Source organism: Kribbella sp. NPDC051952, assembly GCF_040680855.1.
Taxonomy (GTDB): domain Bacteria; phylum Actinomycetota; class Actinomycetes; order Propionibacteriales; family Kribbellaceae; genus Kribbella.
Map to the genome: position 1 here is coordinate 55,226 of NZ_JBFAXQ010000003.1, position 55,251 is coordinate 110,476.

Sequence of the window (55,251 nt, forward strand, 5' to 3'; positions counted from 1 at the left end):
GCTGGGACTCAACGATGTCCAGGAGTCCTCGCTCGGGCTGATCTTCCACTACGCCGACAAGGCCGGGCTGACGCTGCTCGACCTCAAGGACCTGCGCTCGGTCATCACCCACCTCACCTCCGAGGAGGGCAAGGACGACCTGAAGGAGCTCGGCGGCCTGTCCGCGGCGACCGCCGGCGTGATCCTGCGATCGTTGATCGGGTTCGCCGACCAGGGCGCCGAGGCGTTCTTCGGTGAGCCGGAGTTCGACACCGCGGATCTGATGCAGGAGCGCGACGGCAAGGGCGTGATCTCGCTGCTCGAGCTGCCGAACCTGCAGGACCGGCCGGCCCTGTTCTCGACGTTCCTGATGTGGCTGCTGGCCGACCTGTTCCACGACCTGCCCGAGGTCGGCGACGTGGACAAGCCGAAGCTGGTGTTCTTCTTCGACGAGGCGCACCTGCTGTTCGCCGACGCGTCGAAGGCGTTCCTGTCGGCGATCGCGCAGACCGTCCGGCTGATCCGGTCGAAGGGTGTCGGCGTCTTCTTCGTGACCCAGACCCCGAAGGATGTCCCGGACGACGTACTGGCGCAGCTCGGTTCGCGCGTGCAGCACCAACTGCGGGCGCACACCCCGAACGACGCGAAGGCGCTGAAGGCGACGGTGTCGACGTTCCCGAGTTCGTCGTACGACCTGGGCGAGGTGCTGACGCAGCTCGGGATCGGTGAGGCGATCGTGACGGTGATGAACGAGAAGGGTGCGCCGACGCCGGTCGCGTGGACCCGGTTGCGGGCGCCGCAGTCGCTGATGGCACCGGCTTCGGCCGAGCAGATGACGGCGGCGGTGCAGGCTTCGCCGCACAACGCGAAGTACAGCCAGACGATCGACCGGGAGTCGGCGTACGAGATCCTCGCGGCCAAGGTGCAGGCCGGTGCCGAGCAGGCTCAGGCCGAGGAGCAGGCCAAGCAGCAGCAACAGCAGCAGCAGGAGGCGCCGCGGCCGCGGGCACAGAAGCAGGAGAAGTCGATGGTCGAGCAGGTCGTCGGTTCGTCGGCCTTCAAGCAGTTCGCCCGCACGGCCGGCCGCGAGATCGTCCGAGGCCTCTTCGGCGCCGCCCGCAAACGCCGCTGAACTGCTTTTCGAGTCCGCATGGTCCGTTAATTTTCCCTTCTGTGCAAGGGAAAACCTGCACTGACCATTTCTGATATCTGATCAAACGACTGACCTCACCGCGATCGACGATCGTTTCCAACTCGTCATCGGGGAGCGCGCCGTCGCGGATTGGGACGAGACGCTCACTCGTCGTACTGTGGTACGGATGGTTGCGCAGAGTAGGCGAGCGATCCGGTCTTGGGCGCTGTGGACCCTGACGGTCCCGGCGTTCGCCGTCGTGGTGCTCGTCGACCTGGCCGCCATCGGGTACGGCGTGCACGCGTTCGCTGATCTGCCGAGCTGGCGCGGGCTGGATGTGGTCTTCGCGCTCACTGTTTCGGCGCTGATCTCGGTGGAGGGTGCCCGGCGCGTCGAGAACCGGCGACGCCGTGGCGGCGCGCTGCACAAGGACCTCGCCCCGGCCTGGATGATCGCGGCCGCCGTCATCCTGCATCCGGCGCTGGCGATTTTGGTAGCGGTCCTGCTCCGGATCTGGTGGCGGATCCGGGCCGGCAAGTGCATCCCGTACCGCTGGGCCTTCTCCACCGCCGTGCACGTGCTCGCGGTCGGCGCCGCGCACGCGGTCTTCGTCTCGACGGGCAACCTGGTCGGCGACGACGGCCTCGGCCTCGTCGTCTCGATGGTGGCCGGTGCCCTCGCGTACGTCGCCACCGACACCATCCTGTGTGGTCTGGCGATCTCGCTGATCATCCCCGGCAGCAGCCGCCGCGAGGTGATCGGCGGGCTCGACGATCTCTGCACCGACGCGACCGCCGCGACCCTCGGCTGCCTGCTCGCGGCGGCCTGCCTGATCACCCCGTGGTTCGCGTTGGTGGCGATCCCGATCACGCTGACCGCACAACGCGCCTTGCTGCTCGGCCAGCTCGAGACCGAGGCGCAGACGGATCCGAAGACCAGCCTGACCAGGGTCGACTGGTGGCGTCGCCGTACCGAGGAGATGCTGCGGACCTCGAAGAATCAACGGGAGCCGATGGCGGTCCTGTTGATCGACATCGACCACTTCAAGCTGGTCAACGACCGGCACGGGCACCTGGTCGGTGACGAGGCGCTCCGCGCGGTCGCGACGATTCTGCGCAGCGCGATCCGGGTGAAGGACGTGATCGGCCGGTTCGGTGGCGAGGAGTTCGTGATCGCACTGCCGGGCACCGGGATCGACGAGGCGACGGTGACCGCCGACCGGCTCCGCAACGCGGTCGCCGCGAGTCCGCTGGCCGCGATGTGTGCCGGCGTACTGGACGAGCCCGACCTCGACCCGGACACGTTCCGGCTGACGGTCTCGATCGGCGTCTCCGTCTACCCGGCCGACGGCAGCACCGTCGACGACCTGCTGCTCTGCGCCGACCGTGCCATGTACGCCGCCAAGGCCGCCGGACGCAACCGGGTCAGCCTGGCCGCCGACGCCGTACCCGTCTCGCGCCTGGCCGCCCGTCCCGTCACCTCGTCCACAGGCACCTGAGAACCCGCAGAACCTTTTCGCGGTCCGTCGCGTCCTTTGGGGTGACAGCTGCGGACGGAGAGCGAATGGCGGAGGCGGGGAGTCGTGACGACGACTTCACGGCGTTTGTGCTGGCCAGATCGGGACGGTTGCTGCATTTCGCACGGATGTTGTGCGGCGACGCCGGGCTGGCCGAAGACCTCGTGCAGACCGCACTGGAGAAGGCGTACCTGCGGTGGGACCGGATCGAGATGGCCGACCCCTTCGCGTACGTCCGGCAGGCCGTGGTCAATCAGCATCTGTCCTGGGTACGCCGTCGACCGTGGCGGGAGCGGCCGAGCGGTGACGCGGCCGAGCTGGATCTCTACCTCGGACAGTCCGAGGCGGACCAGTCCGGCGCAGTCCATCGACGGGTGGCGATGGGCGCCGCGCTGGCGACGTTGAGCCGTCGCGAGCGGGCGGTCGTCGTACTGCGGTATGTCGAGGACCTGACCGAGCGGCAGACGGCGGCGGTCCTCGGCGTGGCGGTCGGCACGGTGAAGAGCGTCAACGCGCGGGCCCTGGGCAAGCTCCGGACCGCGCCGGAGCTGAGCGGGGTGGGGGAGAGATCATGACCGACGAGCGCGGGACTTCGGCGGAGGAGGAACTCCGGGCCGCATTGGCGCCGGACGACACGATCGCGCCGCTCGATCCGGCCCGGGTGATCGCGGGCGCACGCCGGCGGCGGGTCCGCGGCCTCGCCACCGCCACGGCGGCTTCGGCTGCGGTCGCGATTGTCGCGGTGGCCGGAATCGTTGGCGGCGGCCAACTCCGGAGCGACGTACCCCAACCGGCCCGACCCGGCCCGACTGCGCCTGTCACGAGCCCAACACCGAGCCGGCCCACGCCGAGCCCGACCCCGGTCCCGACCGCGAGCCCGACTGCACCAGGATCGCCCCGGCCGCCGCGGCTCCCGTCTGTCACGCCGACCCTGCGACTGCCGTCCGGTTCGCCGCGCAGTCCGCGGATTCCGAACGCCACGCCAACCCACGTGCCCTCCGCGCCAACCCTCAACACGCCCTCGGCACGAACCAGCAACACGCCCTCCACACCGCCGTCCGCCACCCCGAGCTGAGCCTGCGCAGAACCTTTTCGCTGCCCGGTCGCGTCCTTCAGCCCGACCGAACATCAAAAGGTGCGGAGGGCAACAACAATGGATGAAGCAGGCCGGAAGCGGCGGATGACCCGGGTGCTGCTCGGCGGGATCGCGGCCGCGGCGGTGATCGGCGTCGCAGTCGCCGGTACGGCGATGGCCCGCAACGGTGGCTCGTCCGGTGACGAGGGCGTCGACGGGGGTCCGACCGTGTCGACGCCCTCGCCGGCGACGCCGACCGAGTACACGCCCAGTCCCGCCACCCCGTCGGAGATCGCAACACCGTCGGTAGCGCCGCAGCCGACGCGGTCACCGCGTGCGGTGCCGACGCAGACCCCGAGCGTGCTCCCGCCGACGGCGACGCCGAGCCGGGTACCGAGGGCGACGCCGACCCGCCCGCCGTCAGCGACGCCGAGCCGGGTGCCGGCGACGCCGAGCCAGGTGCCGACGGCGACGCCGAGCCGATGGACGCCGGCGACCCCGTCGCCACGGGCAACCCCCTCGCGGCCGCCGCGCGCACCACGGCCGACGGTTTCCCCCAGCGGGAAGTAGCGGAGCTGCACAAACTGACCGCGCCGCGTGGTCCGCCGGAGCGGATCACGCGGCGCGCGCGAGTGTGATGGCTTGGCGGTTCAGCAACCCGCGAAGCTACCCGCCACCACCCACGCCTTCGCGACGTACATGCCCGCGTTGACGCGGAGCCAGATGTTGCTGGTGCCCTGCGACCCCGTGACGCTCTGGCCGGTGGTCTGGCACTCGACCGTCACCTGCGCCGACTTGCCGGCCATGCCGACGACCGCACCCGACGAGCTCGCAGAGTTGCGGATGTTCAAGTAGCCGGACGAGATCGAGACCGTGCCGCGGCCACCATCGCCGGTCCACAGGTAGGTCACGTCCACGAAGCCGTTGTCCGGCAGGGCCAGCGCGTCCCAGAACACGCCATCGGCGAGGTCGATCCCGGCCGGGTTCGCGACCGTGCGGCCGAACTGGTCCTTCTTACCGTTGTACCCGTCCTGGTACGCCGCCTGGGCCTCCGGCTTGCCCTGCGGTAGGTCCTTCCACATCTCCCGGGTCGCGCTCGGGTTCCAGTAGTCGTCCTTCGTGTTCCACGGCCCGACGTCCCACACCGGTTCGAACGCGCATCGCGACGCCGTGCAGACCTTGACCGAGTACGTGCCGGATCCGTTGCCTGCAAGGCCTCTTCGTGACGGCAGTGCGACGAAGTGATCGCGGCTCACGATCACGTGACCGTTGGCCGTCGTACCGCCGACCAGGCCTTCGCGGGTGGCGAAGACGCGGGACTTCAGGGGCGCGGCCTGGATCGTCATCCGGCTCGCGGCTGCCTTGTCGGTGGCCTGCACGGTCACATCGCCGACCCACGGGCTGGCGCCGGTCGGGGGCGCGGTCACGAGGATCCGCACCTGGACCTGATCACTCGCGGCCGGCAGCGCGATCGGCGTACCGGCTTTGGTTGCTGACCATTCGGACCACTTGCCGTCGACCCATGCTCGTACGTCGACCTCCGCCGACGAACTGTCCGGCGTACCGGTTGTATAGCCGACGACGACGGCCGAGGTGGCGGTGCCGAAACGGACCGGGGTCAGCTCGGCCAGACCGTTGCGTTGCTGGATCTCGGTCGAGCCGATCGAGGCGGGGGCCGGACCGAGGATGATGCGGTTCCCCTCGACTACGACGTTGCTGGATCCGGCGACGGGTTGGGCCGCGACCGCGAGCGGATCGGTCGCTGCGGCGTCGCTCGGCAAGGTGGCGGTAAAGATCGCCAGCGTCGCGGCCAGACAGGCGGCGAGCTGGAGCGTTCGGGTGGTACGCATGGGCGGAACCTCCGGGGCGGTGAAGGTGTGTGCACCCAATGTGACAAACCAACCCGTCGTCTGCATAGCCCGTGAATAAATTTCTTGGAAAGAGTCGGTGCCGGGACAGAACCCGATCGGTCACCCAGCGGGTGTGAAGGGTGTGACAGAGGCAGAGGAGAATCGATGACCCGGACCGCGGACGCCGACTTCGAGCGCTTCGTGTTGGCGCAGTCGACCCCCTTGCTCCGTTTCGCGGAGATGCTGTGCGGCGATCGGCACACCGCCGAGGACCTGGTGCAGCAAGCGTTGATGCGGTCCTATCCGAAATGGCACCGGTTGAGTGGCGACCCGTTGCGGTACGTACGGCGGGTGCTGGTCAACCGATTCCTCTCCCAGGCCCGCCGGCGCTGGAACAACGAGGTACCCAGTGATCCGGTGCAGAACGATTGGGACCAGCGAGCGGTAGCGGACTTCGCCGGGGAGGTGCAGACCAGGGAGGCCGTGCTCTCGGCCCTCGCCGGTCTGACCGTCCGGGAGAGAGCCGTCGTCGCGCTGCGCTACTCGCAGGATCTCTCCGAGGCCGAGACCGCCGAGCTGCTCGGTATGGCGGCCGGGACCGTGAAGAGCACGGCCTCCCGGGCGCTGGCCAAGCTGCGTCTGGCACCCGACCTGATCGATACCGGAGTTGGAGGAAACTGATGAGTGACGAGCAGCGGGTACGCAGCGCGCTCGAGTACGACCTGGAGCCGTGGCAACCGGACGCCGCCGACCTGATGCGGCGCGGCAAGCGGTTCACCTGGCTCCGACGTGGACTGGCCGCGGCGGGCGTCACCGCTCTCGCCGGCACTGTTGCGACGGTGTCCGCCGCGGTCGGGGGTCCTGCCCCCGTAAAGAATCTGCTGGCCGGTGGTGGCAAGCCGCCGGTGCCGGCCGTGATCCCGACGGCTGCGCCGCAGGTACCGTCGGTCGACCCGACCTGCCTGCCGGCGAAGCCGAGTTTGCCGGCCAGGCCGACGCTGCCCGCGAAGCCGTCGCTGCCGAAGGTGACGGTCTCGGTGACGAAGACCATCGACCCGAACGCGGTGCCGACGAACAGGCCGACGAACCGGCCGAAACTGCCGGGCAAGGTACCCACCACCCTGCCCTCGTTGCCTGGTAAGCCGTCCGTCCCGACCACGAGGCCGACCCTGCCGGGTAAGCCGACGCTCCCGCACGGCACGCCCAGCCTGCCGACCTTCCCCACGGGTAAGCCGACGCTGCCGACCACCAAGCCGACGCTTCCGCAGGTGCCGACGAAGCCGTCGCTGCCGACGACCAAGCCGACGTTGCCGACCAAGCCGACTCTGCCGTCGACCAAGCCGCACCTCCCGACGAAGGTCCCGTCCGTCCCGGCCAAGCCGGTCCCGACTCCGTCACTACCTGACTGCGTGCACGGCGTCCCGACCTCGAAGCCGACCGCGCCCGGGAAGCCGAACCTGCCGGGGAAGCCGACCGTGCCGTCGTTGCCGACGACCAAGCCGAACGTGCCGACGGTGCCGAACGTGCCGAAGCCGGCCGTTCCGACGGTGAAGATCACCGTCGACCCGGGCAAGCAGCCGCAGCTGCCGAGTGGCAAGCCGCCGGTCCCGACGACCGAGCCGACCTTCCCGACCGGGAAGCCGAACGTCCCGACGCCGAGCCTCCCGACCGCCTTCCCCACCGGTCCCCCCTCCTCGCACCGGTAGGGCACCCGGTCACCGGCGAGTAGGACACCCTGCAGTCCCTACTCGCCGGTGACCCCATCTGTCAGTTCGCGGACCACGTCGAGGTGACCGGCGTGCCGCGCGTACTCCTGCAGGACGTGGAACAGGATCCAGTTCAGCGTCGGCCGGTTGTCGGCGCTGAACCGCCCTCCGACCGCGCCGAGCGTCGCCGGATCCACCCCGGTCACCAATCGCCGCGTGACCTCCCCGCCCTCGCGCAGCCGGTCGAGCAGGTCCGCAAGGGTGTCGTCGTCCCGCACGGACCACGGACCATCTGGATCGCCGTCCGAGTCACCCCACGGATCGTCGACCTGTTCGCCGGCGAACCCCCAGCGCAGCCACCGTCGCTCCATGAACACCAGATGCTTCAGGAGCTCCAGGGCTGACCAGCCGGACGGCAGCTTGCTGCCGCGCAGGTCGGCCTCGCTCAGTCCGGTCAGCTTCGCCTCGATGATGTCGCGATACCGATCGAGGTTCAGCACGTGCAGCTCGACCGTGTCGGCCAGTTCGCGCGCGGGCTTGGGCATCACAGCGACCTCAGGTACTCGGCGGTCGCGTCGTCGGCCGGGTAGAACGACTCGATCATCAACTCGGAGACCGTGACGTCGAGCGGCGTGCCGAAGGTCGCGATCATCGTCAGCAGCGAGAGCTCGTGCCCCTTGTGGACAAGGCGGAACGGTACGACGACCTCGGTCGGCCCGGGATGCGCCGGGCGGTCGTCGGCGGCGTACTCGCGGAGTTCGTCGTACAGGTCCTGGAGTTCGGGGTCGGCGGTGCTGGCGGCCTGGCGTTGCAGGCTGGCGAGGGCGCTCGCGCGGACCTCGGCGATGTTGCCGATCCGGCGGGCCAGGCCGTCCGGGTGCAGGGTCAGCCGGAGGGCGTTGATCGGCGCCTGCAGCAACTTCTCGTCGACGCCGTCGGTGAAGAGCTGGATGCCGGCGTTCGCTTCCACGACGTTCCACCAGCGATCGACGACGAGGGCCGGGAACGGTTCGTGGGCCTTCAGCAACCGTCGCAGGGTGGTGCGGATCGCGAGCATCGCCGGCGAGTGCAGCGACGCCTCGCTGTAGATCGGCGCGAACCCACCGGCCAGCAGGAGCTGGTTGCGGTCCCGCAGCGGTACGTCGAGATGCTCCGCCAGCCGGAGCAGCATCTCGCGACTCGGCTTGGACCGGCCGGTCTCCACGAAACTCACGTGCCGGGTGGATACCTCGACCCGGTTCGCGAGCTCCAGCTGACTGAGCCGCCGGCGCTCCCGCCAGCCGCGCAGAAGCTCACCCACCGGTCGCTGGAACGTCTCCTCGAACGTCGCTGCCATGGTCCGACCGTAACCGGTCGCGTAGACAACTCCATTACCTCTGACGTCATCGACCGAACCCAGCCGGCGGCGGCAAGGTTAGGGCCGTGTCTGGTGGTCCAGCGCCTACTGCGCGGCACTCGGCACGGCACCTCGCCGCACTGGAGCAAAGGCCACGATGGAAAAACATCGAGGCCTTCACTCCAGCACGCCGATGCACCGCACCGAGCACCTGCTCGCTACGACGCTGGACCACCAGACACGACCTGTCATCCGAACAACCCAGGAGGAAACGATGACCAGCACGACTCTCGCCGACCAGTACTTCGCGATGTGGAACGAGGCCGACGCCGACCGCCGGGCCGAGCTGATCGCAGCGGCGTGGACCGGGGACGCCACCTTCGTCGACCCGAGCTTCGAGGCCAACGGGCCGGACGAGCTGAACAAGCTGGTCGGCGCCGCGCAGAAGATGTTCCCGGGCCTGTCGTTCGTTCGCATCGGCGACATCGACGAGCACCACGACTACCTGCGCTGGGCCTGGCACCTGCGGGCCGAGGGGCAGGAGGCGGTGGCCGGCGGGACCGACATCGTCGTACTCGGCGACGACGGCAAGATCAAGAAGCTGATCGGCTTCCACGACTTCGCCCCCGCACACTGAGACCCGGAGCACTGACTCCGGCTTAGATTGGTCCCATGTGGAAATCGTTGACGGCGACAGCGGTTGTGGGGTCCATGGTGTTCGCGGCGGTGCCCGCGAGTACGGCGACTGCCGCCACCGGGCTGCAGTGGAAGCCGTGCCAAGCGGGCGCCGTCGAGCAGTGCGCCGAGTTGCAGGTGCCGCTGGACTGGTCGAAACCGTCCGGTCCGAAGACCAAGCTCTTCATCGCGAGGGTTCCGGCCAAGGACCAGGCGCACAAGCTCGGATCGATGTTCTTCAACCCGGGTGGGCCGGGCGGCGCGGGCGGGTCGATCTTCGCCGCCGGCCTGGCCGACGCGTTCGCACCGCAGTTCCGGGACCGCTATGACCTGGTCAGCTTCGATCCACGGGGCACCGGCAGCAGCAGCCAACTGAACTGCGGTCCGGTGCTGCGTCCCGGCGTACCGGTGTTCCCGAAGTCCAAGGCGCAGTACGACGCCATGGTCGCCTCGAGCCGTGCGACCGGGCTGCAGTGCCCGAAGCAGCACGGGGATCTGATGCGGAATCTCGACACCCGGACCGTGGCCCGGGACATGGATGCGATCCGGGCCGCGCTCGGCGAGGCCAAGTTCAACTACTTCGGCATCTCGTACGGGTCGTACCTGGGCACGCTCTACGCGCAGCAGTTCCCGCGGCGGGTCGGCCGGATGGTGCTCGACGGGATCGTCGACCACTCGCAGGGCTCACTGCGGTTCATGCTCGGCGAGGCGAAGGCGATGGAGGACGGGTTCAACCGGTTCATCGCTTGGTGTGCTCAAGACACGTCGTGCGTCCTGCATGGGCAGGACGTCGGCGCGTTGTGGGACGCGACCGTACGCAAGGCCGACAAGACCCCGTTGACCGGACCACAAGGACCGGTGAATGGCGACGTACTCCGGATGGCGCTGCCCTCTCTGTTGCCTGCGACAACGTTGTTCGGCGACAACTTCCCTGTCCTCGCAGCCGCGCTGGACAAGGCGGCGAAGGGCGATGGCACCGACTTCGCGAGCGCCAGCTATATCGGCAACCCCGAGTCCGCGTACGCCGCGGTCTCCTGCATGGACTTCCCCGGCGAACTCAAGGGGTACGCCGATGTCCGCGCACGACTCGCACTGGCCCGAGCTGTCGCACCCCGTGTCGGCGGAGCGGTCGAGGGATGGGTAATGGCGGCGGCTTGCTCCGGCTGGCCGATCCCGCCGAGCAACGCGTGGAAGCGGACGCCCGTCCACGGCGTGCCGCCAATCCTGATCACCTCCAACACGCACGACCCGGCGACTCCGGTCGTCAATGCGCGGAGTCTGGCTCGGCAGATCGACAACAGTCACCTGCTGGTCGCCGATACCTACGGGCACACGGTCTGGCTGAACTCGGAGTGCGGGCGCGCGGCGATCACGGCGTACTTCCTCGAAGGGAAGCTGCCCGGCCGGACCTGTTAATTGGGTGGAACCCGTGCTGTGGACTGACGCAGCATGGGGTGCATGCTCAACGCCCAAGAGCTGGAAACCTTTGAACGCGACGGGATCGTGAAGCTCCCGGCCGCGTTCTCCGCTGATGATGCCGCGCGGATGCGGGACGTGCTGTGGTCGGAGCTGACCAAGCGGCACGGGATGGTTCCGGATGACCGGTCGACCTGGACGAACCTGCGGCCGACCGGGCTGAAGACCACCAAGACCCATCGGGTGGCGAACGCGATCCTCGGACCGCCGCTTCGCTCGGCACTCGACGGCCTGCTGGGGACCTGGAAGATGCCGCCGCATCACGGGCAGGTCCTGGTCACCATGCCGACCGGCGAAGAGTGGACCGTCCCGCATCGCCAGTGGCACACCGACCTCGGCTTCGACCTGCCGGCGGACGAACTGGTCGCGGTCAAGTACTGGGCGCTGCTGTCCGACCTCGAGCCTGGTGGCGGCGGGACTCCGCAGGTGGCCGGCTCCCATCGGGTGATCGCGCGCTACCTGGGTACGACGGACGAGCGGGACTTCACCACAGTCCGCGATCGGGTACTGCGGTCGGACCCTTGGTTCCGAAACCTGACCGCCGCCGATCGGTCCGACGACCCGATGACCGAAGCAGACATCGACGGCCTACCGGTCCGAGTCGTCGAACTCACCGGCCGAGCGGGTGACGTCTACCTGACGCATCCGTGGATCCTGCACTCCATCGCGACCAACGCGAACGACACCCCACGGATGATCCGCAGCCGGTTCATCTGGAGAGAGACCTGATCAGCCGCTCGCAGCGGACCGGGTCTTCGGTGAGACCGACCGACAGTCCCCAGAGCCAGTAGTCGACTGTTCGCCAGACGACCCAGTCGCGGGCACGGTCTCGGTCCAGACCGGCCGCGGTGACGGCGGTGTCGAAGTACGGCGGGATGCTGGCCATCTCGTCGAGCCTTGTCCACAGGACCCGGCCGAGGTCGAACGCGATGTCGCCGCGGTACAGGACCGGGTCGACGGTCAACCATTCCTCTCGCGTTCCCGCGAGTACCTGGTCGGAGTGGAAGTCGCCGTTGACGGCCAGGTCGGAGCTGGTCTTGGCCAGGCCGGGCGCGACCGCGAGGGCCTCGCGGAGGACCGAGACGTCGAACGGGCGATCCAGGTGATCCCACTGCTGCTCGAGCTCGGCGGACCTTCGGGTGACGATCTCGGCGGTCGAGCGGGCATCGGCGGGACCCGGGACGGCCAGGCGACGCATGAGTTGTCCCAGTACGGCGACCGCCTCGTCGACCGGTCTGGTCGTCAACGGCGTACTCAACCGCTCGAGCAGCATCGCGCCGGCTTCGACGTCGGCGTCGTACAGGAAGACCATGCCCCGCCCGTCCCACCAGCGCAGTGCACGGGCCTGCTCGGCCACCTCGTTCCCCGGCGGCGACATCCGCAGGACGAGCTCTTCACCTTTCCGGACCACTGGAACCACTATTGCGTTCGACCCGTGCACGACCGGGCCGGCCACCTCCAAGCCCCAGCTCGCACACTGCGATTCGACCGCCTGGCCAAGGGTTTTCAGCCAGTCGGCGCCTTCGGTCCACCACCGTGGCATCCGCAGAAAGGACTCGGGAAGCTCGATCATGCGGCCCAGTCTGCCCCGGGCAGTTACGCGGCGCGCATGAATTAGACCTCCCCGATGGCGAGATCGCGGACCATGATGTGGGCATGGGCGGAGAGGTTGAGCGGGACGGGTTGCGGTTCGACCCGGGGATATCGCAACAGATCGAGGCGATGTACACGACACCCGACGTGGTAGAGCAGCGCCGGGTGGTCCGGGCGGCACTGGCGTTACGACCGGGTGATCGGGTTCTCGATGTCGGGGTCGGGCCGGGTTTGCTGGCGGCGGAGATGGCGTCCGAAGTCGGGCCGAGCGGGCGGATCTGCGGGATCGACATCAGCGACAGCATGCTCGCGATCGCGAGTACGCGGGCCAACGCGCCCGGTGGTCCCGGGGTCGAGCTCGAGGCGGCTACGGTCGCCCGTATCCCGCATCCGGTCGAGAGCTTCGACGTGGTCGTCTCCACGCAGGTCTTCGAGTACGTCGACGACGTGCCCGGCGCGCTGGACGAGGTACGGCGGGTGCTGCGGCCGGCGGGTCGCGTCGTACTGCTCGACACCGACTGGGGCTCGCTGGTCTGGCGGTCGGGTGACGACGGGCGGATGGCGCGGGTGCTGACCGCGTTCGAGGACCATCTCGCGGATCCACATCTGCCCCGGACGCTGGCCGACGTACTGGCCAAGTCCGGTTTCACGCTGACCCATCAGCAGGTGGTGCCGATCCTGAACACCGGGTACGGCGCGCACACGTACAGCGCGGGCCTGATCGACATCGTGGCCGCGTTCGTGCCCGGTCACGGCGACGTCACCGCCGAGGAGGCGCAGGCCTGGGCCGACGATCTGCGGGCGCTCGGCGACGGGTACTTCTTCAGCCTCAACCGCTACTTGTTCGTCGCTTCCGCGCTGTGAGTCCGACGCTGTGAGTCCGAGGCCGTGAGTCCGATGGTGTGAGATCCGAGCTCGGCGGGCGCACCCTGGGAAAGACGCGCCCGCCGGACCGGTCGTTCTCCCGCCCCTCAGTGGGAGAACTCGCGGCTCGGTGAACACCACCCATGCCCGAATGGAGCTGACCGAACCGCGGGACCCCATAGAGGTACCCCACCCGCGCGAATTCCACACCCTCCGGCACGCGGACTGGTCTAAAAACCTTACGTTCCCCGAACCTTCCGACCGGCCGCGATGAGCTGTCCCAAGGTGTCGGGCCCTCGACCCGTGACCTGTGGGCCGCCTACGCTGGTCCGCGATTTCGCGTGCCATGGGGGGTACGCGGACGTCAGGGGGAAGGAATCGCAATGCCCGAAGTGTTCGACGACGAACTGACCGACGCCGACCTGGACGAGCTGGAGGCGCTCGGCGCCGCGGAGGACGCGGACCTGCTGCTGGCCGGGTTCGAGGATGCCGATGCCTGAGGCAAGAATCGTCTGGCGCGGCTGGAGCATGAACCGGCGGACCGTGGCGATGGTCGAGGCCGCGGAAACGCTGTACCACTCGAAGTTCGCGATCCTGCAGGGGTCGTACAACAAGGGTGGCGTGGAGGCGTCGTCCGGCACCCATGACGGTGGCGGCGCGATCGACATCGACGTACGGACGAAGAGCGCCGCGCAGCGGGTCGCGGTGGTGAAGGCGATGCGGCAGGTCGGGTTCGCGGCCTGGTTGCGGACGCCGGCGCAGGGCAACTGGCCGTACCACGTGCACGCGATCGCGGTCGGGGACAAGGACCTGTCACGCGGTGCGGCGACGCAGGTGGCCGAGTACCACCGCAAGCGGAACGGGCTGGCCAACCGGGGCAAGGACGACGGGCCGCCCGGCTTCTACGGGATGACCTGGGAGCTGTACCTGAAGGCACACCCGCCGAAGCAGCCGGTGCCGGACTCGACCATCTCGCTCGCCGCGATGGCGTACGCGCGGACGCACGACGCGATGACCGGAGTGTGGGGCGCGGACCGGGCCCGGGTGATCGCCTGGGCCGCACACCCGAAGGTCGGCGCGATCACGAAGGCCGAGACGGTGCCGGCCGCCGGCGTGCCGTGGCACCTGCACTTCCAGCGAGTGATCCGCAAGGTGCAGCTGCACTTCAAGCTGGAAGTCACCGGCATCTTCAACAACTCAGTAGCCACCGTAATGAAACGCTACGGCTACAAGATCGTCGCCTGACCCGGACCTGCCCCACTCACCAACCCTCGTTCACCCACCGCCCGCACGCTCACCAAGCCGTCGGTCCCGGTCCGCGCCGGGGGTTGGTGAGTGGGGCAGATCCGCCTCCGACCAAGCCCCGTTCCTTCAGGGACCAACGGCAAGGCCCCACCGGTAGCAGCCGGTGCTTCCGACATCTCTCTCTTCTTTCCTTCCCTCGCGGGACCAACGGCAAGGCCCCACCGGTAGCAGCCGGTGGGGCCTTGGTGGTCCACTACCGCCCGGGCATTCCCGGTGCAGCTGTGGAGGTGGAGAGCGGAACCGACGCCGATGCAGGGGTCAAGACGTCAGCTCCGCTTGCCTGTGTGGAGTTATCTCGATTCGACCGCCCAGTACTGGGCCTGGTGGAACTCGAGGTGCTGCCGCGTAGCTGCCGACGTGTCGACCGTCCCGAGGTGGTTCATCGTCGGGACGACGACCGCCCGGACATCGGACCGCTTCGATTCTTCGAGCAGCGCGTTGAACGCCGCCGACTCGGCCGAATCGCGCTCGGTGTAGACGGTCCCGAGGGTGAACCCCTCGGCACTGGCGAAGGCGACGAGTGCATCCGTCGCGGCGGCCAGCTCCTCCGCGCAGCTCAGCGCGTCGGCCCGCACATACCCGAGCAACGTCGGCCGGAAGGTCATCGTCCTGGCTCCACCATGCTGCCGCCGCGGCTGTCGACCAGCACGGGCTCGCTCGTTACCCGCAGCGAGGCGAACCGGCGACGCATGGCTTCCTCGTACTGCGCTGCCTGCTCCGCGGTCGCGGTGTGATCCGCGATCGAGTGCGCGCCGAACCAGACCTGCACCCGACGGTGCGTGGCGGGGGATTCGAGCGTCTCGGGCATCAGTGGTCCTTCTGCGGTGTCGGTCTGTACCCCGGACGGCTTTGTCCGGCGTTGAGAAAAGAACACCTCACCGGGACCACGCTGAGGAATACTTCCGAAAGGACCTTTACACAGCCTTGACGGAGAGTAGGGACGCGCTGCGAACCCGCTGGTCAGAGGCCCTTCGACCGGCTGGGACGGGTCGCCCGCGAGACGCAGGTAAACCCTTGTCAAGAATGTTTGCAGCAATTTGCCAATAACGATTCGGCTACTGCGCTTTTTCGACCAGGGCCGAAATATATGACGTCCTGCTAACTGTTTGCACTGACCTGATTACGCATCGGTACGGCGATCAATGTCAGGGGTGCCGCGAGTACCGCGAAGGCTGCCAGCAGATTGAGTGTCAGGGGAAGACCGAGGGCCAGGGTGACGGCCGGCGCGACGAGTGCGCCGACCAGCAGGGCCAGCGAATCGGCGGCGAAGAAGAGTGCGCCGATGCGGCCGAGCATGGCCGCCGGGGCGGTCCGCTGGATCGTGGTCTGGGCGGTGATCAGCAGGATGCTGCCAGGCAGGCCGATGAGGCCGGCGGCAACGATCGCGACCGGGATGTTCGGGGCGTTGAAGAGCAGGAAGAACGCTGCAGCAGTGGCGAATTGGGTCAGGGCGAGCCGGTTGCGGATGCTCAGCCAGGCCCTGGTGCTCAGGGCCGCGCCGATCAGGTAGCCGGCGCCGAGACCGGAGATCAGATAGCCGACGACATAGCCAGGTGCGTGCAGGCGATCGACGGTGAACGGGACGAGTAATGCGGTCAGGCCGGCATTGGCGGTGAGGAAGATTGTCTGGCCCAGCAGGATTCCACGCAGTGTTCGGTCCCGGACGGCGTACCGAAATCCTTCCAAAGGTTTGTCCGCAACCGCCGTGCTCTGGTGTCTGCGGGTGTGAATGGTCGCGATGATTGCTGCCGACAACAGGTAGCTGATGATGTCGACCGCGAGGACGAAGGTGATACCCGGACCGGCCAGCAACAGTGCGCCGAGTGGTGGTGCGGCGAGCCGGATCGCGCTGCTGGTAAAGGCATTCAGGGCATTGGCCGCGGTGAGCTCGTTGCCGGTGCCAACGACTGCGGGGAGCAGGGCGCGGGCGGCCGGGCGGAACACCATCGTGGCTGAGTTCTCGACGAGGATCGCCACGTAGATCAGCCAGAGCCGGTCCGCGTTGGCGAACAGGATCAGTGCGACCGCGGCGGCGCTGACCAGATCGGCGATCCACATCGCCCGGGTGAGGTCCCAGCGGTCCAGCAGGATCCCCGCCCACGGGCCGAGCAGCAGCGGTGGCAGCGCCTCGAGGGCGAGTGCCAGGCCGGTCGCGACCGTGGAGCCGGTCAGGTTGAACACATGGAACGGGATCGCGACCACCAGCAGCCACGATCCGATGCCGGAAATCCCGGCACTGCTCCACAATCGACGGAAATCGCGGTTTCTCACGGCGGCGAAACTATCCTGACAAAACAGAACTTGGCAAGAGTGTCGTGTGGGAATAGAATCTCGGTGTGGAACTGGGTGAGATCCTTCGCGAGCGTCGCAAGGCCGCCGGGCGGACCATCGCGTCGGTCGCCGTCGACGCGGGCCTGTCGGTGCCGTACATCGCCAACCTGGAGAACGGCCGCGGCAACCCGACCGTCGCCGCACTGGACCGGCTCGCCGTCGCGCTCGGGTCCAGGCTTGAGGTGCGGATCGCCGACGAGCCACCGCCCGCGCCACCGTCGGTCGGGGCCGAGTTGCTGGCCGGGTCCGACCGGGCCGATCAGGTGATCCGTGCGCTCGCGGTCGCCCAGTCCCAGCCACGGTCGATTGTCCAGGCTGAGCTGATTCGGGCCGTTGACGGGCTGAGCGCCGTACTCGATCGGCCGGCGAACGCCGCGGATCTCAACCGGCTGCTCGATCTGCTGCTGCTCTCGCAGGCTGGATAGGGTCCAGGGCATGGAGATCGGTGCGCGGATCGCCGCGGCTCAGTTGACCGGCTCGGCGCGATCGAAGCGGCAGATCGTCGCGGGACCGCTGGTGGGCCTGCTGCACGACGAGGACACCTGGTATCTGTCGGGCATGCTCGCGGCCGACCCCGGGCAGCCGTTCGATCCGGAAGAGGTCCCGTGGGCGCTCGACACCATCCGGCAGGCGTTCCGCGCGGAGGGCCGCTGGCTGCACGCCGAGCTTGTCGAAGAGGCCAGCCCGGGCCTGGCCGAGGCCCTGGCGGGCAAGGGCATGACGATCGTCTCCCACCTGCCGCTGCTGGTCGTCGAGCCGTCCGAGCTCGTGTTTCCTGAACTGCCGGCCGGTGTGAGCACAGAAGTGGTGGAGTCGGACGAGCAGCAGGCCGAGGCGAACGCTGTATCGGCCGAGGCGTACGAGATGGAGAGCCCCGACTCTCCGGTCCAGCCCGATCCCGCGGACGGTGGGTGCGTCCTGGTCCGCGTCGACGGCGTACCCGTTGCCTCGGCCTCCTGGACCGCGGTCGCCGACGGTGTCACCGAGGTGGCGGGGGTCGGGACGATCCACAGTCATCGGCGCCGCGGGCTCGGCGGGATCGCGACGGCGTACGCGACCCAGCAGGCGTTCGAGCTGACCGGGGCGACGCTTGCCTGGCTGACGCCGGGCGATGACGGTGCGGACCGCGTGTACCGGCGGCTCGGGTACGCGCCCCGGGCGACCGCCGTCCACCTCGGCGATCCCGGCGGTCATCTCGACGATCTGCGCTGATGCAACCCCGGCTCGACCCGCTCTCGTATTGAGGGCACAAGGGAGAGTGGAGGGCCGATGGTCGATCGCGATCAGGAGTACGTCGAGTTCGTCGAAGCGACGAGTGGGTCACTGCGGCGAACCGCGTTTCTGGTCTGCGGCGACTGGCATCGCGCCGACGACATCGTCCAGGACTCGCTGTACAAGCTGTACCGGTCCTGGGCGAAGGTGGATCGCGGCGGGAACCCGCTCGGGTACGCCCGCCGCATCGTCGTCAACGCGGCCCTGGACAGCGGTCGGCGCCCCTGGCGCCGGGAAGTGCCGACCGCTGACCTGCCGGCCGACCGAGACCTGCCGGGCGATCACGCAGCCGAACAAGCGCAGCGCGACGAGGTTCTGACCGCGCTGGAACTACTCGCGCCGCGACAGCGTGCCTGTGTGGTGCTGCGGTACTACGAGGACCTGTCCGTCGAGCAGACCGCGCAGCTGCTGAGCTGCTCGGAAGGCACGGTGAAGAGCCAGACGGCACGAGGTCTCGAGACTCTCCGGAACGCCATCAACCAGGTCCGGCAGTTGGGGCGGGCCCTGTGAAGGAGAACGAGATGGACGACGTCGGCGCCGAACTCCGCCGCTTGGCCGGCCAGGACCCGCTGGGTCCGATCGACGCGCACGCACTCCTCGACCGCAGCCGCCGCGGCCGTCGCCGCCGCAGACTGCTCTCGGCCGGTGGCGGGATCGCCGGCGTCGCAGCAGTCGTGATCGCGGCGAGCCTGCTTCCGAACCTGAACACCGCCGACAACCAGCCTGCCGTGTCCGGCACCCAGCCGGCCGTCAAGACCGCAACACCCGGCTTCACTCCCGTCCCGGGCGCGCCACGCGGCGAGGAGGGGATCAACCAGAAGCTTTCGTACGCCGAAGCGAGCCGTCGCTGTGCGCTGCGCTATCCCGGGATCAAGAGATCGATCCAGAAGAACTCCTTCTGGTACTCGGGCGACACCGTGCGCTTCGAGCTGAAAGCCGGTGATCACGACGCCATGTGCACGATTCCGGGTGCTGACAAGCCGTCGGCCGGTCTCGTGGCAGCTGCCCGGCGCGATCCGATGCCCGCGACGGCGGCCGGACAGCTGCGCAACTGCTCCGTCCTGTTCTGGACCGACCTGACCAAGTGGCGGATCCTCACCTCGGAGACCGAGCCCGGGCGGGCGATCAGCCTGACTGCGATGTCGCCGTCCGGTCGGTCGGTCGTCAACTGCAATCTGGCGCCGGCCTGGCAGGATTTCGCGACCCCGTTCGGGTCCGGACCGAGGATGCTGACCGTGGCGGACTTTGCCCGGCAGGCCTTCGACAAGAACTTCTCCGTCTCCGGCGGGCAGGTGTGCCAGGGAAGAGAGTGCGAGGGCTGGCTGTTCGTCGGCCAGGGGCGCGTGGCTTCCAACATCGCCAAGATCCGGATCGAATCGAAGGCCGGCGTCCACCACGATGTGAAGGTGGTGGACGGCTGGTACTCGGTCGCGTGGCTGAACAACGATCCGCAGGGTCGCCCGGACGGGAAAGTCACCGCCTACGACAAGAACGGCAACGTCCTGAAAGTCCTCCCGGCCTAACTCCCGGCTTGACTCGGGACCGGCCGGTAGGTGAGCAGCATGACTCCGCTGGTGAAGGTCCGACTGCCGGTGAGCCGGAGGGCCTTGCCGTGGCCGTCGGGGAACAGCCGCCGGCCGTGCCCGACCACTGTCGGGTAGACGAACAAGCGGAACTCGTCCACCAGGTCGGCAGCGATGAGGGCCTGGGACAGCTGGATGCTCCCGGTGCAGACGATGTCTGCGCCGGGGGCGTCTTTCAGGCGTCGTACGTCGTCGATGCTCGGGAGGACTGTGGTCGGCTCCCAGCCCGGATCGGTCAGTGTGCTGGAGACGACGTACTTCTGCACCTTGTTCAAGTAGGCCGTGACGCCGGTCTCGTCATCGGATTGCTGTGGCCAGAAGCCACGCATCTCCTCGAAGGTGACGCGACCGGTCAGGAACGCGTCGGCGCGCGCCGACTGCTCCCGCACTGCGTCGAGTACGTCCTCACCGCCGTCGGCCGGGCCGAACCAGTCGCCGGCCTCGACGACGCCGTCGACGGTGATGTTCTGGGTGACGATCAGGTCGCGCATCAGGTGTCCTCCTCGATGGATTCACTCGGTACGTCGGAACTGGTCGTCACCCTTCGACGTCAGCGGACCGTGAAACCGGCCTTGCGGAAAGCATCGGCGAGGGAGGTCTCGTCCATCGGCGTCTCGGGCTGCGAGCCACCGCGGCCCTGCTTCTGACCACCTTGACCGCCCTGACCACCGCGTCCGCCCTGACCGCGACCGCCCTGACCGCCGCGACCACCACCGCCGCCCTGACCGCCTGGACCACGACCACCCTGGCCGCCGCCACCCTGACCGCTTGGGCCGCGTCCACCTTGACCGCCGCGACCACCGCCGCCCTGGTTGCCGGCGGGACGGGAGCCGCGATCGCCGGGGCGGCCGGCTCCGGCGCCTGGCTCGTCGTCGAGGCGCAGGGTGAGGGAGATGCGCTGGCGCGGGATGTCGACCTCGAGCACCTTGACCTTGACGATGTCGCCGGGCTTGACCACCTCGCGCGGGTCCTTGACGTAGTTCTTCGACAGCGCGGACACGTGCGCGAGACCGTCCTGGTGGACGCCGATGTCGATGAACGCCCCGAACGCGGCCACGTTCGTGACCTGTCCCTCCAGCGTCATCCCGGGCTTGAGGTCGGCGATCTTCTCGACACCCTCGGCGAACATCGCGGTCTTGAATGCCGGTCGCGGGTCCCGCCCGGGCTTCTCCAGCTCGGCCAGGATGTCCGTGACCGTCGGGAGGCCGAACATGTCGTCGACGAAGTCCGCCGCCTTCAGCTTCTTCAGCTCGGCCGACCCGATCAGCGCCTTCAGGTCCTGACCGGTCGAGTCGAGAATCCGTCGTACGACGGGGTAGGCCTCAGGGTGCACGCTGGAGGCGTCCAGCGGGTCCTGGCCGTCGGGGATCCGGAGGAACCCGGCCGCCTGCTCGAACGCCTTCGGGCCGAGCCGCGCGACCTCCTTCAACGCCGAGCGGGACGTGAACGGCCCGTTCTGGTCGCGGTGCAGGACGATGTTGTCGGCCAGCCCCGGCGTGATCCCGGAGACCCGGGTGAGCAGCGGTGCGGACGCGGTGTTGAGGTCGACGCCGACCGCGTTCACACAGTCCTCGACCACCGCGTCGAGCGAGCGGGACAGCGAGTTCTCCGGGAGGTCGTGCTGGTACTGCCCGACGCCGATCGACTTCGGATCGATCTTCACCAGCTCGGCCAGCGGGTCCTGCAGCCGGCGTGCGATCGAGACCGCGCCCCGCAGCGACACGTCCATCCCGGGCAGCTCTTGGGAGGCGAACGCGGATGCCGAATACACCGACGCCCCGGCCTCCGACACGACTGCCTTGGTGAGCTTGAGCTCCGGGTGCTTGGCGATCAGCTCCGCGGCCAGCTTGTCCGTCTCGCGCGACGCCGTGCCGTTGCCGATGGCAATCAAGTCGACGTTGTGCGCGGCGGCCAGCTGGGCCAGGGTGGCGATCGACTTGTCCCACTGGTTCTGCGGGACGTGCGGGTAGATGACGCCGGTGTTGACCACCTTGCCGGTCGCGTCCACCACGGCCACCTTGACGCCGGTCCGGAAGCCCGGGTCGAGGCCCATCGTCGCGCGGGTGCCGGCCGGGGCGGCCAGCAGCAGGTCACGCAGGTTGGCCGCGAACACCCGGATCGCCTCGTCCTCGGCGACCTGCCGCAACCGCATCCGCAGGTCGATGCCGAGGTGGACGAGGATCTTCGTCCGCCAGGCCCAGCGGACCGTCTCGACAAGCCACTTGTCGGCCGGCCGGCCCTGGTTGTCCACGCCGGTCTTGCGGGCGATCGTCGCCTCGTACTCGGTCGGGCCGTCGGCCTCGACGCCCGCGGGCAGGGGCTCGACCGACAGCGTCAGTACGTCCTCCTTCTCACCGCGGAACAGCGCGAGGATCCGGTGCGACGGCATCTTGGTGAACGGCTCGTCGAAGTCGAAGTAGTCCGAGAACTTGGCGCCGTCGGTCTCCTTGCCCTCACGCACCACCGACGCCAGCCGGCCCTGCGTCCACAGCCGCTCGCGCAGCTCACCGATCAGGTCGGCGTCCTCGGCGAACCGCTCGACCAGGATCGCCCGCGCGCCGTCCAGCGCCGCCTGCGGATCCGGGACCTCGGCGTTCACGAAGACGGCCGCGGCCGCGAACGGCTCGACGTCCGGGTCGGCCATCAGCCCGTCGGCGAGCGGCTCGAGACCGTTCTCCCGGGCGATCATCGCCTTCGTACGGCGTTTTGGCTTGAACGGCAGGTAGATGTCCTCGAGCCGCGACTTCGTGTCGGCGGCCACGATCGAGGCCTTCAGGGCGTCGTCGAGCTTGCCCTGGCTCTCGATCGACTCGAGCACGGTCTGCCGGCGCTCGTCCAGCTCGCGCAGATACCGCAGGCGCTCCTCGAGCGTGCGCAGTTGCGCATCGTCGAGCATCCCGGTGACCTCTTTGCGGTACCGCGCGATGAACGGGACCGTCGATCCCTCGTCCAGCAGCGCCACCGCTGCCCGCACCTGGTTCTCGCCGACTTCCAGCTCCTCGGCGATCCGCTGCTCGACCGACTGCACGACCACGTCCCGTTCCCCTCTACCGACAACTTTCCGACGAGCCATCTGCCGACCCGTCGGGACCCACATCCTTCCCCATCCCACCCCCACTTCGAAACTCGATCCCCCCACCCTGTGGACAACGCGCAGAACTCCCCGGGACCTGAGTGGTCCCGGGGAGTACGGCGTACTGGATCAGGCGGCTTCGAGAACCAGGTCGTCTTCTTCGGAGGTCTCGACGGGCTGCTTGGCCGGGCGCATCACGGTGAGGGCGATGGCGACCGAGGCGGCGACGATGGCGGCGGCTACGGCGAAGGCGAGGTGGTAGCCGTCGGTCAGGGCGTCGAGGGCCGGCTTGGTGTCGGCGACCGAGGCGGTGCGGGTGGCCGACAGGGTGGCCAGGATGGCCAGGCCCAGCGCGGCGCCGACCTCACCCATGGTGCCGATCAGACCGGAGGCCAGACCCGCGTCCTCAGGCTTGACGTCCGACATCGACAGGCCCATCAGGGCCGGGAAGCAGACGCCGCCACCCAGGCCCAGCAGGAGCAGGACCGGGAGGACGTGGACGAAGTAGCTGCCACCGACCGGAGCCTGGGTGAACAGGACCAGTCCGACCACGATCAGCGACAGTCCGACGATCAGCGGGCGACGCGGGCCGAACTTCATCACCAGCTTCTCGGAGTACTTCACCGACAGCAGTCCCATCACCACGGTGGTCGGCAGGAAGGCCAGTCCGATCTCGAGAGCGTCGTACCCGAGCACTCGCTGCAGGTACAGCGAACCGAGGAAGAAGATGCCGAACATGCCCGAGCTGGACAGCGCCTGGATCAGGTTCGCACCGGTCAGCGTGCGGGAGCGGAAGATCCGCAGCGGGACGAGCGGGTTCGCGGCGGTGGCCTCGCGGACGATGAAGCCGGCCAGCAGCGCCAGCGTCACGACAGCCAGGGTGAGCGTCCGCGGGGCGGTCCAGCCGAGCTCGGCGGCCGGCTTGACGATCGTGTACACACCCAGCATCAGCGCGGAGGTGATCAACAGCGCACCCGGTACGTCGGTGCCACGCCCGAGCCCCAGGCCCTTGTCCTTCTCGATCAGCTTCACAGCCAGTACGGCGGTCAGCACGCCGATCGGCAGGTTCACGAAGAAGATCCAGTGCCAGCTGATCGCCTGGGTCAGTACGCCACCGGCCAGCAGACCGATGGACCCACCGGCCGACGCCACGAAGGCGAAGACGCCGATCGCCTTGGCCTGCTCCCGCGGCTCGGGGAACAGCGTCACGATCATGCCGAGGATGACCGCGGAGGTCAGCGCGCCGCCGACGCCCTGGATGAACCGGGCGATGACGAGCACTTCCTGCGACCAGGCCAGGCCGCAGAGTACGGAAGCGGCGGTGAAGACGATCAGGCCGGCGGTGAAGATGTTCCGGCGGCCGAGCAGGTCGCCGAGCCGGCCGGCCAGCAGCAGCAGTCCACCGAAGGCGATCAGGTAGGCGTTCACCACCCAGGCCAGGGAGGAGTTGGTGAAGCCGAGGTCGTCCTGGATGGCCGGGAGGGCCACGTTCACCACGGTGACGTCGAGCACGATCATCAGCATGCCCGCGCACAGTGTGTAAAGAGCTGCCCAGCGCGAGCGGCCGCCCTGCGTGGCCGGCGAAGTCGCCAGGGATTCGGTCGTCGCGTACATCTCGGTGTCTCCTTGAAGTTCGTCGTTTTTGGGCCTCACACCCATACGTCGAACTGGGAGACGTCAGATTGACACGCCTTCAGAACTTTTTTCCCGACCTACCCGGGACAGGGCGTACGCCGTCAGTCCGGGCACCAGTCCGGACCCGACAACCAGCAGCGTCGGCACCTGCGACGCGAGCGCGAACCAGGTGAGCAGTACGACGACCCCGCCGGCGACCGGGAGTGGTCGCCGGAGCAGGAACAGGTTCGCCGACCGGAACAGTGACTTCATGGTCACGGTGTCCGCCGCATCCGGGAGGACGGCGAGTCCACACAGATAGAGGCCGAGGATCATCCCGGTCAGCGGGATCAGGATCGCCAGCGCGAAGATCCGCGCCCCGCCGCCGGAGAACGCCCAGAACGTGATCCCGAACGCGAGCAGCACGCTGCCGGCCCACAGCCCGGTCCCGGACAGCCAGAACCGGCGCATCGCCCAGGCGAACTGCTTGAAGTACCAACGCATCAGCCCCGGCCGCTCCTGGCTGATCGCGTCCGGCAGCACCCGCTGCAGCGCGAACGCAGCCGGGAACAGGGTGATGATCCCGAAGCCCAGCACCAGGAAGACGAGTTGCAGCATCAGCAGATCACCGACGACCGACAGCTTCCCCAACACGCTGTTGGTCCGGTTCGTGCCTGGCACCGAATCGCCTCCTCGTTCCGTGCGGCCTGCGTTGATCGTATGATCACGAACAATCAGATGCCAGCTCGATTGGACCCAGCAAGGGGGCTGCATGCTCGCACCGGAGCGCCACGAGCTGATCCTGCGGAGCCTACGGCGGCACGGCCGGCTCCGGGTGGCCGAACTGGTCGCCGAGCTCGGCGTCTCCGCGATCACAGTACGCCGGGACCTGGCCGAGCTGGACTCGGCCGGCCTGCTCCGCCGGGTCCACGGTGGCGCGATCGGGACCAGCCCGGCCGGCCGCGAGACGCAGGGCAGTCAGCTCACGATCGGGATCGTCGTACCGAGTGCCGCGTCGTACTACTCCGACGTGATCCGCGGCGCCGAGGCGATGGCCGGCCGGTACGGCGCCCGCCTGGTGCTGGGGGTCTCCGGGTACGACGTGGAGCGGGAGCGGCAGCGGATCGACAAGGTGCTCGAGGTCGGCGTGGCCGGGCTGCTGATCAGCACCGCGCTCGGGGACGGGGCCGCGGACCAACTCGATTCCCGGCTGGACGAGATCGACGTACCCGTGGTGCTGATGGAGCGGGCGTTCGGGTTCCCGCACGTGGCCCGCGAGTACGACCACGTCCGCACCGATCACGCGTACGGCGCGATGCTGGCGCTCCGGCACTTCGCCGCGCTCGGTCACCGCCGGGTCGCGATCAACCTGCAGGCGACGGTGACGGCGCACTGGCTCCGGCGCGGGATCGAGTCGGCGGCCGCTGCGTTGGACGTCGAGGTGTTCCTCTCACCGGTCGACCTGCCGATGCGCGGCGACGACCCGGTCGCGCTGGCCCAACTCGACGCGTTCCTGGCGGAGTGCGAGGCCTTCGACAGTCGCGCCGTACTCGTGCACTCCGACGAACACGGCGCCCGGCTGGTCGAGCGGGCGATGGAGCGCGGGCTGCGCGTGCCCGAGGACCTGGCCGTGATCGCGTACAACGACGTGACCGCCGCGCTGGCCGTCGTACCGCTGACCGCGGTCTGCCCGCCGAAGTTCGCCCTCGGCGGCACCGCCTGCGAGCTCCTGCTCCGCAAACTCAAGGGCGATCCGGCCCCGGTCCAGCACCTCAGCCTGCTGCCCGACCTGAACATCCGGACGTCGTGCGGAGCCGTGGCCGACGCGGAACCCCGCGTCGCTTTGTTCCGGAACTGATCGATTGTGATCATTCGAGCGCTGAGGTATTGACGAGGAAAGCCCTTTCCCATACTTTCGCTGCACTTGGGGATGACCCAGGTCGAGTAGCGAAGGAGTTCCCCCTGTGAGACGCGCCGTGGGACTGACCCTGCTGGCGGCCGCGCTGAGCGTGGTGGTCAGCAGTTGTGGCAACGGGGTGATCGACAAGAGCACCGACGGGGTGCCGCCGGCTGAGGCGACCGGGACCCTACGGGTGCTGCTCCCGTCGTTCCCGCCCAGTACGAAGGGGCGGGAGGAGTTCCAGAAGGTCGTCGACGACTTCCAGAAGACCTATCCGAAGATGAAGGTCGAGCCGGACTTCGCGACGTACAACAACCTGAACGAGAAGCTGTCGACCTCGATCGCGGCCGGTATCCCGTACGACGTGATGGTCACCGGCGTCGGCTGGATCCAGCCGTTCGCCTCCAAGCGGATCTTCGAGGACCTCGGCAAGTACGGCGTGACGCCGGACGTGATCAAGGAGAAGAGTACGGCGGCGCTGATCCCGGCGGCGACGTACGACGGCAAGCTGTACGGCTACCCGCTGATCGCCGACACCCGCGCGGTCGCGCTGCGCAAGAGTGCGTTCCGCGAAGCCGGACTGGATCCGTCCAAGCCGCCGACGTCGCTGGCCGAGATCAAGGTGGCGGCCGAGAAGCTGACCAAGCGGGACAAGGACGGCAACATCACCCGGAGCGGGTTCGATCTCGCCTCCGCGACCGGTTTCCGGCAGTCGTTCGTCACGTTCCTGGCCTCGACCGGTACGCCGCTCTACGTCGGCGGCGAACCGAACTTCGACAACAAGGCCGGCCTGGACACGCTGCTGTGGATCAAGTCGATGATCAACAACGTCCAGCCCTACGGTCAGACCAACGCCGCCCAGCAACCGCTCGTCTACAGCGGCGAGGCCGCGATGGGCATCGTCGGTGGCGCGGTCGACTGCTCTGAGAAGGGCATCGGCCAGAAGAACTGTGACGACCTGGAGTTCTTCCGCTTCAACAGCGGCAAGCAGATCGAGTACGTCGGTGGCGACCTGGCCTCGATCGGGTCCCGCAGCCGGCACAAGGACGCGGCCTGGGCCTTCATCCAGACCATGACCAAGCCGACGACGCTGGACGCGATGGCCAAGCTGAACAAGAAGGTCCCGGCCTACAAGGACGCCGCCAACTCACCGCAGGCGAAGTCGAACCCGTTGAGCAAGTTCGTCGCCGAGGGCCTGGTGTACGCCGCCAACGAGAACGAGGTGCCGTCCAACTGGCTCGAGATGCGCGGCAACTTCGACATCCAGCTCACCCAGGCGGTCCTCGGACAGAAGGATCCCGCCAAAGTGCTGCACAACCTGGCAGGACAGTCCCGATGAGCACAACTCTTGAACGTCCAGCACTGGACTCTTCCCGCAAAGTCGCTCCGTCCAAGGACAGCCGCACCCTGATCCGCAGTCAGGTCCGGGCCGGCTGGACCCTGCTCACCCCCGCGCTGCTGCACTCCGCGATCTTCATCGTGATCCCGGTGATCTCTGTGCTGGTGCTCAGCCTGACCGACTACAGCTTCGGTGACACCTGGTCGTGGGTGGGCTTCGGCAACTACTCCGAACTGTTCCGTGACGTCGACTTCCTGGCGTCGCTGTGGCACACCGTGCTGTACGCGATCGTGGTGATCCCGATCTCGATGGCGATCTCGCTCGCGGTCGCGATCGGCCTGAACCAGAAGATCAAGGGCATCGGCTTCTTCCGGACCGCGTTCTACATCCCGACGGTGACCGCGACGGTCGCGATCGCCACCATCTGGCTGTGGATCTACAACCCGGGCTCGGGTCTTGCGAACGGATTCCTCAGCCTGTTCGGCTTCGCGCCGAACCGCTGGCTGGCCGATCCGGCGACCGCGCTGCCGTCGCTGATGGTGGTCGGGATCTGGCAGGGCCTCGGCACCAAGATCATCATCTACCTGGCCGCGTTGCAGGGCGTCTCCCGCGATCTGCTCGAGTCGGCCGACCTGGACGGCGCCAGCCGCTGGCAGAAGTTCCGCAACGTGACCTGGCCGGCGCTCGGTCCGGTGCAGTTCTTCGTGCTGATCACCTCGATCGTCGGCACCTTCCAGGTCTTCGACCTGGTCTACGTGATGACCCGGGGTGGGCCCGGCAGTGAGACGCGCGTACTGGTGCTGGACATCTACCAGAACGCGTTCCAGGACCTGAAGCTTGGCTACGCGTCCGCCGAGACCGTGATCATGATGGTCGTGATCGCGTTGTTCATCGGGGTCGGGCGCCTGATCCAGAGGGCGGACACCAATGACTAGCGCCACGTTGCCGGCGGTCGCGTCCCGCAAACCGTCGGCGGTCCGGCCGGGCCGGATCCTGTTGTACGTCGTATTGATCGTCGGCGCACTGCTGATGATCACGCCGTTCCTCTGGATGGTGCTGACCGCGTTCAAGAGCGACCTGGAGATCCTGAAGTTCTCCTGGTTGCCCGGGGAACTGCGCTGGCGCAACTTCTCCGAGGCGATGCAGACCGCGCCGTTCCTGCGGTACTTCCGCAACAGCGCGTTCATCGCGATCGGGGAGACGGCGTTCACGCTCGCGGTCTGTACGACGGCGGGCTACGCGCTGGCGAAGATGCCGTTGCGCGGCGGGAAGATGCTACTGAACTACTTCATCCTGCTGCTGCTCGTGCCGTTCCAGATCATCCTGGTGCCGTTGTTCATGATCGTGAAGTCGATCCCGCTGTTCGGCGGCAACAACATCCTCGGCCACGGCGGTATCGGCTGGCTGAACTCCTGGTGGGGGCTCATCATCCCGCTGGGTGCGGCGCCGCTGTTCACCTTCCTGGCCCGGCAGTTCTATGTGTCGCTGCCGGACGAACTGGCCCAGGCGGCCCGGGTGGACGGGCTCGGCGAGTTCGGCATCTTCTGGCGGATCATGACGCCGCTGATCAAGCCGGCCCTGATCACGATCTGCGTGTTCCAGATCGAGGCGGCCTGGAACGGGTTCCTCTGGCCACTGATGATCACCACGTCGGACACGATGCGGCCGCTGCAGTTGGGGCTGGCGATCTTCTCGCAGAACCCCGCGGAGATCCAGTGGCCCTACCTGATGGCCGGTACGGCGCTGGCGACCCTGCCGATGATCGTACTGTTCGTCTTCGCCCAGAAGTGGTTCGTCGAAGGAATGGCGAACGTGGGCATCAAGGGCTGATCAGCCACCTGCCCGAGAATCCTCGAACAGGTGCTCACCCCGCCCCGGGTGAGCACCTGCGAGGCCCCCTCCACACTCGGTGGTCCCGAAGAAACACCGGAGCGTCCCACTCGGCCCCCCGCTGGGACGCTCGAACCTTTTATCGTCACAGCGTGTCCGCCGTTACAGCATTCCTGAGTTTTTTTCGCTAGTTCCTCAACGCATTTCTGCAACACCTTGCCGAAATGAGGGTTTGGCTGCGTTTCGCAGGGCGCTGATTACGGTGAGTCAGCTCAGGTGGACCTGGACGACGTGGCGGACCATCGGGGTGAGGTCGGTGGTGCCGAGGAGCTCCAGCGCGTTGGTGGCGCGGAGCGTGGCCAGGCCGTGGATGTTGGTCCACAGGGCGGTCGCGCGTTGTTTGGCGTCGCCCGGGTGAACCTGGCCGACGAGATCGGTGAAGACCTGGAAGAGCGGGAGCGAGGTCGCCCGAAGGTTGCCCCCGGCGCCGGCCAGCAGGTCGTGGCGGAACAGGAGCTCGAACATCCCGGGCCGCTCGGCCGCGAATCGCAGGTAGCTCTGCGCGGCCTCGACCAGCAACTCCGCCGGTTCGCCTGTCGATCCCGGCTTCATCCGCTCGGCGAGGTCAGCCAGCCCGGTCGCGGCGATGGCGGCGAGCAGCGCGTTATGCGTCGGGAAGTACCGCCGCGGCGCACCATGAGACACCCCGGTACGCCGAGTGATAGCCCGTAGGCTGAGTTCGCCGAGTCCTTCCTCCTCGAGGAGCTCGACACCTGCCTGAACAAGGCGGTCGCGCAGCGGGAGGCTGGTCATCTAGACATTGTCTACGATCTCCTTCCGCATCAGCGCCGCACTCCAGCTGATGTCGCCGAGTACCGGGACGTCCATCCGCTCGACCAGCTCGTAGCCCATTGACCGCCGGAGGGCCTCGCTCGGCGGCGTACACATCGCCTCGAATCGGCGGAATCCCGCGATTGCCGCCGCGGTCTCGGTCACCTGGGCGAGGAGCCGGGCGAAACCACGGCGCGTCCACCGCGGATCGACGTACGTCGCCCGCATGGTCGCCGTACCCGGGTCGGTCGTGTGGTCGCTCACCGCGCCAGGGGGATGGAACGTGCCGCGGTGGCTCCATCCACTGCCGCCGACGATGCTGCCGTCGACCTCGATCACGTAGTACGTGCCGTCGGCGATCAGCTCGGGCTCGACCTGGTAGAGCTGCGTCTGCTCGCCGGCCGCGAGCTGGGCCGGCGAGTAGTAGTCGGTCAGCATCTTGGCGACCGCCCGCTCGGCGAGGGCGTGGATCGCCGGTACGTCGGTGGCATCGGCCGCGCGAATCGCCAGTTTCATACCCGCCGCTACGAACGCACTTGGTTGACCGGTTCGCGTTGGTAAGATTTCGAACGTGACTGCCGGGTCGGCCTTTGGCCATGCACGAGTTGGGTGCCCGGGCGCGTTCTGAGCGCCGGGCGGGCCGTTCGAGGCCCACCTACGTTTCCTCTTGATCTGCGAGCTTTCCGGCAACCACTCATGAGAGAAGCGAACCCTGAACGATTTCACCGCACAGTTGATCAAGGAATTCCGGGCGAACGACGGCAAGGTCGGCGCGCCCTTCGAAGACGCCAGATTGTTGCTACTGACAACCACCGGCGCCCGCTCCGGCCGTGAGCACACGACGATCCTGGGCTACTACCCGGACGGCGACCGTACGCTCGTCGTCGGCTCGGCCGGCGGCAGTCCGAAGCACCCGGACTGGTATCACAACGTCGTCGCCGATCCACAGGTCAGCGTCGAGAACGGCCTGTTCACCTATCCGGCCACCGCAGTCGTCCTGAGCGGAGCCGAACGCGACGAGGTGTTCGCCCGGCTCGTCGAGGCGGACGTGGGCTGGAGCGACTACGAGACGAGCTCCGGCCGGACCCTCCCGGTCGTCGCACTCGTCCCGAGGCCGGGCCCACCCGGTGACGGCCGCGGCTCGGTGGCCGAGTTCCTCCAGCGCATCCACACCGCCTTCCGGCGCGAACTTGCCTTGATTCGCAAGGAAGTCGCGGCCTCGGGCACCCTCGGCGCTCAGCTCCGCGTCAACTGCCTGACCATGTGCCAGGGCCTCCACTACCACCACACCGGCGAATCCCAGGGACTGTTCCCTGCCATCGCCGCGGAGCATCCCGAGCTGGCCGACCTCATTACGACTCTGGACACCGAGCACGAGCAGATCGCTGTACTGCTGGCCGAGCTGGAAGAAGTGGTCGCGACCCCGGCCCCCGACCTCCTGTCCAAGGTCGACCACCTGATCGCGCTCCTCACCGCCCACCTGGACCGCGAGGAGGCCGAACTACTGCCGTACCTCTGACCTCTTGCTTCCGGCCGGGACGCCGGAACATGATCCAGCCGGTGAGGACGTCGTACGACGAGTTCCTGGCCGCCGGCCGGGCTGCGCTGTCACGCGGAGCCTGGTCGGTCGCCCGGGTCGCGTTCGAGCAGGCGCTTCCGTCGCCCGAGGCCTTCGAGGGGTTGAGTTGGGCGGCCTGGTGGCTTGAGGACGTGCCGGCTTGTCTGGATGCCCGGGAGCAGGCTTATCGGCTCTATCGGAAGGCCGATGACGCGCGGGGTGCGGGTCGGCTGGCGTTGTGGCTGGGCGACGATCACAACGAGTTTCGGGGCGCCGGAGCGGTGGCCGAGGGCTGGTTCAACCGGGCGGCCCGGCTGCTCGACAGGCTGGAGCCGTGCCCGGAGCAAGGCTGGATGACGGTGTTCGATGCGCATGGCGCTCTCGGTCGGCATGACACCGGTCGTGCGCGGGAACTCGCCGTACAGGCGCGGGAGCTCGGGCGTCGGCTTGGTGCGGTGGATCTGGAGATGTTCAGCCTGGCCACCGAGGGGCTCGCGTTGGTTGAGGAGGGTGCCGTTGAAGCGGGGATGCGGTGTCTTGATGAGGCGACGGCTGCCGCGCTCGGCGGGGAGTTCGAGAATCTGGCGCCGGCTGCGTGGACGTGTTGCCGGCTGATCTCAGCCTGCGAAGAGATCCGGGACTACGAGCGCGGTGTGCAGTGGTGCCGGCAGATCGAGGACTTCAGCCGGCGGATGGAGGCGCGGTTCGTCACCGGCGTGTGCCGGGCGCACTATGCGGCGATTCTCAGCTGGCATGGGGATTGGGACGCCGCCGAGTTGGAGCTGACCGCGGCTTGTGACGATCTGACCGTGAAACGGCCCTACTGGCGGGCCGAGGCCGTCGTACGGCTGGGGGACCTGCGTCGGCGGCAGGGTCGGCTGGCTGCGGCGGAGTCTCTGTTCAACGAGGCGCCGTGGCATTCGGTGGCGCAACGTGGTCTGGCGGAGCTCGCGCTGGATCGGGAGGACCCGGCTGCGGCTTTGGCGATGCTGGAGCGGATTCTGCGGCGGATCCCCGGGGCGGGCTCGGTCAATCGGGCCTGGCCGCTCGAACTGCTCGTGCGGGCGGAACTCGCGCTGGGCGACTACGTATCGGCCCTGACCCATCTGACCGAGTTCTGCTCGATTTCTGCGCGCGTGGGTACGCGTCCGCTGCGTGCGGCGGCACGGTTCGCCGAGGGGCTGTACGCCGCCGCTCAGGATGACCACGAGAAGGCCTGCGACTGCTTCGAAGACGCTATCGACCTGCTTGAGCCGGTCGCACCCCGTGAGGCGGTACGGGCCCGGGTGGAACTCGCGCGAAGCCTGGACGCGCTCGGGCGGACGGTTGTGCCCGTGGCTGCAGAGGTCCTGAGTGCTCGGCAGCTCGACGTACTGCGGTTGGTCGCCGACGGCCTGGGTGATCGGGAGATCGCCGCCCGGCTGGTGATCAGCGAGCACACCGTGCATCGGCATGTGGCCAACATCTACACGCGGTTGAGCTGTTCGACGCGGGCAGCCGCGGTGGCCCAAGCGACGCAGCGTGGGTTGCCGTAGAGGATGGCCTGTTCAGGCGATGTGCGCGGGGCCAGTGCGGTTGATGCTGGCGGACATGGAGCTGTTGGAGCAGTACAAGGAGTCGGTGCGGACCACGTGGAGCACTGGGGACTACGACGCGATGATGCAGACGGAGGGGCTGTACGAGGTCGGCCCCCGGTTGGTGGACGCGCTGGGTGTGCAGGCTGGTGAAGAGGTCCTGGACGTGGCGTGCGGGACGGGAAACTTGACGATTCCGGCGGCGCGAACCGGCGCTCACGTCACTGGGCTTGATCTGACCCCGGCCATGCTCGCTCGTGCGGCAGAGCGGGCGGACGGACTCGCGGTCGAGTGGGTCGAGGGCGACGCGGAAGACCTCCCCTTCGCGGACGAGAGCTTCGACGTCGTGCTCTCGGCCTTCGGCTGCATGTTCGCGCCCCGCCACGAGGTGGTTGCCGATGAGCTTGCCCGCGTCCTCCGGCCGGGCGGGCGGTTGGGGGTGAGCGCCTGGACACCAGAAGGCGCGATCGGCGAGTTCTTCCGCGTGGTCGGCGGCTATCTGCCACCCAGCCCGTCGTACGTCGATCCCCCTCTGGCCTGGGGCTCAGAGGACAGCGTCCGAGAACTGTTCGAAGGCACCGGCATCGCCCTCGAGTTCACCCGGGAGGAGTGCCTGATCCACCACGCGACACCCACAGACGCAGTCGACTGCTACGCGACCTTGTTCGGCCCGGTAGTCCTCGCCCGCCAATCTCTCGGCGAAACCTGGCCGGCCCTCCGCCAGGACCTCACCACCCTCTTCAACCGCTACTACGAGACCGAAGTGCGCATGCCGGCCGAGTACCTAGTCATCAAGGGACTTTCGAACAAGTCGTAACAGCTCGAGGTCGTGGTGGTCCTGGGGTCTTAGGTTGTAGCCCTGGTGGGTGTGGAGTTGGGTTTCTAGGGGGAGGCAGCGCACTGGGCGGCCGGCGATGTGGCCGTCCGTTGGGGGTGGGATGTAGTAGGTGTTGCCGTCGAAGTCGGTTTGTTGAGTGCCGCCACCTGGGACTGGTGTGCTGGGGTGCAGGTCTACTCGGTGGCCTTCCGAGTGGGTCAGTTGGACAGTCACCTCGACGTACCGTGCGTCCGTCAGTTCATAGCCGACGCCGGCCAAGACCTCGACGGCTGCGTCGAGCTGCGGGCGGAGCACGCCTAGATCGAGATCACCGTGCTCTCGGGTTTGCCGGCCGACCAGAGCATCCACTGCCCAGCCGCCGTCGACCCAGACCTCGATTCCCTTGTCAGACAGGAGATCCAGTAACTCGAGCGCGCGCTCCGCCGTCATGATCGTCATCGGACGACCTCGTAGCGCAGGCTGAGGACACCGTCTGCCGCCGGAAGCTCCAGCGGCCTGGCATCCTCGGTGACGAAGGTCCCGCTGCCCTCGAGGATCGCCGTCGGCGAGTACAGCTCGTCCAAGAGCGCCGTACGCGCGGACTCCACCGCGTCGGCGCCCGCGGGTTTCAGCGACCGCCAGACCCGCCCGGCCTCCTCCGACAGCAGCAGCCGGTCACGCCCCAGCGTCACCCGCCCGTCCACCGAAGCCGTCACCGACACCACCACCCGCGCCCGCTCACCCATGCCGGAATGTCTATCAACGGCCACCGACAGTTATTCGTTGTGCAGAACTTCGGCGATGGTCGCGTGGGCCGCGGAGCGAGCGGGGACGTACGCGCCGGCGGCCGAGATGATGATGCCCGCAAACACCAGGATGGCCAGGAGATACCAGGGGAAGACGTCGAGCATGAAGTCCGGGATCTCCACCTGCGCGCCGTTGGCCATCGCCGGTACGACGAGCCTGTGCGCGAGGATGCCCAGCGGGATCCCCAGGAGGCCGCCGATCGCGCCGAGGGCGGCCATCGAGGTGACCACCATGATGGTGACCTGACCGGGTGTCATCCCGATGGACTTCAGCATCCCGAGATCGCGGCGACGTTCCCGCGTGTTCAGTACGACGGTGTTGAACACACCCAGCGCAGCCACGGTCCCCAGCATCAGCGTGAGCAGGACGACAGTCGCCAGCACGATCGCGACGAAGGTCCCCGCGTCCTGGCCCGGCGTCTGCTCCAGGCCAGGGTCCTTGGCCTGCACTGCCTTGACGAACGCGTCCAGATTCGTCCCTGGCTTGACGTTGACCTCATAGAGGTTCGCCCGCTTGTCCGGTGCGATCTGCGCGAGCGTCTGCCAGTTCGACAACACCTCGTCGCCTGAGTTGTACAGCGCCTTCCCGACGATCTTGACCTGGACACTCTTGCCCTGTGCTTGCAAGGTGATGGTGTCCCCGATCGCCAGCCCGCGCTGTCGGAGGAACCGCTCCGACACGACCACCTGGCCCGGTCCGTCAAACCACTGCCCCGCCAGGATCCGATAGCCCAGCTGCTGATAGTCCCCGCGATAGAACGAGACCCGCAGCTCGGTCTGTGTCCCGGGCAACCGCATCGGCAGGTCGGTGCTCGCCGTGACCGATTCCACCCCCGCAGTGGAACGCAGCAGCGCCTCGTCCTGCGCGTCACTCAGCTGGGCGGCGGGTGGCGCGTCAGGATCGGCAGGTCCCGGCGTCTCCTCCGCGGAGCGTCCGAACAAGGTCAGATCGACCGCATCGACCCGACTCGCCGCGGTCTGGTAGGTGGTCAACGATTTCCCGAGGCCCACCGCCAGCGTCACACTCGTGACCCCAAGTACCACTGCCGCCAGCGTCAACGCCGTACGCGCGGGCCGGGCGAACGGAAGCCCCAGGCCCAGACTCAATGCCCTCGGCAACCGAGTGCCGCTCAACCACCGCTGCACCTTCAGCCCACGCCCTGCCCGCGGCGCACTACCCGCGCTGATCGCCTGCGCAGCCGACAGACTCCGCGCCCGCATCGCAGGCAGCAGTGCCGACAATGCCACCAGAGCAGGTACGCCGAGCAGCGTGGCCACATCGACCCACACCGGTACGCCGACCCCGCCGGCGCCGTAGTTCTCGAAAGCCCTTGTCAGCAAGGAGGTTGCGAGCACATTGCCCAGCACAGTACCGATGGCACACCCGACAATCGCGGGCAGGGACACCATCGCCACATAGACCGTCATCACCTGCGACGGAGTGAACCCCAGCGCCTTCAGTACGCCGATGTGCTTGAAGCCGGCCACCACCGCACCACTGACCACGTTGGCGACGATCAGAACCGCCACTGCCAGCCCGAGCCAGCCGAACACCATCAGGAACGGCACAAACGTGTTCGGCTCACCAGCCGCCATCTCTCGCAGCGCAAGGTACGACTGCGTGCCCACCAAGGCACCGGACGGCAGACCGCTCGTCACAGCGGACTGTCCAGCAGCCACCTGCGCGGTGGTCGCCGCCTGCGCGAACCGGTACAGCATCTGCGTCGACGTCGGCTTCAGCGCGGTCATCTGGGCCGGCGTGACCCACGCATCGGCGGACTGGCTCACGCTGTACGCGAACCCGACGATGGTGAGCTGTTGTCCGCCCACTGTCACGTTGGAGGTCAAAGTGGGCGCACCAGGGCCCTCAGAGGCGATCGGGTTCCGGTTGATCACGATCTCGCCCGGTTTGTCCGCCCAGCGCCCCTTCCACACGTTCAGGCGGTCGACGGCGCCGCCGGGATCCGCACGACCCACAGTCACCAGGGACAGCGGGACGCCGTTCATCCGCGTGTTGCCCAGGTTGAGCGTGGCCATGCCGAACGGTCCGGCCACGCCTGCGGCGTTCTGCGCGGCCTCGCTGAGTTGGGCATCGCTGACCTTGCTCCGGTCGTACGACGCCGTCAGGTGGGCACCGCTCTGCCGTGAGTACGCCTGGTCGAAGGGCCCGCTCGATGCGGCCAGCAGGCCCAGTGCGACGACGATCATCGTGGTTGAGAGCAGTACGACGACACCGATCACCAGAGTCTGGACGCGGCGCCGTCGTACCGCTGCTCGCGAGACCGGCCACACGGCGTTCACGACGTACGCTCCAGGCTGCGCTCACCGGCGATCTGCCCGTCCACGAACTCGACCACGCGGCTGGCGCAGCGCGTTGCGAGTTGCTGGTCGTGCGTCACCAGGAGCAGCGTCTGGCCGATCTGGTTGAGGTCCAGCAGCAGGTCCATCACCTGTTCGCCGGCCTTGGTGTCCAGTGCGCCGGTCGGCTCATCAGCCAGGAGGACTGCGGGGCGGTTCATGAGTGCTCGGGCCACTGCGACCCGTTGGCGCTCTCCACCGCTCAGCTGGGCCGGGTAGGTGTTCCGGCGGCCGGCGATGCCGAGCTCGTCGAAGAGTTCGAGGGCGCGCTTGCGGGCGTTCGAGGACGACGTACCGGTCAGCTGCGCGGCCAGTGCGACGTTGTCGAGAGCGGACAGGTCGTCCAGCAGGTTGAAGAACTGGAAGATCATCCCGATCCGCCGGCGCCGGTACAGCGCCAGGCCCTTCTCGTCCAGCGTGCCCAGGTCATCACCGTGCACCACCACCGACCCCGACGTCGGCCGGTCCAGCCCGGCGACCATCGAGAGCAGAGTGGACTTGCCACTGCCGGACGGCCCCATCACCGCGACTGCCTCACCGGCGTGGATCTCCAGCGACACCCCATCGAGTGCGACGGATTCGCCGTACTCCTTGCGTACGGCGGTGAGCCGTACGACCGCCTGTCCGTTACCTGTCATGCCGATCACGCTAGGGCCGGTCACCCGCGCCGGGCGTCAGCCTGCCGACGTACTGTCCGTGCGCGGTCATCCTGGAGATGTACGGCGTGCCCCGAGCGGATGATGCGCAATCCGGAACGCCCCTGGGACAGTGGTTCCGTGGACACGATCTGGCTGCTCGTCGCCGTGGTGGCGTGCCTGGCCGCGGTGACGCTTGCAGTGGCGTTCATTCGCGCGCGACTGTCCCACACCCGTGCGCTGGAGGAACGCGGCTGGCTGCTCGAGCGCGAGCGGGAGAGTGCCGCGCGGAACGCAGTCGACGCCGAGCGGGCCAGGATCGCCCACGATCTGCACGACATCGTCAGCCACAACGTCAGCGTCATGGTCATCCAGGCCGGTGCGGCGCGGCATGTACTCGAGACGGAGCCGGACCAGGCGGAGGCTGCCTTGCTCGCCGTAGAGGCGGCCGGGCGCGACACGATGGCTGAGCTGAGGCATCTGCTCGGACTGCTTGCGCCACAAGGCACTGGGGAGGACGAAGAACTCTCCCCACAGCCCAGTCTGAGTCGGCTGAGCCCGTTGATCGACCGGATCGCGTTCGCTGGGTTGCCCGTGGACGTGCGGATCTCGGGGGAGCCCCGACCACTTCCGACCGGCGTCGACGTCACGGCGTACCGGATCATCCAGGAGGCGCTGACCAATGCGCTCAAGCATGGCGACGGTGTGAAGGCCGAGGTGACAGTGCGGTACGCCGACCACGCGCTGCGGGTGGAGATCCTGAACACCGGTCCGAGCGTGCTGACCGGCGGCCGGACGCCGGTAGCGTCCGGTGAGGGCCGTGGACTGCTCGGACTGCGGCAGCGGGTGGCTGTGTACGGCGGTGACCTCGATGCGCGGCGCCGGCTGGGTGGGGGCTTCCGGGTACGCGCGAAGATCCCACTGGAGCGCCCGTGACGCGGGTAGTCATCGCGGACGATCAGGCACTGGTCCGCACGGGCTTCCGGATGATCCTGACCGCGCGTGGCATCGAGGTTGTGGCTGAAGCGGCCGATGGGGTCGAGGCCGTCGACGCAGTACGCCGGCTGCACCCTGACGTCGTACTGATGGATATCCGGATGCCCACAATGGACGGTCTGGAGGCGACGCGCCGCATTCTGGCCGAGCCGACGAGCTGCCGGGTCCTGATGCTCACGACCTTCGACCTGGATCGCTACGTGTACGCCGCCCTGTCCGCCGGGGCCAGCGGGTTCCTGCTGAAAGACGTCACCCCGGAGCACCTCGCTGCGGCGGTCCGGCTGGTCACGACCGGGGACGCTCTGCTCGCTCCCTCGATCACCCGCCGGCTCGTGGAGCGATTCGCCGTACCTGCGCCGAACCAGCCGGCGGTCCATCGCGATCTGGCCGCGCTGACGCCCCGGGAGCTCGAGGTGCTGACCTTGATGGGACACGGGCTGTCGAATGCGGAGCTCGCGACCGAACTCACGCTCAGTGAGGCTACGATCAAGACCCACGTGGCCCGGATCTTCGCCAAACTGACACTCCGTGATCGTGCGCAAGCGGTCGTACTCGCGTACGAAACCGGGCTGGTGGCCCCCGGGGACCGGTAAACCATTGCTTGGTTGCTGCAGAATCAATTAGATTTCGCGAACCTTCCAGACCGGGGGACCTTACTGATGGCGTCGTGCATTCTCTGCGGTGAGACGGGAGCGTTCCGGCCACGCGGTGCGAAGGGCGGCTACTCGATCGAGGAGTGTCCGGCGTGCGGACTGGTGCAGCTGGTGCCGACGCCGACCGCCGAGACGTTGCGTGCGCTCTACGAGGGCGACACGTACTTCGACGGCGAGGCCGGGACCGGCTACTCGGAGTACGAGGACCAGGAGCAGGAGTACCTCGCCACCTTCCGTGAGGACGTCCGCCGGATCCGCCAGTACATCCCGAGCGGCCGCATCCTCGAGGTGGGCTGCGGCTACGGCTACTTCCTGCAGGCCGCTCTGGACGCCGGGTACGACGCCTACGGCATCGACCTGTCGCCCGCAGCGGTCAAGTGGGCGGCCATGCGCCACCCCGGCCGGGTCTTCCGTGGCCTGCTCGAGGAGGTGCCCGAGATCCAGGACCAGCAGTACGACGTGATCTTCGGGTCGCACCTGATCGAGCACCTGACCGATCCGGGTGACCTGCTGGCCACAGCGTCCCGATTGCTCAAGCCGGGCGGTCTGATGGTCCTCGTCACGCCCAACATCAAGAGCCTGCTGTCCCGCGTGTCCGGCTCCCGCTGGGTCTCGTTCAAGATCCCGGAACACGTCAGCTACTACGACCCGGGCACGATCACCACCCTGCTGAACCGCAACGGTTACACGGTCCGCACAGTCGACAGCGCCTACCAGTACTACGCCCTGCCGTTCATCAGCACCCGGGTCCGCGAGCTCCTCGACCCGGTCTCCCGCCTGGTCCCGCCGATCGAGCGCTTGGGTTGGCTGCGCAAACGCAAGCTCCGGGTCACCAGCGGTTCGATGCGCGTCATCGCCTCCCGCGATTGACCCGTGCCCTCGGGACAATCGCGGGATGTTGATCAGCCGCCGTACGTTCGGGACGCTGGCCGGCGGCGTGGTACTCGGAGCGCTGGCCGGCTGTGGGAAGCCGTCGGGGCTGGAGTGGTTGCGTAGCCTCGACGGCGTCCAGAGCGCCGAGGTGGTCGACGACAGGATCGTGCTGACGGTCGTCGAACGGCTCGCGGACCCGGACCTCCGGGCGCTGGTCGAGAAGATCAAGCACGACTTCAGGACCTACGACGAGGACTACGACTCCAGCATCGAGCTGGCCGTCGACAGTCACCATGCCCGGATCTACCCCTCCCCGACCACGGAGGTCGATACGGACCTGGAGAGGGCGCTCTGGTTGCGAAAGGACGGTCGCGCGACGTCATCGACGTACGGCCCGTCCGGAATGGTTGTGACGGCGCCGGCATCGGTAGTGGGCGCCGTGGCACTCGGGTTCGACCAGGCGGTGCCGAGTCCGGGGGGCCGTTCCACGCACCGCGTGGAGTCTGCGGATCGACAGGTGGTCGTCCAGTGGGTCGACAGTCCCGGGCTCGGGTTCAAGCTCGACCGGGTGGCGGTCGGACGTTTCGCCGAGCTTCAGCGGCGCTACCCCGGGACGACCGGGTGGGTCGAGGGGCCGGACCGCCGGGCCGGCGTGTACTTCGCCACTGCGGACATCTCCCTGGACGCTCTGCTGGGGGCACTGCCGACCGGTCAGGTCTTCGGGAAGCTCGAGCTGGGCTGGGGCATCGCCTGTGCTCCGGAAGCCGACTTCCCCAAGGCGTTCACGCCGCGGGTACGAACGCTGACCGCGGCCCTCACGAAGGTCCCGGGCGTCACCAGGCTCGACATCGACTCGAGCGGACCGATCCGGGTGACCGTCAACGATCGCGCCGGCTACCTGGGCGCCATCTCGACCACCCGTGGCCTCGAGACGTACCTGCTGATCGAGCTGGTCCGAGCTCCTTCCCGGTACATCGGCCGCGCCGGCCGCTCGGTCTTCCGCGGCTCGAACAACGACAAGGGCGCCAAGTTCCGCCTCTATTCGGCTGTCGCCGCCAACGTCGGCGTCACCGAAGTCCAGCTCGGCGCGAACTACGGCAACCTCACGGTTGGCCACGACATCACCGACGCCAACCTCGCCGCGGCCCTGAACGTGATGGCCGCCGACCTCGACAATTTCGCTCTCTACGTGAGCCAGGACCCCGACACCCTCGACATCGCTGCCCTGGGCGAGGTGAAGAAGGGGACCTACATCCCCCCGAACCCCATCTCCCCAAAGCTCGACGCAGCCCTGATCCCCCGAGTCACCAAGGCCTGGAACAACCACACCGCCCGCTGAAACAGCCTCGCGCGAGGCCCTGTCGAGCAACCACGCAGGATTCCGGGCAAAAGAAAGGGCAAGGAGAAGTATCTCCCTGCCGTGTCTAACTTATATCGCAAGGGTGGGCTTGCCGCAAGGCCCAGGGGATGCTTCACAATCGTCGGCCGAGGCCAAAAACCTAGGACATGGGAGCAGCGCCGAAGATGTCTTTGCGAACGACCAGCAGCGCATTCGACCTTCCCGACCACCTCGCGGCCAAGGCTGACCAGGCCTTGATCGCGGCCGACGAGCAGCACTTCGCGGCCATCGCGAAGAGCCTCGAGCAGACCATCACCGAGCTCACGGAGCGGCTCGACGAAACCCGCAAGGCACCCGGCGGCTCCGGCCAGGAGGCGCTCGACCGGGACCTGGAGATCCACCGGCTCAGTTCCCGCCTGCGCACCCTCCGGCGCTTCGGCCTGGACCTGTGCCTCGGCCACATGGTCACCGACGACAACCAAGAGGCCGTGTACGTCGGCCGTCTGGGCCTCACGGACAGCGAGGGCAACCGGCTGCTGATCGACTGGCGCTCACCCGCGGCCGAGCCGTTCTTCGGCGCGACCCACGCCAACCCGATGGGCCTGGCCAGCCGCCGCCGGTACCGCTGGACCCGCGGCCGGATCAGCGACTACTGGGACGAGGTGTTCAGTTCAGACGGGTTCGAGGGGCACGCCGCCTCGCTCGACGACCAGTCTGCGTTCATCGCCAGCCTGGGGAGTACCCGGTCGCCCCGGATGCGCGACGTACTCGGAACCATCCAGGCCGACCAGGACGCGATCATCCGGGCCGGCTCCCGCGGTGCGCTCGTTGTCGACGGCGGTCCGGGTACGGGGAAGACGGTGGTCGCTCTGCACCGTTCGGCGTACCTGCTCTACTCCGACCCGCGCCTGGAGCACCGGCGGGGCGGCGTACTGTTCGTCGGCCCCCACCAGCCCTACCTGGCGTATGTGGCCGACGTACTGCCCAGCCTGGGTGAGGAGGGCGTGCAGACCTGCACTCTGCGGGACCTGGTCCCGGAGGGGTCCGCGGCGCCCAACGAGTCCGATCCGGACGTGGCCCGCCTGAAGGCGACCGCCGACATGGTGAAGGCGATCGAGCCGGCCGCAGCGCTGTACGAGGAGCCCCCGACCAAGGCGCTGATCGTCGAGACCGACTGGAACGACCTGTACCTCAGCGTGGCCGACTGGGCCGAGGCGTTCGAGTCAGTGGACGCCGGTACGCCGCACAACGACGCGCGCGACCTGGTCTGGGAGGAGTTGCTGACGATCCTCCTCGACAAGTTCGACGTGGACGACGAGGAGGTCTCGGAGGACGAACTGCGCCGGTCAGTCCTGGAGAACGAGCAACTCCGCGACACCTTCGACCGGGCCTGGCCACTGATCGAGCCGACCGACCTGGTCGCGGACCTGTGGTCTGTGCCCGCGTACCTGCGTCGGTGCGCGCCATGGCTCGACGCGGACGAGGTCCGCAAACTGCAGCGCGAGGACCCGTACGCGTGGACCGCCTCCGACCTGCCGCTGCTGGACGCCGCCCGGCAGCGGCTCGGCGACCCCGAGGCGTCCCGGCGCGAGCGCCGGCGCAAGGCTGCGGTCGCCGCCGAACTCGAGCAGCGGTCAGTGGTCATCGACCACATTCTCGAGTCCGCCGACGCCGACGATGCCTGGGCGCCGATGCTGCGTGGGCAGGACATCCAGCGCGCGCTGGTCGACGAGGCCGGGCTGCCGACCGTCGATCCTGACCTGCTGGCCGGCCCGTTCGCGCACATCGTCGTGGACGAGGCGCAGGAACTGACCGACGCCGAGTGGCAGATGTTGCTGCTCCGCTGCCCGTCCGGCAGCTTCACCATCGTCGGCGACCGGGCGCAGGCCAGGCATGGGTTCACCGAGTCGTGGCAGGAGCGGCTGGAGCGGATCGGGCTCGACCGGATCAACATCGCCACGCTGACCATCAACTACCGCACGCCCGAGCAGGTGATGACAGAAGCCGAGCCGGTCATCCGCGCCGTACTCCCGGACGCCAACGTGCCTACCTCGATCCGCGTCGGCGACCACCCCGTGTTCCACGGCTCTACTGTGGACCTGCCCGACATCCTCGAGACCTGGCTGGCCAAGCAGGATGACGGAATCGCTTGCATCATTGGCGATCCGACGTACGAGTCAACGGCCCGCGTCCGCTCGCTCACCCCGGTCCTGGCGAAGGGTCTCGAGTTCGACCTGGTCGTCCTCATCAACCCTTCCACCTTCGGCGAAGGCATCGAAGGCGCAGTGGACCGCTACGTCGCCATGACCCGAGCCACCCAACAACTCGCGATCCTGACTTCATGAGTTGGGGTGCCGGGTCTGGTTCTCCTCGTTCCAGTGATCGAGGTTCCAGGCCCGGCCCGGCTCGTCATGCGAGCGGATGAACGCTTCGCCGATGGGGTCGGTGCCGTAGGTGCCGTCTGCTTGCAGGTGGGCTTGTAGCTGACCGAAGAGGTCACGTAGCGCGGTCGCCCGTTTGAGGTACGCCGCTTTCGAGTGGCCGTCGGCGATGGCGGCGTACTCGAGTCCATTCGGGAGCCAGGGGAGGGCGAGGAGTGCGGTCATTTCGCGGTTGCGCCAGATGCGCCAGCGGCGGTTGGCCGCAAACAGTCCTTGGACCAGGTAGCCGTACGCGGCTTGCAAGCGATCGTGGGCGACCAGCGGGTCGAGCGTCTCCCACCGCTGCTCGACGTCGCGCTCGTCGAGGTGCTGGTCGAGCCAGGTGATCGCCTCGTCGAGCTGGGCGATCCGGTGCTCATCGTCGTACGTCGAACGCTCGGCGATGAGCCTGGTCACCTCACCATCACGATCGAACGCGACCCAGCCGGCGGCAAGCTCGGCCCGCATCGGCTCCGACCACTCCGCTGTGCGCCACCGCTGCAGGTCATACCGATGAAAGTCGAGCTGGATTCCTTCGACGTCACTGAAGATGCTGTGGAACGTGTCGTCGTCCTGGCGCCAGATCGCCTCGGCCGGCACCAGATAGTCATCGTACGGCTCGAGAAAGATCGCCACGTCGATGTCCGACCCAACATGCGCCGTACCGGCCGCGACGCTGCCAATCACCACTACGGCCTTCACCGCGTCGTGTTGCAGCAGGCGGCGCTCGATGAACTGCTTGACCTGTTGGCGCTTGACCTCAGTGCTCATAGTGCCTTGGTGAACATGAGGGTCGCGCTGTCATCGTTCCGAACCATCTCACCCGGCGGCACCTGCTTACCGTCGTAAATCAGCCCGCGCCCATCCGGGACGTACCCGCGCCGCACATACATCCGCTGAGCCGTCCCGTAGTCGGCGTACAGCCCCACGCCGATCCCGACCACCTCCGACCGCTCAGCCACCCGAGCCTCGGCCGCATCCATCAGCCCGTTGCCAATCCCCCGCCGCCGAAACTTCGGCAACACATTGAAGTCCGAAATCTCCGGGATCCCGTTGAACGGCTCGTACGGCGACACCCAATACACAGTCACGTATCCCGCGAACTCCCCGTCCACGCTCGCCACCAACACATCCCGCACCCCGGCCACCTGCTCAGCCAAGTACTTCTCATACTGCCGAACCGGCTTGTCCCACCCAATCGCGGTGAACGCCTCCGAGATGACCTCCGGATCCCCCTCCCGCAACGCCCGAATCGCAACCACAAGACCCTCCCCAGCCAGCACCAAGTCCCCGCAGGCTAGCCCGCCCAACCACACAAATAGCCTCCACCCCTGTAAGAACGGGCAGCGGGGGTACGGTCTTCGCATGACAGGACCGCGGATGCGGATTGGGGCCGTCACGATCTCGGCGGCACCGGCTCCGCAAGCAGGGGAGTTGGCCAGGTTCTACGAGCGCCTGCTCGGCTGGCGGATTGTCGACGAGGGGCCGCGGGGCGGTTGGGTCCAGCTCCAGCCACCCGAGGGTGACCCGGACCGAACGCTGCTCGGCATCAACATCGAGTCAGACCAGGAGCACGAGCGCCCGGTCTGGCCAAGCAAGCCCGGTGCCCAGAACGCGACCATGCACCTCGACATAGGCGTAGACGACCTAGAGAAGGCAGTCGAGTGGGCCCTCCAAGCAGGCGCGACCCTCGCCGAAGACCAGCCCCAGGACCACGTCCGAGTAATGCTGGACCCCCACGGCAACCCCTTCTGCCTATGCCGCTGACACCACAGCCGGCCCGGTCCCGCTGACACACGAAAGGCCGGCCGCACCAGCGACCGGCCTTCGTTCTGTTCGTCCCTGTCAAGCACAAAGCTGCGCTCTGACCTGCGGGTTTTCTCTGGCGGAGGATACGAGATTCGAACTCGTGAGGGGTTGCCCCCAACACGCTTTCCAAGACCGCAATTCGACGTTCGCTCATGATCCGGACCGATGCCTGAGCGCCGACGATCGCGGACCTGAACCTTGGCGAACGATCTCGGACGGTCGCGGATGAGACCCACTTTGAGACCCTCGGACACGTCTGCGGATCCGCGCCGCCCGTCGTGTTCCAGCGGGTCTTATTGATTGGAAAACACGGCGGCGGCGCTCCTACGACTAACTTGCGACTGCCTGCTGAGGCGAGGTGCCGGACATAGCCACTGAACTCTGCCGAGCATCGAGATATTGATAGCTCTGAGGAGGGCGAGTGAGACCCAAACCACTGAGCGTCAGAGGAGTTTCTAGCGGCTGGACTCTTGCTACTTCGATTCCAGTTCCGCAGGTTCGTCCGTGATAATACTGAAAGAAGCGTTGCCTGGAAATTCCCGCGACCTTGCCAAATCTGCGCCAGAGTCGGGCTGGCGACTCGGTCACTTGCCGCCGAACTTCAAAGATGCCAACAATCGCGGAAACGGGCTGAGTCACATAGATCACGACATGCGTCACATCTGGAGCAACTGGTCGCTTTCGGAATTCGACCGTCTTTTCGCCACTCAGGATCGCATCCGCGAACTCCTGGTGTATCGACATGAGAGCTACCCGGCCAGTATGGTGCGAAGCCACTGAAACCCATCCCCTTCGCGTATCCTCATGATACTTTGTGGAGATCTTGCCATAACTCGGTGGCGAATCAATGCATTCATCGTCAATGGCGTGTCGAGGACTCTGTCGATCCGGAATCGGATTGCTAATACCTGGCCCCGAGAGCACATATCGGATACTTCGCGCGGCGTGTATACGGTGCGCCGTCCCGTGTATTCGAGAATTTGTACTGGGTCGGATGTTATCAGCGTCGACTCTACGACGCCGACAGCTCGGACTTGCTGGCGTACGCGGGTTTTGTAGAACAGTAGCGTGTCTCCAGGCTGCAACTGTCGACTAGGTGACAGACAGAGGTACGCCTTGCGCATTGCATTCCCGTGATCCGTCAGCCCCGGTGCGAGAATAGGCTGCTCGTCGGCCATGGGAAACAAGCTGGCGTGCCAGGTCGGGATGATCGGAACCATGAAGATGCGCTCTGGTCGCAAATTTCCCGGACCGTAGAGGATTTGGTATTCCAGCGCCGAGGCTGCGCTTGAGTCCTCGGGTGGGACGAGTTCTTTCGCAAATATCTTCTCTCCCGGGCGAGGTGTGGTCCCATCGATCTCGTTGAAACCGAAGGCTCGGAGGAGTGCAGTTAAGGTTTCCTCGTGAGTGAATGCTTCGATGAAGATAGTTCGATAAGGACGGCGTCTTGCAAATTGGAAGATCGCCCATAGTAGGAGCTCGCCTCTCTTTACTCCCCGGGCGGCTTCAGCCACTTTAAAGGTGCATATCTTTAGGCTTGGCGTGGCCAAACCCCACGACTGTTCACGTTCCTCATTCAAGATGGCGATAGCCTGCAGACCGTCGTCGTCTTGGATCACCAGGCAGGGGCGATGTTCCGGACCGACCTTCCCTTTTAGCCAGCGCTTGATGTCGTAGGACGTGTCGAATGTGGAGAAGACTGGGTCGTTTGGATCGAGCTGGAAGCCTTTTACCTCCTCGACGGCGGGAATGTCGATGGGCTGGGATATTTGGAGACGTAAGACGCTGAGAGCGTCGGCAAGGGTGAAGATCTGATCTGACAATCCCAGTGTTGCGGCATGCGAGTGCATGCCGCCGTCGTCCGTCACCAGCCACTGAGCGGCGCCCCGCTCCAGTGCGAGCAGGAGGGTCATGTCGACCCACGCCGAGGCTCCGAGGTTCGGCGGATAACCAGCACGGCGCCGAAAATCGCCCGGGACCCTTATCGCGTCGAGAACGTGGTAGCGCTCGACCTGCCATCGGCGTCGCAGCCTGTGTGCGGAATCTGCGTGGCGGTTGAAGTCATCATGAATGGTGCTCGCTACACACACGGAGTGGCCGAGTTGGGCAGTTAGGCGGAGAAGCTCACTCGCATCCTCGGCTCGTGGATGCCTCGGTTCTGTATCGCTTTCAGCCGCGATGAAGACGTTCGTATCGAGCAGGATTCGGATCGGCGCAGCAGTCACGTAGCCACCTCCTCCCCGCAAGCTCTTCGCCGCGCGGCTAAAGCCCCTATCGGAGCCGTGTACCTGCCATCGTGTCCTCTATTCGCGGTGGCCGCGAGCCTTTAGCGAGTCTCAGCACTGTGCGCGGATCGCGAGCCATTGGCCAAGGGGTCTCGGTGATCTTCCTTGAGTGCATCAGGACGGGTCGTGATCGGGCTATGAACCGCGCTGACAACCTCTGCAGCAGTGCGGCGGTTGCCGGGCTAAGCCGACTGCTGCTAAGGGACACGTCTGATGGGGGGCACTGCTGCACTGGGGCGGCGGCGATTCCCTGGGATCTAGTCATGACCCAGAGAAACTGCTTAACTCTGTGTGATTGACGGCTCGCCGCATCGAGCGAGTCGATGAGCGTTGGGGGGCCAATGCGGCTAAATATGTACCTGCTTCGCAAGGACGCCAAAGGGGATAACAGTGTTATTCGCACTAAAGCGAAAGTAAAAACCCTGACTTCCAGAACCAATGACCTGAATATCGCAAAGATCTTTCTGATCGAGGGCGATTCGAAGCCGCCAAAGTGGCTGGCCGACCTGGATCAGGTGGCCATGGCGCACGCAGGAGACAAAAAGTATTCGAGTCTCAGCCTGGGGGCGGTAATACTGGTTTCCGCTGCTGATCGCCTCGTGGCGGTTACTTTCGGAACAGGCTTTCATGTTCTCGAGCCCAGCTTCGTCGAACGCGGATTTGGGTTGAAGGTAACCGCGAACATCATTGCTGCCGACAAGATCAAGAGTGTCCAGACCCGAGGCATAGCCAGCAATTCGCGCGATCAGTACACCATGCTTCCAGTCGATGGGGAGTTCTCTGATCTCAATGTAGAGGTAGATGAAGAATGGTTGAGGCAATTGTCAGGAAAGGCGACAGACAAAGGCTTCGCCACCACCGTCGCCGGGGCAGACTCCCTCAGGATAGCGGTGCCTGATTTTCCGTTGACGCAGATAACCTCGAAAGTGGAGAGTGTTCTAGCGGTCTACGCGAAGGATGACTATAAGAAGAATTTTGCCTTCCTCGACCAGATAACTCCGCTTGACAAGAAGGATCCGCTGATCGAAAAGCTTGATGATGAGGTCGTCAAGCTCCTACGGAGCGGGTCGGACAAGCTTGCCTTCTCTGCGCCCGACCCATTCGATCAAGCGAATCTCGACCATTATGAGCTGGCATGTGGCCGTCAAGGACGGTTTGTTCTAGGGAGCTTGGATAGTGAACCGGTGATGAGCGTTGTTGCCGGACTTCATAGCAACAAAAACCCGCTGACGGATATCGATATATATGCCTTGACTGAGGATGATAAGCCAGTCGATCGAGTACATCCTCTGAAGTCTTATGTAATGGCTGAGATTTCCAACGGAGGCTCGGACTACCTCTTGTCTGCAGGGCTGTGGTTTGAGATTCAGAAAGAATTCAGGAAGGAGGTGAACGCGAAAATCGCTTCGATCGAAGATATCACCGATGAACTTGCCCTGCCCGTTTGGGATGTGAGCGCTCTCGATGACGACCCATCGGACGACACAATCGAAGGGTCGTACAACAAAATGGTCTCGGACAAGAAGGCTTACGGCCTACTTGACAAAGATCTCGTCTATTTTGCGCAGTATGAAAAGCTGGAGATCTGCGACTTACTCACGCCGAAAGCGGAGCTTCTCTGCGTAAAGGCAGCCTCAAACTCCCCAAGCCTCTCGCATCTTGTCGCCCAGGCTATAAATAGCGCGAAGGCGTGGGGAGACGAGAAGTACCAGAGCAAACTGAGTGATGTGTGGGAGACGATCCGTCCCGGCGATCCTATCCCTGACCGTGGGGACGTGACATTCGTTCTGGCGATCGCCACCGATAAATCAGGCCCGCTGAGCAAAAGTCTCTTTTTCTTCACGAAGGTTCAGATCGCGTATTGCCTGAAGGAGATTAGTCGCTCTAGCTTCGGGGTCGCGCTGGCTCGGATCAACGTGAAGCCGGGTGTAGTCATTAAGAAGAAGCGCAAATCAACGAAAGAGAACTCGCCTGCAGGCGAGTAGAAGGCGGACCTCTCGGGGCATGGTCAAGCGGTATCAGCACGTCACTGCGCCGGTCCGTATGGACGTTTGCCGAACGCGTCGGTGGACTGCTCTGGGCAGCCACCGAAGCGAGGGACGACGACCCGGGCGAAGCAGCCGGTGGGGTCCTCGTGCCTGTCTGAGGGGGCTGTTGAGACCCTCGTTGAGCCCCTGGGACATGAAGAGGGGCCGGACGCTCAGCATCCGGCCCCTCTGATATTCATGCCTCCACAGATCCTAACCACGCCCTGACCTGCGGAAGCGTGGTGCCTGCTTGCCTCTAGGAGACTGGCGGAGGATACGAGATTCGAACTCGTGAGGGGTTGCCCCCAACACGCTTTCCAAGCGTGCGCCCTAGGCCTCTAGGCGAATCCTCCAAGCGGAGAGGATACGCGAGGTGGCGGGGGAACCTGAAATCGGGGGCGCGAAGCCTGGTGGGGCGTCCTGGGTGCTGCTTATTGGGCTGCTGGGGGTCGGGGGGCTGATTTAGGGTCGGGGTATGGACGCGCCGGATCCCAACGTCGTTCACCCGATGCCTGAGGCGCCGCGAGTGGTGCTGTTGAAGGCGGTGGTGACGTCTCCGCTGATCGAAGTGGGCGACTACTCGTACTACGACGACCCGGGCGACCCGACTGCCTTCGAGACGACCAACGTGCTCTATCACTACGGTCCGGAGCGCCTGCGGATCGGCAAGTACTGCGCACTCGGTGAGGGGACCACCTTCATCATGAACGGCGCCAACCACCGGATGGACGGGCCGTCGACGTTCCCGTTCCCGATCATGGGCGGCCCGTGGGCGGAGCACTTCGATCTGATCACCGGGCTGCCGGGCCGCGGGGACACCGTGGTCGGGAACGACGTGTGGTTCGGGTACCGCAGCCTGGTGATGCCCGGGGTGACGATCGGCGACGGTGCGATCATCGCGTCCGGTGCGGTCGTGGTGGACGACGTACCGCCGTACGGGATCGTCGGTGGGAACCCGGCCAAGCTCATCCGCCGGCGCTTCCCGGATGCGGACGTCGACCGGCTGCTGAAGGCCGCGTGGTGGGATTGGCCGGTGGAGCGGGTCACTGCGAACGTACGGGCGATCATGGCCGGCCGGATCGAGGACCTCGAGGGATGAGCGTCGTACTGCGTCCGATCGAGCCGGGCGATGTGGATGCGCTGCAGGAGCTGATCGAGGCCGACCCTGGGCACACCGAGCGAGTCACCGGCTACCCGCCCGGTCCCGCGGACGCGCAGAGCCTGTTGATGATGCGACCGGAGGGCCTGCCTGAGCAGGCTAAGCTCGTACTCGGCGGCTTTGTCGCTGACCAGCTGGTTGCGGTCGTCGATCTGCTCCGCGGCTTCCCGAACGACCACACCGCCTTCATCGGTCTGCTCCAGGTGCACTGGAATCACCAGGGCCTCGGCTACGGCAGAGCGACGTACGACGAGGGCCAGCGGTACGTCGAGACCACCTGGCCCGAGGTACGTACGGTCAGGCTGGCGATCGTGGACACCAACGCGCAGGTAGCCACCCGGTTCTGGGAGCGGCAGGGGTTCACCCCGACCGGTGAGGAGCGCCCGTACCGGTACGACAAGCTGGAGTCGACCGTCCGTCTCTATGAGAAGCCGCTGACCTGGGCGCACCCCGCTCTGGAGGTCCGGGACTCGCCTGTAGCCGGCAAGGGCCTGTTCGCCACCCAGCCCATCGCGGCGGGCGCCGTGGTCGGCCAACTGTCCGGCCGTCGCGTCAGTACAGCGGAGCTCCAGGAGCTCCTGAAGCACCCGCCCGTCGACACCATCACGATCGACGATGACCAACACCTCGTACTCAGTAACGATCCGCGTCCTGTGGTTGCGTACGGCAACCACAGCTGCGATCCGAACATGTGGTGGATCGACGCCGTCACCCTTGAGGCCCGCCGGGACATCGCGGCGGGCGACGAGGTGACAAGCGACTACGGGACCTCGACCGGCGTGGACTTCGAGATGCAGTGCACCTGTGGCTCACCCCTGTGCCGAGGCGTCATCACTGGTGAGGACTGGAAGCGCCCGGAGCTCCAGGACCGGTACGGCGACCACTGGATCCCGACGCTGCTACGCAAGCAGCGTGGGGGCTAGAGCTCTCCACTGCTCGATCGGCTGCGGTCCAGTGACCCCTGTGATCACGTTGACCGCGACAGTGTCCGCGCCGGCATCCAGGTGCTCGCTCAGCTTGGCCTTGATGTCCGCAGGGGTGCCCCAAGCGGCTAGTGCGTCGACCATGTGGTCGGGGAGCTCGGCCTGGTCCTTCTCCGTGAACCCCTGCCGCTTGAGCGAGGCGGCGTACCCAGGGATCTGTGGGAAGAAGCCGATGGTGTCCCGGGCGATCGCACGAGCCCGGTCGGCGTCTGACTCCAGTACGACGAGGTGACTGACCGCTAGGAGCTTGTCGGGGCCGAGGACCTTGCGTGCCTCCGCTGAGTACGCAGCGGTGACCAGGAACGGGTAGCCGCCAGCTGAACGGTCGCGGGCGAGCTCCAGCATCCGCGGACCGAGTGCTGCGAGCACGCGGCGGTCCAGAGGTACGTCGACCTCGTCCAGGTACTTGTTGAGCGTGGCGAGCGGTTTAGGCCCGTGCGCGCCGCCGAGTCCGACGGTGAACCGGCCCGGCGCAGACGCTTCCAGTGCGGCGTACGTCGTACTGACGTCGGCCGCGCTGTACTGGTCGACGGCGAGAATGCCGCTGACGAACCGGATCGACTTGGTGGCCTCGATCAGGTCGACGATGGTCTGGAGTCCCGGCAGCGGACCGCCGGAAAGCCAGATCGTGGGATATCCGAGCTCCTCGGCCGCGCGGGCGGCGTCCAAGGAGTGAGGGCTGCTGTCAAGACCCGTGGAAAGACCGAACGGGCCGAATTGATGATCCGTCACCCAACCACCCTAGTCCGATTCCCGGTTGGCGCCAGGGATCCCGTACACTCGTGGCTGGTTCCCCGCGTGGCGGTATCTCGCCCAACTCCCCCAGGGCCGGAAGGCAGCAAGGGTAAGTGAGCTCTTCCGGGTGCGCGGGGAATCCTTATGTCCGGGCGAGGGTGCGTGATGGCACCGCCTAGGCTTTGGTGAGTCTGCACCGATCACCGAAGGAGCCTGATGAGCGTCGAGCGCCGCTACCTGCAGGAATTGATCATCGCCGAGCTCGGCGTGTCCCCGTCGTTCGACCCGGACACCGAGATCGAGCGCCGGGTCGAGTTCCTGGCCGACCAACTCCGGCGGACCGGGGCGACGGCGTACGTGCTGGGCATCAGCGGCGGCGTCGACTCCAGTACGGCGGGGCGCCTGTGTCAGCTCGCGGTCGAGCGGGTGCGGTCCGAGGGCGGTCAGGCGACGTTCGTCGCGATGCGGCTGCCGTACGGCGTCCAGGCGGACGAATCGGACGCACAGCGGTCCCTGGAGTTCATCCAGCCCGACGAGACGCTGGTCGTCGATGTGAAACCGGCCACGGACGCGATGGTCGAGTCGGTTCGGCACGCGGGGCTCGGCGACCGCGAGGACTTCCATGTGGGCAACATCAAGGCGCGCCAGCGGATGATCGCGCAGTACGTCGTCGCCGGCGCCCGCGGCGGTCTGGTCGTCGGCACGGATCACGCGGCGGAGGCGGTGATGGGCTTCTTCACCAAGTTCGGGGATGGTGCCTGCGACCTCACGCCGTTGTCGGGGCTGACCAAGCGCCGGGTCCGTGCGGTCGGGTCGCAGCTGGGCGCGTCCGACGAGATCACCGGCAAGGTGCCGACGGCCGACCTGGAGACCAACAACCCAGGCCTACCGGACGAGGTTGCGCTCGGTGTGACGTACGACGAGATCGACGACTTCCTCGAAGGCCGCGAGGTGGACGAGAAGGCGGCGGTCACCATCATCGCCACCCACCGCCGCACCGCCCACAAACGCGCCCAACCCCTAGGCCTCTAACCCAGGAGCCGGGGGCGCTTCGTACTTCCAGGAGGAGCGCCCGACCTGCTACACACGGCCCGCGACCCCAGCTCATCACTGCCCCTCAGGATGAGCGGGCGAGCTGGCTCATCCCTTCTTCCATTCAGGACGAGTGGGCGAGCTGGCGCACTCGGTTGGCGAGGCGTGCCAACCGGATCGTCGCGATGTTGCGGTAAGCCGGGCGCAGGACTGTTGCCAGCGGCCCCGACTGCTCGAACGTGTGCGTGACCTGGCTGTCCGGACCGATGGTCCACGTGCCGACCTCGCGGAACCCAGGAACCTGCCACGTGATCTCGATCCGATCAGCCTCGACCACCGTGTAGCGCAGCTCGCCCGCGAACCCCGGCCGGACCCGCAGCGCGTACGCCGAGCCAAGGTCCGCCTCAGCTGGTCCGTCAATCGCCAGGAATGCCTCGTTCCACTCCGGTAGCCCCAGCGCATCCAGCAAGATGTGGCGAATAGCGGTCGGGTGGGCGTGGATGGTGTCGGTGGCTGTCTCCATGACTATCTCTCCTGGGCGAAGTGGTGGTCGTCCCGCCGGCGGGCCAGCGCGGCTCCGGCGGGGAACGCGTCGGCGACGGCGCGCAGAGTGGTGATGGTCTCGTCGAGCGCCTGGCCGGCGACGAGGTCGTGCATGGTCCGATGCAGCCGGTTCTCCGCGGTGACGATGCGCCGGTGGAGTGCCCGGCCCTTCGTGGTCAGGCTCAGCGCGAGGTAGCGCCGGTCGACCGCGTCAACGCCGCGTTTCACCAGTCCCTGCGCCACGAGCCGATCGACGAGACGGCTCGGACTGTTGCCGGTCTCGCAGACCAGCAGACCGCCGAGTGAGTTCAGCGTCAGCGGTCCGTGATCGCGCAGGACCCGCAGGACTTCGGCCTGTGACGGCGTGAT

57 protein-coding genes, 1 tRNA gene and 1 other RNA gene (2 of these 59 only partly in view) are annotated in these 55,251 nt (G+C 67.0%); 33 read left to right on the top strand and 26 right to left on the bottom strand.

Going from position 1 to position 55,251, the window contains the following annotated elements; translation table 11 throughout:
- The 4 genes from AB0L70_RS07350 to AB0L70_RS07365 form a co-directional block, all read left to right on the top strand.
- On the top strand, positions 1-1,111 hold the 3' portion of the coding sequence (locus AB0L70_RS07350) for a helicase HerA-like domain-containing protein (protein WP_363681041.1). It extends 440 nt beyond the left edge of the window; only the last 1,111 of its 1,551 coding nucleotides appear in the window; the start codon falls outside the window, past its left edge; it ends in the stop codon at positions 1,109-1,111.
- A 187-nt stretch (positions 1,112-1,298) separates the two neighbouring features.
- Entirely contained in the window at positions 1,299-2,609 is a 1,311-nt protein-coding gene (locus tag AB0L70_RS07355) for a diguanylate cyclase (protein ID WP_363681043.1), read from the top strand.
- Positions 2,610-2,674: 65 nt separating this feature from the next.
- Complete coding sequence (locus tag AB0L70_RS07360) at positions 2,675-3,202, top strand: SigE family RNA polymerase sigma factor (protein ID WP_363681045.1); 528 nt, start codon at positions 2,675-2,677, stop codon at positions 3,200-3,202.
- On the top strand, positions 3,199-3,702 hold the full coding sequence (locus tag AB0L70_RS07365; protein WP_363681047.1) for a hypothetical protein: 504 nt from the start codon (positions 3,199-3,201) through the stop codon (positions 3,700-3,702). Before AB0L70_RS07360 ends, AB0L70_RS07365 begins: the two co-directional genes overlap by 4 nt.
- 53 nt (positions 3,703-3,755) lie before the next feature.
- On the opposite strand, the gene AB0L70_RS07370 is transcribed toward AB0L70_RS07365, so the two are convergent.
- Positions 3,756-4,283 carry a hypothetical protein gene (locus AB0L70_RS07370; protein ID WP_363681049.1) on the bottom strand — a complete coding sequence of 176 codons (528 nt, stop codon included), beginning with the start codon at positions 4,281-4,283 and terminating at the stop codon, positions 3,756-3,758.
- 69 nt (positions 4,284-4,352) lie between these two features.
- Positions 4,353-5,552, bottom strand: a complete 1,200-nt coding sequence (locus AB0L70_RS07375; protein ID WP_363681051.1) for a hypothetical protein — start codon at positions 5,550-5,552, stop codon at positions 4,353-4,355.
- Positions 5,553-5,717: 165 nt separating this feature from the next.
- Here AB0L70_RS07375 and AB0L70_RS07380 point away from each other — a divergent pair, with 165 nt between their 5' ends.
- Together AB0L70_RS07380 and AB0L70_RS07385 are read left to right on the top strand one after the other, a co-directional pair.
- Positions 5,718-6,233 carry a SigE family RNA polymerase sigma factor gene (locus AB0L70_RS07380; protein WP_363681053.1) on the top strand — a complete coding sequence of 172 codons (516 nt, stop codon included), beginning with the start codon at positions 5,718-5,720 and terminating at the stop codon, positions 6,231-6,233.
- The gene (locus AB0L70_RS07385; protein ID WP_363681055.1) at positions 6,233-7,258 is read left to right on the top strand and encodes a hypothetical protein; all 1,026 of its coding nucleotides are present in this window, start codon (positions 6,233-6,235) and stop codon (positions 7,256-7,258) included. The genes AB0L70_RS07380 and AB0L70_RS07385 overlap by 1 nt, the downstream gene beginning before the upstream one ends.
- Positions 7,259-7,296: 38 nt before the next feature.
- Here the strand turns inward: AB0L70_RS07385 and AB0L70_RS07390 are convergent, their stop codons facing one another.
- Positions 7,297-7,803, bottom strand: coding sequence for a DUF664 domain-containing protein (locus AB0L70_RS07390; protein WP_363681057.1), 507 nt, complete (start codon positions 7,801-7,803; stop codon positions 7,297-7,299).
- The gene (locus AB0L70_RS07395; RefSeq protein WP_363681059.1) at positions 7,803-8,594 is read right to left on the bottom strand and encodes a helix-turn-helix transcriptional regulator; all 792 of its coding nucleotides are present in this window, start codon (positions 8,592-8,594) and stop codon (positions 7,803-7,805) included. Before AB0L70_RS07395 ends, AB0L70_RS07390 begins: the two co-directional genes overlap by 1 nt.
- 274 nt (positions 8,595-8,868) lie before the next feature.
- On the opposite strand from AB0L70_RS07395, the gene AB0L70_RS07400 reads away from it, so the two are divergent.
- Genes AB0L70_RS07400 through AB0L70_RS07410 form a run of 3 tightly spaced genes read left to right on the top strand, consistent with a single transcriptional unit; the run spans position 8,869 to position 11,474 of the window.
- Positions 8,869-9,231, top strand: a complete 363-nt coding sequence (locus AB0L70_RS07400; RefSeq protein ID WP_363681061.1) for a nuclear transport factor 2 family protein — start codon at positions 8,869-8,871, stop codon at positions 9,229-9,231.
- A 35-nt stretch (positions 9,232-9,266) separates the two neighbouring features.
- Positions 9,267-10,685 (top strand): alpha/beta hydrolase, encoded by a 1,419-nt coding sequence (locus tag AB0L70_RS07405; protein WP_363681063.1) that lies wholly within the window; start codon positions 9,267-9,269, stop codon positions 10,683-10,685.
- 42 nt (positions 10,686-10,727) lie between these two features.
- Positions 10,728-11,474 carry a phytanoyl-CoA dioxygenase family protein gene (locus tag AB0L70_RS07410; protein WP_363681065.1) on the top strand — a complete coding sequence of 249 codons (747 nt, stop codon included), beginning with the start codon at positions 10,728-10,730 and terminating at the stop codon, positions 11,472-11,474.
- On the opposite strand, the gene AB0L70_RS07415 is transcribed toward AB0L70_RS07410, so the two are convergent.
- On the bottom strand, positions 11,455-12,318 hold the full coding sequence (locus AB0L70_RS07415) for an aminoglycoside phosphotransferase family protein (protein ID WP_363681067.1): 864 nt from the start codon (positions 12,316-12,318) through the stop codon (positions 11,455-11,457). The two genes, AB0L70_RS07410 and AB0L70_RS07415, sit on opposite strands and share 20 nt — an antisense overlap.
- Positions 12,319-12,401: 83 nt before the next feature.
- On the opposite strand from AB0L70_RS07415, the gene AB0L70_RS07420 reads away from it, so the two are divergent.
- Together AB0L70_RS07420 and AB0L70_RS07425 are read left to right on the top strand one after the other, a co-directional pair.
- Positions 12,402-13,202: a methyltransferase domain-containing protein gene (locus AB0L70_RS07420; RefSeq protein WP_363681069.1), complete on the top strand. Its 801-nt coding sequence runs from the start codon at positions 12,402-12,404 to the stop codon at positions 13,200-13,202.
- A 492-nt stretch (positions 13,203-13,694) separates the two neighbouring features.
- Positions 13,695-14,447, top strand: coding sequence for a hypothetical protein (locus tag AB0L70_RS07425; protein WP_363681071.1), 753 nt, complete (start codon positions 13,695-13,697; stop codon positions 14,445-14,447).
- A 350-nt stretch (positions 14,448-14,797) separates the two neighbouring features.
- Here AB0L70_RS07425 and AB0L70_RS07430 read toward each other — a convergent pair whose 3' ends face one another.
- From AB0L70_RS07430 to AB0L70_RS07440, 3 genes are all read right to left on the bottom strand, one after another.
- Positions 14,798-15,112 carry a hypothetical protein gene (locus tag AB0L70_RS07430; protein WP_363681073.1) on the bottom strand — a complete coding sequence of 105 codons (315 nt, stop codon included), beginning with the start codon at positions 15,110-15,112 and terminating at the stop codon, positions 14,798-14,800.
- A complete protein-coding gene (locus tag AB0L70_RS07435) occupies positions 15,109-15,315 on the bottom strand; it encodes a hypothetical protein (RefSeq protein WP_363681075.1) in 207 nt (68 codons plus the stop codon). The genes AB0L70_RS07430 and AB0L70_RS07435 overlap by 4 nt, the downstream gene beginning before the upstream one ends.
- Before the next feature lie 290 nt (positions 15,316-15,605).
- Positions 15,606-16,778 carry an MFS transporter gene (locus AB0L70_RS07440; RefSeq protein WP_363681077.1) on the bottom strand — a complete coding sequence of 391 codons (1,173 nt, stop codon included), beginning with the start codon at positions 16,776-16,778 and terminating at the stop codon, positions 15,606-15,608.
- Positions 16,779-16,843: 65 nt separating this feature from the next.
- Here AB0L70_RS07440 and AB0L70_RS07445 point away from each other — a divergent pair, with 65 nt between their 5' ends.
- From AB0L70_RS07445 to AB0L70_RS07460, 4 genes are read left to right on the top strand one after another with little or no spacing between them, the layout of a single operon-like run.
- Positions 16,844-17,263 carry a helix-turn-helix transcriptional regulator gene (locus AB0L70_RS07445; RefSeq protein WP_363681079.1) on the top strand — a complete coding sequence of 140 codons (420 nt, stop codon included), beginning with the start codon at positions 16,844-16,846 and terminating at the stop codon, positions 17,261-17,263.
- 10 nt (positions 17,264-17,273) lie between these two features.
- Positions 17,274-18,050 (top strand): GNAT family N-acetyltransferase, encoded by a 777-nt coding sequence (locus tag AB0L70_RS07450; RefSeq protein ID WP_363681081.1) that lies wholly within the window; start codon positions 17,274-17,276, stop codon positions 18,048-18,050.
- 57 nt (positions 18,051-18,107) lie between these two features.
- Complete coding sequence (locus AB0L70_RS07455) at positions 18,108-18,620, top strand: SigE family RNA polymerase sigma factor (protein ID WP_363681083.1); 513 nt, start codon at positions 18,108-18,110, stop codon at positions 18,618-18,620.
- 11 nt (positions 18,621-18,631) lie between these two features.
- On the top strand, positions 18,632-19,633 hold the full coding sequence (locus AB0L70_RS07460) for a hypothetical protein (RefSeq protein ID WP_363681085.1): 1,002 nt from the start codon (positions 18,632-18,634) through the stop codon (positions 19,631-19,633).
- On the opposite strand, the gene AB0L70_RS07465 is transcribed toward AB0L70_RS07460, so the two are convergent.
- The 4 genes from AB0L70_RS07465 to AB0L70_RS07480 all read right to left on the bottom strand — a co-directional run bounded on the left by AB0L70_RS07465 (position 19,630) and on the right by AB0L70_RS07480 (position 25,061).
- The gene (locus AB0L70_RS07465) at positions 19,630-20,184 is read right to left on the bottom strand and encodes a dihydrofolate reductase family protein (protein WP_363681087.1); all 555 of its coding nucleotides are present in this window, start codon (positions 20,182-20,184) and stop codon (positions 19,630-19,632) included. The genes AB0L70_RS07460 and AB0L70_RS07465 overlap by 4 nt on opposite strands.
- 59 nt (positions 20,185-20,243) lie before the next feature.
- Positions 20,244-22,727, bottom strand: a complete 2,484-nt coding sequence (locus AB0L70_RS07470; protein WP_363681089.1) for a Tex family protein — start codon at positions 22,725-22,727, stop codon at positions 20,244-20,246.
- Positions 22,728-22,895: 168 nt separating this feature from the next.
- A complete protein-coding gene (locus tag AB0L70_RS07475; RefSeq protein ID WP_363681091.1) occupies positions 22,896-24,380 on the bottom strand; it encodes a DHA2 family efflux MFS transporter permease subunit in 1,485 nt (494 codons plus the stop codon).
- Positions 24,381-24,443: 63 nt separating this feature from the next.
- Positions 24,444-25,061, bottom strand: coding sequence for a hypothetical protein (locus AB0L70_RS07480; RefSeq protein WP_363681093.1), 618 nt, complete (start codon positions 25,059-25,061; stop codon positions 24,444-24,446).
- Positions 25,062-25,152: 91 nt separating this feature from the next.
- Between AB0L70_RS07480 and AB0L70_RS07485 the strand changes: the two genes are divergently transcribed.
- The 4 genes from AB0L70_RS07485 to AB0L70_RS07500 all read left to right on the top strand — a co-directional run bounded on the left by AB0L70_RS07485 (position 25,153) and on the right by AB0L70_RS07500 (position 29,449).
- Positions 25,153-26,238, top strand: a complete 1,086-nt coding sequence (locus AB0L70_RS07485) for a LacI family DNA-binding transcriptional regulator (protein ID WP_363681095.1) — start codon at positions 25,153-25,155, stop codon at positions 26,236-26,238.
- Between the two features lie 106 nt (positions 26,239-26,344).
- On the top strand, positions 26,345-27,619 hold the full coding sequence (locus tag AB0L70_RS07490; protein WP_363681098.1) for an extracellular solute-binding protein: 1,275 nt from the start codon (positions 26,345-26,347) through the stop codon (positions 27,617-27,619).
- Positions 27,616-28,554, top strand: coding sequence for a sugar ABC transporter permease (locus tag AB0L70_RS07495; protein WP_363681100.1), 939 nt, complete (start codon positions 27,616-27,618; stop codon positions 28,552-28,554). Before AB0L70_RS07490 ends, AB0L70_RS07495 begins: the two co-directional genes overlap by 4 nt.
- On the top strand, positions 28,547-29,449 hold the full coding sequence (locus AB0L70_RS07500) for a carbohydrate ABC transporter permease (RefSeq protein WP_363681102.1): 903 nt from the start codon (positions 28,547-28,549) through the stop codon (positions 29,447-29,449). The genes AB0L70_RS07495 and AB0L70_RS07500 overlap by 8 nt, the downstream gene beginning before the upstream one ends.
- Positions 29,450-29,716: 267 nt before the next feature.
- Here the strand turns inward: AB0L70_RS07500 and AB0L70_RS07505 are convergent, their stop codons facing one another.
- Entirely contained in the window at positions 29,717-30,262 is a 546-nt protein-coding gene (locus AB0L70_RS07505; protein ID WP_363681104.1) for a TetR-like C-terminal domain-containing protein, read from the bottom strand.
- The gene (locus tag AB0L70_RS07510) at positions 30,263-30,796 is read right to left on the bottom strand and encodes a GNAT family N-acetyltransferase (protein WP_363681106.1); all 534 of its coding nucleotides are present in this window, start codon (positions 30,794-30,796) and stop codon (positions 30,263-30,265) included.
- A 217-nt stretch (positions 30,797-31,013) separates the two neighbouring features.
- On the opposite strand from AB0L70_RS07510, the gene AB0L70_RS07515 reads away from it, so the two are divergent.
- Genes AB0L70_RS07515 through AB0L70_RS07525 form a run of 3 tightly spaced genes read left to right on the top strand, consistent with a single transcriptional unit; the run spans position 31,014 to position 34,229 of the window.
- Complete coding sequence (locus tag AB0L70_RS07515) at positions 31,014-31,799, top strand: nitroreductase/quinone reductase family protein (RefSeq protein ID WP_363681109.1); 786 nt, start codon at positions 31,014-31,016, stop codon at positions 31,797-31,799.
- A 29-nt stretch (positions 31,800-31,828) separates the two neighbouring features.
- Positions 31,829-33,373, top strand: coding sequence for a LuxR C-terminal-related transcriptional regulator (locus AB0L70_RS07520; protein ID WP_363681111.1), 1,545 nt, complete (start codon positions 31,829-31,831; stop codon positions 33,371-33,373).
- A 55-nt stretch (positions 33,374-33,428) separates the two neighbouring features.
- The gene (locus tag AB0L70_RS07525; protein ID WP_363681113.1) at positions 33,429-34,229 is read left to right on the top strand and encodes a class I SAM-dependent methyltransferase; all 801 of its coding nucleotides are present in this window, start codon (positions 33,429-33,431) and stop codon (positions 34,227-34,229) included.
- Here AB0L70_RS07525 and AB0L70_RS07530 read toward each other — a convergent pair.
- The 4 genes from AB0L70_RS07530 to AB0L70_RS07545 are packed head-to-tail and all read right to left on the bottom strand — an operon-like array spanning position 34,197 to position 38,031.
- On the bottom strand, positions 34,197-34,688 hold the full coding sequence (locus AB0L70_RS07530) for a nucleotidyltransferase family protein (RefSeq protein WP_363681115.1): 492 nt from the start codon (positions 34,686-34,688) through the stop codon (positions 34,197-34,199). The genes AB0L70_RS07525 and AB0L70_RS07530 overlap by 33 nt on opposite strands.
- Entirely contained in the window at positions 34,685-34,975 is a 291-nt protein-coding gene (locus AB0L70_RS07535; RefSeq protein ID WP_363681118.1) for a hypothetical protein, read from the bottom strand. The genes AB0L70_RS07530 and AB0L70_RS07535 overlap by 4 nt, the downstream gene beginning before the upstream one ends.
- A gap of 30 nt (positions 34,976-35,005) precedes the next feature.
- On the bottom strand, positions 35,006-37,336 hold the full coding sequence (locus AB0L70_RS07540; RefSeq protein ID WP_363681120.1) for an FtsX-like permease family protein: 2,331 nt from the start codon (positions 37,334-37,336) through the stop codon (positions 35,006-35,008).
- Positions 37,333-38,031, bottom strand: a complete 699-nt coding sequence (locus tag AB0L70_RS07545; RefSeq protein ID WP_363681122.1) for an ABC transporter ATP-binding protein — start codon at positions 38,029-38,031, stop codon at positions 37,333-37,335. Before AB0L70_RS07545 ends, AB0L70_RS07540 begins: the two co-directional genes overlap by 4 nt.
- Before the next feature lie 138 nt (positions 38,032-38,169).
- On the opposite strand from AB0L70_RS07545, the gene AB0L70_RS07550 reads away from it, so the two are divergent.
- The 5 genes from AB0L70_RS07550 to helR all read left to right on the top strand — a co-directional run bounded on the left by AB0L70_RS07550 (position 38,170) and on the right by helR (position 44,234).
- Positions 38,170-38,964, top strand: coding sequence for a histidine kinase (locus AB0L70_RS07550; RefSeq protein ID WP_363681124.1), 795 nt, complete (start codon positions 38,170-38,172; stop codon positions 38,962-38,964).
- A complete protein-coding gene (locus tag AB0L70_RS07555; RefSeq protein WP_363681126.1) occupies positions 38,961-39,617 on the top strand; it encodes a response regulator transcription factor in 657 nt (218 codons plus the stop codon). Before AB0L70_RS07550 ends, AB0L70_RS07555 begins: the two co-directional genes overlap by 4 nt.
- A gap of 66 nt (positions 39,618-39,683) precedes the next feature.
- Positions 39,684-40,547 (top strand): class I SAM-dependent methyltransferase, encoded by an 864-nt coding sequence (locus AB0L70_RS07560; RefSeq protein WP_363681128.1) that lies wholly within the window; start codon positions 39,684-39,686, stop codon positions 40,545-40,547.
- A gap of 25 nt (positions 40,548-40,572) precedes the next feature.
- Positions 40,573-41,889 (top strand): hypothetical protein, encoded by a 1,317-nt coding sequence (locus AB0L70_RS07565; RefSeq protein ID WP_363681130.1) that lies wholly within the window; start codon positions 40,573-40,575, stop codon positions 41,887-41,889.
- A 185-nt stretch (positions 41,890-42,074) separates the two neighbouring features.
- On the top strand, positions 42,075-44,234 hold the full coding sequence (gene helR, locus AB0L70_RS07570) for an RNA polymerase recycling motor ATPase HelR (protein WP_363681132.1): 2,160 nt from the start codon (positions 42,075-42,077) through the stop codon (positions 44,232-44,234).
- Here the strand turns inward: helR and AB0L70_RS07575 are convergent.
- Positions 44,229-45,080 (bottom strand): nucleotidyltransferase domain-containing protein, encoded by an 852-nt coding sequence (locus AB0L70_RS07575; protein WP_363681134.1) that lies wholly within the window; start codon positions 45,078-45,080, stop codon positions 44,229-44,231. The two genes, helR and AB0L70_RS07575, sit on opposite strands and share 6 nt — an antisense overlap.
- A complete protein-coding gene (locus tag AB0L70_RS07580; RefSeq protein ID WP_363681136.1) occupies positions 45,077-45,571 on the bottom strand; it encodes a GNAT family N-acetyltransferase in 495 nt (164 codons plus the stop codon). Before AB0L70_RS07580 ends, AB0L70_RS07575 begins: the two co-directional genes overlap by 4 nt.
- A gap of 103 nt (positions 45,572-45,674) precedes the next feature.
- Here AB0L70_RS07580 and AB0L70_RS07585 point away from each other — a divergent pair, with 103 nt between their 5' ends.
- A complete protein-coding gene (locus tag AB0L70_RS07585; RefSeq protein ID WP_363681138.1) occupies positions 45,675-46,076 on the top strand; it encodes a VOC family protein in 402 nt (133 codons plus the stop codon).
- A gap of 372 nt (positions 46,077-46,448) precedes the next feature.
- On the opposite strand, the gene AB0L70_RS07590 is transcribed toward AB0L70_RS07585, so the two are convergent.
- Together AB0L70_RS07590 and AB0L70_RS07595 are read right to left on the bottom strand one after the other, a co-directional pair.
- Positions 46,449-46,862, bottom strand: coding sequence for an ASCH domain-containing protein (locus AB0L70_RS07590; protein WP_363681140.1), 414 nt, complete (start codon positions 46,860-46,862; stop codon positions 46,449-46,451).
- Between the two features lie 5 nt (positions 46,863-46,867).
- Positions 46,868-48,343, bottom strand: coding sequence for a hypothetical protein (locus tag AB0L70_RS07595; RefSeq protein WP_363681142.1), 1,476 nt, complete (start codon positions 48,341-48,343; stop codon positions 46,868-46,870).
- A gap of 383 nt (positions 48,344-48,726) precedes the next feature.
- Between AB0L70_RS07595 and AB0L70_RS07600 the strand changes: the two genes are divergently transcribed.
- Positions 48,727-50,388 carry a DUF6119 family protein gene (locus AB0L70_RS07600; RefSeq protein ID WP_363681144.1) on the top strand — a complete coding sequence of 554 codons (1,662 nt, stop codon included), beginning with the start codon at positions 48,727-48,729 and terminating at the stop codon, positions 50,386-50,388.
- Between the two features lie 307 nt (positions 50,389-50,695).
- Here AB0L70_RS07600 and AB0L70_RS07605 read toward each other — a convergent pair.
- A tRNA-Ser gene (locus AB0L70_RS07605) sits at positions 50,696-50,783 on the bottom strand.
- Positions 50,784-50,905: 122 nt separating this feature from the next.
- On the opposite strand from AB0L70_RS07605, the gene AB0L70_RS07610 reads away from it, so the two are divergent.
- Together AB0L70_RS07610 and AB0L70_RS07615 are read left to right on the top strand one after the other, a co-directional pair.
- Positions 50,906-51,529, top strand: coding sequence for a CatB-related O-acetyltransferase (locus tag AB0L70_RS07610; RefSeq protein WP_363681146.1), 624 nt, complete (start codon positions 50,906-50,908; stop codon positions 51,527-51,529).
- Positions 51,526-52,512, top strand: coding sequence for a GNAT family N-acetyltransferase (locus AB0L70_RS07615; protein WP_363681148.1), 987 nt, complete (start codon positions 51,526-51,528; stop codon positions 52,510-52,512). Before AB0L70_RS07610 ends, AB0L70_RS07615 begins: the two co-directional genes overlap by 4 nt.
- On the opposite strand, the gene AB0L70_RS07620 is transcribed toward AB0L70_RS07615, so the two are convergent.
- Positions 52,489-53,304 carry a TIGR03620 family F420-dependent LLM class oxidoreductase gene (locus AB0L70_RS07620; protein ID WP_363681150.1) on the bottom strand — a complete coding sequence of 272 codons (816 nt, stop codon included), beginning with the start codon at positions 53,302-53,304 and terminating at the stop codon, positions 52,489-52,491. The genes AB0L70_RS07615 and AB0L70_RS07620 overlap by 24 nt on opposite strands.
- Before the next feature lie 53 nt (positions 53,305-53,357).
- On the opposite strand from AB0L70_RS07620, the gene ffs reads away from it, so the two are divergent.
- An RNA gene (ffs, locus tag AB0L70_RS07625) (signal recognition particle sRNA small type) lies at positions 53,358-53,454 on the top strand.
- Positions 53,455-53,523: 69 nt separating this feature from the next.
- Complete coding sequence (nadE, locus tag AB0L70_RS07630; protein WP_363681152.1) at positions 53,524-54,339, top strand: ammonia-dependent NAD(+) synthetase; 816 nt, start codon at positions 53,524-53,526, stop codon at positions 54,337-54,339.
- A 124-nt stretch (positions 54,340-54,463) separates the two neighbouring features.
- Here nadE and AB0L70_RS07635 read toward each other — a convergent pair whose 3' ends face one another.
- Together AB0L70_RS07635 and AB0L70_RS07640 are read right to left on the bottom strand one after the other, a co-directional pair.
- The gene (locus AB0L70_RS07635; protein WP_363681154.1) at positions 54,464-54,862 is read right to left on the bottom strand and encodes an SRPBCC family protein; all 399 of its coding nucleotides are present in this window, start codon (positions 54,860-54,862) and stop codon (positions 54,464-54,466) included.
- Between the two features lie 2 nt (positions 54,863-54,864).
- Positions 54,865-55,251, bottom strand: the 3' portion of a protein-coding gene (locus AB0L70_RS07640; RefSeq protein ID WP_363681156.1) for a MarR family transcriptional regulator. The gene runs 90 nt beyond the window's last position; 387 of the gene's 477 nt are visible here — the last part of the coding sequence; its start codon lies off the right edge, out of view; it ends in the stop codon at positions 54,865-54,867.

Bases quoted from the DNA above. Each gene is read 5' to 3' on its own strand.
- AB0L70_RS07355 (WP_363681043.1), top strand. From the start codon at position 1,299: ATGGTTGCGCAGAGTAGGCGAGCGATCCGGTCTTGGGCGCTGTGGACC.
- AB0L70_RS07360 (WP_363681045.1), top strand. From the start codon at position 2,675: ATGGCGGAGGCGGGGAGTCGTGACGACGACTTCACGGCGTTTGTGCTG.
- AB0L70_RS07365 (WP_363681047.1), top strand. From the start codon at position 3,199: ATGACCGACGAGCGCGGGACTTCGGCGGAGGAGGAACTCCGGGCCGCA.
- AB0L70_RS07375 (WP_363681051.1), bottom strand. From the start codon at position 5,552: ATGCGTACCACCCGAACGCTCCAGCTCGCCGCCTGTCTGGCCGCGACG.
- AB0L70_RS07380 (WP_363681053.1), top strand. From the start codon at position 5,718: ATGACCCGGACCGCGGACGCCGACTTCGAGCGCTTCGTGTTGGCGCAG.
- AB0L70_RS07385 (WP_363681055.1), top strand. From the start codon at position 6,233: ATGAGTGACGAGCAGCGGGTACGCAGCGCGCTCGAGTACGACCTGGAG.
- AB0L70_RS07390 (WP_363681057.1), bottom strand. From the start codon at position 7,803: ATGCCCAAGCCCGCGCGCGAACTGGCCGACACGGTCGAGCTGCACGTG.
- AB0L70_RS07395 (WP_363681059.1), bottom strand. From the start codon at position 8,594: ATGGCAGCGACGTTCGAGGAGACGTTCCAGCGACCGGTGGGTGAGCTT.
- AB0L70_RS07400 (WP_363681061.1), top strand. From the start codon at position 8,869: ATGACCAGCACGACTCTCGCCGACCAGTACTTCGCGATGTGGAACGAG.
- AB0L70_RS07405 (WP_363681063.1), top strand. From the start codon at position 9,267: ATGTGGAAATCGTTGACGGCGACAGCGGTTGTGGGGTCCATGGTGTTC.
- AB0L70_RS07410 (WP_363681065.1), top strand. From the start codon at position 10,728: ATGCTCAACGCCCAAGAGCTGGAAACCTTTGAACGCGACGGGATCGTG.
- AB0L70_RS07415 (WP_363681067.1), bottom strand. From the start codon at position 12,318: ATGATCGAGCTTCCCGAGTCCTTTCTGCGGATGCCACGGTGGTGGACC.
- AB0L70_RS07420 (WP_363681069.1), top strand. From the start codon at position 12,402: ATGGGCGGAGAGGTTGAGCGGGACGGGTTGCGGTTCGACCCGGGGATA.
- AB0L70_RS07425 (WP_363681071.1), top strand. From the start codon at position 13,695: ATGCCTGAGGCAAGAATCGTCTGGCGCGGCTGGAGCATGAACCGGCGG.
- AB0L70_RS07430 (WP_363681073.1), bottom strand. From the start codon at position 15,112: ATGACCTTCCGGCCGACGTTGCTCGGGTATGTGCGGGCCGACGCGCTG.
- AB0L70_RS07435 (WP_363681075.1), bottom strand. From the start codon at position 15,315: ATGCCCGAGACGCTCGAATCCCCCGCCACGCACCGTCGGGTGCAGGTC.
- AB0L70_RS07450 (WP_363681081.1), top strand. From the start codon at position 17,274: ATGGAGATCGGTGCGCGGATCGCCGCGGCTCAGTTGACCGGCTCGGCG.
- AB0L70_RS07455 (WP_363681083.1), top strand. From the start codon at position 18,108: ATGGTCGATCGCGATCAGGAGTACGTCGAGTTCGTCGAAGCGACGAGT.
- AB0L70_RS07460 (WP_363681085.1), top strand. From the start codon at position 18,632: ATGGACGACGTCGGCGCCGAACTCCGCCGCTTGGCCGGCCAGGACCCG.
- AB0L70_RS07465 (WP_363681087.1), bottom strand. From the start codon at position 20,184: ATGCGCGACCTGATCGTCACCCAGAACATCACCGTCGACGGCGTCGTC.
- AB0L70_RS07475 (WP_363681091.1), bottom strand. From the start codon at position 24,380: ATGTACGCGACGACCGAATCCCTGGCGACTTCGCCGGCCACGCAGGGC.
- AB0L70_RS07485 (WP_363681095.1), top strand. From the start codon at position 25,153: ATGCTCGCACCGGAGCGCCACGAGCTGATCCTGCGGAGCCTACGGCGG.
- AB0L70_RS07495 (WP_363681100.1), top strand. From the start codon at position 27,616: ATGAGCACAACTCTTGAACGTCCAGCACTGGACTCTTCCCGCAAAGTC.
- AB0L70_RS07500 (WP_363681102.1), top strand. From the start codon at position 28,547: ATGACTAGCGCCACGTTGCCGGCGGTCGCGTCCCGCAAACCGTCGGCG.
- AB0L70_RS07505 (WP_363681104.1), bottom strand. From the start codon at position 30,262: ATGACCAGCCTCCCGCTGCGCGACCGCCTTGTTCAGGCAGGTGTCGAG.
- AB0L70_RS07510 (WP_363681106.1), bottom strand. From the start codon at position 30,796: ATGAAACTGGCGATTCGCGCGGCCGATGCCACCGACGTACCGGCGATC.
- AB0L70_RS07520 (WP_363681111.1), top strand. From the start codon at position 31,829: ATGATCCAGCCGGTGAGGACGTCGTACGACGAGTTCCTGGCCGCCGGC.
- AB0L70_RS07525 (WP_363681113.1), top strand. From the start codon at position 33,429: ATGGAGCTGTTGGAGCAGTACAAGGAGTCGGTGCGGACCACGTGGAGC.
- AB0L70_RS07530 (WP_363681115.1), bottom strand. From the start codon at position 34,688: ATGACGATCATGACGGCGGAGCGCGCGCTCGAGTTACTGGATCTCCTG.
- AB0L70_RS07535 (WP_363681118.1), bottom strand. From the start codon at position 34,975: ATGGGTGAGCGGGCGCGGGTGGTGGTGTCGGTGACGGCTTCGGTGGAC.
- AB0L70_RS07545 (WP_363681122.1), bottom strand. From the start codon at position 38,031: ATGACAGGTAACGGACAGGCGGTCGTACGGCTCACCGCCGTACGCAAG.
- AB0L70_RS07560 (WP_363681128.1), top strand. From the start codon at position 39,684: ATGGCGTCGTGCATTCTCTGCGGTGAGACGGGAGCGTTCCGGCCACGC.
- AB0L70_RS07565 (WP_363681130.1), top strand. From the start codon at position 40,573: ATGTTGATCAGCCGCCGTACGTTCGGGACGCTGGCCGGCGGCGTGGTA.
- helR (WP_363681132.1), top strand. From the start codon at position 42,075: ATGTCTTTGCGAACGACCAGCAGCGCATTCGACCTTCCCGACCACCTC.
- AB0L70_RS07575 (WP_363681134.1), bottom strand. From the start codon at position 45,080: ATGAGCACTGAGGTCAAGCGCCAACAGGTCAAGCAGTTCATCGAGCGC.
- AB0L70_RS07585 (WP_363681138.1), top strand. From the start codon at position 45,675: ATGACAGGACCGCGGATGCGGATTGGGGCCGTCACGATCTCGGCGGCA.
- AB0L70_RS07590 (WP_363681140.1), bottom strand. From the start codon at position 46,862: ATGTCGATACACCAGGAGTTCGCGGATGCGATCCTGAGTGGCGAAAAG.
- AB0L70_RS07600 (WP_363681144.1), top strand. From the start codon at position 48,727: ATGAGCGTTGGGGGGCCAATGCGGCTAAATATGTACCTGCTTCGCAAG.
- AB0L70_RS07610 (WP_363681146.1), top strand. From the start codon at position 50,906: ATGGACGCGCCGGATCCCAACGTCGTTCACCCGATGCCTGAGGCGCCG.
- AB0L70_RS07615 (WP_363681148.1), top strand. From the start codon at position 51,526: ATGAGCGTCGTACTGCGTCCGATCGAGCCGGGCGATGTGGATGCGCTG.
- nadE (WP_363681152.1), top strand. From the start codon at position 53,524: ATGAGCGTCGAGCGCCGCTACCTGCAGGAATTGATCATCGCCGAGCTC.
- AB0L70_RS07635 (WP_363681154.1), bottom strand. From the start codon at position 54,862: ATGGAGACAGCCACCGACACCATCCACGCCCACCCGACCGCTATTCGC.